Below are 43189 nucleotides of genomic sequence, written 5' to 3' on the forward strand. Positions count from 1 at the left end.
ACACGCTGAAACGGGAAGGGCTGGCCTTCGGCCTGCCGGTGACGCTGATGGTGGGGCCTGACGGTTGCCTGCTGGGCGCCATGAACGGCCCGGCGGAATGGGCGAGCGAGGACGCCAAGGCGCTGGTCTCCGCGCTCAAGGCGGGCTGAGGCAGTCGGGGGGGGAGCGACCGGACGGAGACCGGTGCGGCCGCTCCCCGAATGCGATGGCCGGTTTCGGCCGCTCAGTTGAAGGCAGTGCCGGGCTTGGCGCCCAGCTTCTTGAAGATGATGGCTGCCGGGCAGAAGCCGGTGAAGGCCGACTGAATCAGGTTGAGGCCGACAAAGACGGTCAGGAAAAACCAGTAGGGCGACACGGACAGGCCCAGGCCCACCGACAGCAGAACCATGAATCCCGCGAATGCCAGAATGATGCGATCAAGCGCCATTTTCGATTTCCTTCGTGTGCGATCGGCCCGCGCGCGCAGCCGGACCTGCGTCACCGGCCGTCCGGTGAGCTTCGGATCCACATATAGCGATATTGAATTCAATATACAAGATGTTTTATATAAAAGAGCCTGCATTGACCGGTGACGGCGTGCCGAAGGCCGAGATCTGAAAGTTTGGGGGCGGGAAGGCCCGCTGTTCAGCCGCCGATACGACTGCGGGTGTCGGGCTTGCGGCGGATGTGAAGCGTCTTGCTCACGCGCGCCACGGTCTCGCCCTCGGCATTGACGATGTCGACGGGGAAACTCTTGAGGTAACGCACGTCATCCTCGGCGGTGTTGGCGCGGATGTCCTCGAGCGCCTCGGAGGTCAACCGGAACTCGGCACGCACAGTGCCGCGGCCGGGGCGCAGGAACTCGATCTCGGCGGAACGGTCCCAGACGGTGTAGCTGCGGTCGAGATTGCGCATCACCATCATCATCCAGAACGGATCGGTCATGGCGAACAGCGATCCGCCGAAATGACAGCCGACATAGTTCCGGTTGTAGAAGCGTTCGCGCAGTTCGACATCGACGGCGCGGAAATCCTCGCTGATGCGGCGGATCCTGATCCCGGAGAAAAGCAGCGGCGGCCACAGGTTCATGCCGCGGCGAAGGGTTGCGGCCTTCATTCCCGGAGCTAGCGGGTCGGAACCGGCACGTCGCCGCGGTAGTCGTAGAAGCCACGACCGGACTTGCGGCCGAGCCAGCCGGCCTCGACATATTTGACGAGCAGCGGGCAGGGCCGGTACTTGGAATCGGCAAGCCCGTCATGCAGCACCTGCATGATCGAAAGGCAGGTGTCGAGCCCGATGAAATCGGCGAGCTGCAGCGGTCCCATCGGGTGATTGGCGCCAAGCTTCATGGCGGTGTCGATCGCCTCGACGGTGCCAACGCCCTCATAGAGCGTGTAGATCGCCTCGTTGATCATCGGCAGCAGGATGCGGTTGACGATGAAGGCGGGGAAGTCTTCCGTCACGGTGATGGTCTTGTCGAGGGATTCGACAAAGCCGCGCGCGGCCTGGAAGGTCTGGTCCTCGGTGGCGATGCCGCGCACCAGCTCGACCAGCTTCATCACCGGCACGGGGTTCATGAAATGAATGCCGATGAAGCGCTCGGGCCGGTCGGTGGCCGAGGCCAGCCGGGTGATCGACAGCGACGAGGTGTTGGTCGCAAGGATCGCCTCGGGATTGAGCACCGGGCAGAGCTGCTGGTAGATCTTGCGCTTGACCGTCTCGTCTTCGGTGGCGGCCTCGATGGCGAGGTCCATGGTCGCCAGATTGCTCATGTCGGGGGCAAAGCGAATGCGGGCCAGGGCGGCTTCGCGCTCGGCCTCGGTGGTCTTGCCCGAGTGAACCTGCCGGGCGAGGTTGCCGCTGATTGTGGCGAGCATGGCCTGAAGCGAGTCTGCGGACACATCATGAACATAGACATCGTAGCCCGCCATGGCGCACACATGTGCGATCCCGCCGCCCATCTGTCCCGCGCCGATGATGCCGACACTCTTGATCTGGTTGCCCATTGGTCCTGCCTGACTGATTGAAAGGATGCCGGAAAGGCTTTTCTGCGCGCCCGTTCGGCCCTTGAACCTAAATGGCCGGGATGGAGACGTCCAGCCCGGCCATTGATCTTGCCGTCAAATTGTGGCCGCTCAAAGAGCCTTTTCGAGCTCCGGAAGTGCTTCGAACAGATCGGCCACCAGTCCGTAGTCGGCGACCTGGAAAATCGGCGCCTCTTCGTCCTTGTTGATCGCCACGATCACCTTGGAATCCTTCATGCCGGCCAGGTGCTGGATGGCGCCGGAGATGCCGCAGGCGATGTAGAGATCGGGGGCGACGACCTTGCCGGTCTGGCCCACCTGCCAGTCGTTGGGGGCATAGCCCGCGTCGACAGCCGCGCGCGAGGCGCCGACGGCTGCGCCGAGCTTGTCGGCAACCGGCAGGATGACGCTCAGGAACTTCTCGTTGGAGCCGAGCGCGCGGCCGCCGGAGATGATGATCTTGGCGGAGGTCAGCTCCGGACGGTCGCTTTCGGCGATCGCGTCCTTGACGAAGCTCGACAGGCCCGGATCGCCGGCCGAGGCCACGGTTTCGACCGAAGCCGAGCCGCCTTCGCCGGCTGCCGAGAAGGAGGCCGTGCGCACGGTGATGACGCGCTTGGCGTCGTTCGACTTCACCGTCTGCAGGGCATTGCCGGCATAAATCGGCCGCTTGAAGGTGTCTGCCGAAATCACCTCGATGATGTCGGAGATCTGCATCACGTCGAGCAGGGCCGCGACGCGCGGCATGACGTTCTTGCCGCTGGTGGTGGCGGGCGCCATCAGCGTGTCGTAGCCGTCGGCGAGCGACACAGCGAGTGCTGCAAGCGGCTCGGCCAGACGGTTGGCATATTCGTCGCCATCGGCGAGGAGCACCTTGGAAACGCCCTCGAGCTTGGCGGCGGCATCGGCGGCCGGCTTGGCGTCCTTGCCGGCCACGAGAACATGGATATCACCGCCGATCTGGGCGGCGGCGCTGACGGCCTTGGCGGTCTGTTCGGACAGCGAGGCGTGGTCGTGTTCGGCTATGATGAGAATGGCCATGATGTGTTCTCCCTGTCCCGCGCTTACAGCACGCCTGCTTCGTTCTTGAGCTTGTCGACCAGTTCGGCGACGGAGCCGACCTTGACGCCGGCCTTGCGGCCGCCCGGTTCCTCGGTCTTGATGACCTCCAGGCGCGGGCTGATGTCGACGCCGTAATCGGCAGCGGTTTTCTTGTCGAGCGGCTTCTTCTTGGCCTTCATGATGTTGGGCAGCGACGCATACCGCGGCTCGTTGAGGCGCAGGTCGGTGGTCACGATCGCCGGCAGCTTGACCGAAATGGTCTGCAGGCCGCCATCGACTTCACGGGTGACATTGGCCGAGCCGTCGCCGATCTCGACCTTGGAGGCGAAGGTGGCCTGGCCCCAGCCGAGCAGGGCCGAGAGCATCTGGCCAGTCTGGTTGGCGTCGTCGTCGATCGCCTGCTTGCCCAGGATCACCAGGTCGGGGTTTTCCTCGCCGACCACGGCCTTGAGGATCTTGGCGACGGCCAGCGGTTCGACCACGCCGTCGGCTTCGACCAGGATCGCGCGGTCGGCGCCCATGGCGAGTGCCGTGCGCAGGGTTTCTTCGGATTTGGCGGCACCGATGGAGACCGCGATCACTTCCTCGGCCTTGCCGGCTTCCTTGAGGCGCAGCGCTTCCTCGACCGCGATTTCGTCAAACGGATTCATCGACATCTTCACATTGGCGAGATCGACGCCGCTTCCATCTGGCTTGACCCGGATCTTGACGTTGTAGTCAACGACCCGCTTGACCGGCACGAGAATTTTCATCGGTTTGCCTTCCTCACTTTAGCTTGGACTTTCGGTCTCCGGCGCTCCCTGCCGGTATGTCCCGGACCGGCAGAGATTGATCCGGATCTTGCCTGCGGAGCCGCCAGCCGGATAGCCGATTGGCGACATGGATACGCGAATTTTCTCCAATTTCAATTGTGGCTGCCCAGGAGAATTTTGCAATGCGGAATAAAAGAGCTTTAAAGCCGCGTCAAATCAAGACTGCCCCGCGTCAGCGCCCCCATCGTGGTGGAGGCGCCGCGGGCGTGGGCTTCCCGGACCCTGCCGATGGCGTCTCGTGGATCACGGCCTTGGGTGTGTCGATCACCCTGTCGAACAGTGGCACGCCGGGACGGCGCAAGAACAGCACCAGGACTGCGCCGGCGACGATGCCGCCGATATGCGCGCCCCAGGAAACCTCGCCATCGAGATCGGCGACCACCATGAAGAACTGGAGCGCGATCCAGAACAGCAGCGGTATGAAGGCCGGCAGCGGCAACGGAATGCGGCCGAGCACCAGCACCCAGACCCTGACCCGCGGATGCAGCATCAGATAGGCGGCGACGACGCCCGCGACCGCGCCGGAGGCTCCGATCAGCGGGCCGTCGGACTCAGGCAGGAGAAGACCGTGCGCAAAGGCGCCGGCCACCGCGCACAGGACATAGAAGATCAGGAAGCGGATATGCCCCATGGCGTCTTCGACATTGTCGCCGAACACCCACAGGAACAGCATGTTCGATCCCAGATGGATCCAGTTGGCGTGCAGGAAGCTGTAGGTGACGTAGGTGGCGTCCTCCGGCACCAGGACGAGGGACGCGGGCAGTTCGGCGAAGTCATGGACCACCGATGGGATGAAGCCCAGCCCCAGGATGACATTGGCGGTGAATTCGCTGTCGTCGCCGGCAAGGCCCGTGAACAGCCAGACGATCACGTTGAGCGCGATCAGCGACCAGGTCACCCATTGCAGCCTGATGTGTTTGAGATCGTTGGCATCGTGCAGCGGAATGAACATCGGGGCATGTCCCTCAAGCGATCACGGGGCGCGGCCCGCAGGCGGGCGAACCTAGCGGTTTTTCCCGGGAATCCAAAGCACGTCGGCACGACCCTTGTCATTGACCCAGCGGGCGGCGACGAAGAAGAAGTCGGACAGCCGGTTGATGAAGCGGATCGCGGCGGGGCTCACGGTCTCGCCCTCGCCGTCGGCGAGTTCGACCATCAGGCGCTCGGCGCGGCGCGCAACCGTTCGGGCGAGATGCAGATAGGCCGCCGCTTCGGTGCCGCCGGGCAGGACGAAGGAGGCGAGTGGCTCGAGATCGGCATTGAGCGCATCGATGTCGGTTTCGATCCGGGTCACCTGCGCGTCGACGATGCGCAACGGCTCATAGCCCGGCGTTTCGGCGTCTTCCGGGGTGGCGAGATCGGCGCCGAGATCGACGCAGTCGTTCTGAATCCGCATCAGCATGGCGTCGAGCACGGGCATGGAACCGGTGTGCAGCCGCACCAGGCCGATCACCGCATTGGTTTCGTCCACCGTGCCATAGGCCTCGACGCGGGGATCGTATTTCGGCCGTCGCCTGCCCGACACCAGGCCCGTGGTGCCGTCATCGCCGGTTCGGGTGTAGATCTTGTTGAGTTTGACCATTGCGCATGCCTTTGACGTAGGGGGTCTGCTGGCGGGGGGAATCCGCGTGTTCGCGACCGGTTTCGGGCGACCTGCTCAGCGGCCGCCGCCGGTCAGCCACAAGGTGATGACGATCAGCACCACGGCGACGAATTGCAGCGCCACGCGGGCCTGCATCAGCTTGTTGGAGAGATTGCCCGATCCGCCGCGGGCCATGTTGACCAGGCCGCGCACCAGAACGGCTGCCACGGACAGCATGACGATGACGGTGAGGGCGTAGGTGAAGGATGACATGGAGCGGTTTCCTTGCAGTGTCTGAAGGGGGGAACATAAGCGCTTTGCCGCGCAAGTCCATCGCGCTGCATGCGCGACGTTGACCCTGGCGGGTCAGGTGCGTTTGGCGAGCCACGGATAGAACAGCCGCGCGGGCAGCAGTCGGCGCGCGAAGACGCCGAGCTTTGCCTCCCGTGTTACCGGGTAATGATAGCGCGGCCGGCTTGCGGTCAGGGCATGGACCAGTGCCTGGTACACGGCGTCGGCTCCGAGCTTGCCGCTGTCGGCGGCTTCCTCGCGCTCGAGCCTGCGCAACTGGTCGCGGTAATCGCGGGCGTGGACGGAGCCGTCGATATCGATGGTGTCGAGAAAGCGCTTGAGTGCATTGGCCCGGAACCGGCTCTTGATCGCGCCCGGCTCGATCAGGCTGACATGAATGCCCGAGCCCTCGAGTTCCATTGCGAGCGTGACCGAATAGCCTTCGAGCGCGTGCTTGGAGGCATTGTAGGCGCCGCGGAAGCGCAACGGAACCAGCCCGAGGATCGAGGAGCATTGGACGATGCGGCCGTGCCCCTGGGCGCGCATCACCGGAATGACCTTGCGCGTGAGATCGTGATAGCCGAAGAAATTGGTGTCGAACTGGGCCCTAAGCGCATCGGAGGGCAGGTCTTCGATGGCACCGACCTGGCCGTAGCCGCCATTGTTGAAGAGCGCGTCGCAGCGCCCGGCCGTGACCGCCATGGCCTGCGCGAAGAAGGCGTCGATGCTGGCCGGGTCGGCATAATCGAGAACAAACGCCGCGATGCCGGCGGCGCGCAGCGCCGCGATATCGGCTTCGGTGCGTGCCGAAGCCACCACCAGCCAGCCGTCGGCCTTGAGCGCGCGGGCGCAAAAGGCGCCGATTCCGCTCGAGCAGCCAGTGATCAGGATGGATTTTGTCCGGTCAGAATCGGTCATTGTCTGGTTTGCCCTGTTCCCGAAGCGGCTGAAATCCCATAATCAGACACGGCTGACAATGGCGGAGCGCCTTGCCACGGCCTGCGAAGGAGTGATCATTGAAACGTGTGCGCATGGTCATCATGGATGCCGCGACCCATTTCAACAACGATGATGGCTGGGCGATGGCCAGTCACGTCGCGCTGTCGGTGCTGATGGCGCTGTTTCCGTTCATGATCTTCGGAACGGCGCTGGCGAGCTTCCTCGGCGCCGAAGCCTATGCGGACACCGCATCGCACCTGATTTTCGACACCTGGCCCGACACCATCGCCGCGCCGATCTCGCGGGAGGTGGTCCAGGTGCTCACAGTCGAGCGCGGCGGATTGCTGACCGTCTCCGTGGTGGCCGCGGCGTTCTTCTCGACCAACGGCGTGGAGGCGCTTCGGGTCTCGCTGAACCGGGCCTACCGGGTCACCGAGAGCCGGGCCTGGTACGCCACCCGCGCCCAGAGCCTGGGGTTCGTGGTGATTGCGGTGATGGTGATCATGTCGATCAGCTTCCTCCTGGTGCTGGCGCCGCTGGTGCTCAAGCTGGCGCGCCAATTCGCCCCCTGGATGGAGACGATGATCACCGCGGTCGACAACTGGCGCATCCTGGTGGCGGCCACGGTGCTGATCATCGGCCTGGTGTTCGCGCATCTGTGGCTGCCCGACGGCGACCGCCGGCTGATCGACGTGCTGCCGGGCGTTGGCCTGACGGTGCTCGCCTGGATGGCGGGCGCGCTGGCCTTCGCGCGCTACCTGCAGGAATTCGCCACCTATGTGTCGACCTATGCAGGCCTCGCCTCGATCATGATCGCGCTGGTGTTCCTCTACATCATTGCCGCGATCTTCATCCTGGGCGCCGAAATCAACGCGGCGATCCTCAAGGCCAAGGACCGCGCCAAGAGGGAACAGGAGGCGAGCGCAGGAGCAGTGGGCGATTAGGAGGCAAACACCGCCGGACACCGGCCGACCTGGATCCTAGCTCTCCATGCCCGCTTCTTGCGTCGCCAGCGCGATCACGTCGGAAGGCGAAAGCCCGCTGGCGCGCAAGGCCGCGATCGACGTGGCGCCTTCGCTTTTGGAGAGCTTGCGCCCCTGCGGATCGCGGACAAGCCCATGATGGCGGTAGCGCGGCGTCGGCAGGCCGAGCAGGTGTTGCAGCAACCGGTGCACGGCGGTCGCGGTAAACAGGTCCTGCCCGCGGATGACATCGGTGATGGCCTGCACTGCGTCATCGACCGTTACCGCCAGGTGATAGCTGGTGGGCACGTCGCGGCGCGCAAGCACCACATCGCCCCAGGCGCCCGGGTCGGCGAGGATGGTGCCGGTTTCGCCGTCCGGACCGGTGCCGTGTTCTGTCCATGACAAGGGGTCGGGCAGGCCACGAAGCGCGGCTTCCATGTCCAGCCGCCAGGTGTGCGGCTCGCCCGCGGCGATGCGGCGCCGGCGCTCGGCCGCGGAGAGGCCGCGGTCGTTGCCCGGGTAGTGCGGTGCGCCGTCGGGATCGCGCGGCCAGGACGCGCCGGTGGCTTCCGCTTCGGCCACCTTGCGCGCGGTTTCGGCGCGGCTCATGAAGGCCGGATAGACGAGGCCAAGTTTCTTGAGCTCCGAAAGCGCTGCTTCGTAGTCCGGAAATTGTTCCGACTGCCGGCGCACGGGCGTGACCCAGTCGAGGCCGAGCCAGGCGAGGTCTTCCGCAATCGCCGCCTCGAATTCGGGCCGCGCGCGGGTGGTGTCGATATCCTCGATCCGGAGCAGGAAGGTGCCGCCCCGCGCGCGAGCAAAGCGCCAGTTGACGAGGGCGGAGCGGGCATGCCCGAGATGCAGGAGCCCGTTCGGGCTCGGGGCGAAACGGACCGTCGGGGGAGGCGTTGCGGTGTTGGCTGCGGCTGTGGCGTCTGGCATGGTGCTTCTTCTCATCTTTTGTCCATCCCGTCACGGGGACCCCGGCGATCGGGGAGGGCAATTTGCAAGCAGGAGCCAGCATCATGCGCCGGATCGACAGCGCCGAGGATATCGCGGAAGGCCTTGTGGCGCTCGCCGGGCGCGATCCGCGTCTGGCGCGGGTGATTCCGCTTGCCGGCCCGGTTCCGCTCCGGCGCAAGCCGCCCGGCTATGCGGCGCTCGCCGAAATCATCCTGTCGCAGATGGTCTCGAAGGCGAGCGCCAATGCGCTGTGGCGCAGGCTGGAACTGGCGGCCGGAGAGATCAGCCCGGCGACGGTGACCGGATTGTCCGCCGAGGCGCTGCGTGCGGCCGGGCTGTCGCGGGCCAAGGCCGAAACCCTGCAGCGCGTGGGAAATGCGGTGCTGTCGGGCGACCTCGATCTCGATGATCTGTGCGGACTCGACGGGCGCGAGGCGATCGCGACCCTGACGGCGATCAAGGGCCTGGGGCCCTGGACCGCGGAAGTCTATCTGCTGTTCTGCGCGGGCCATCCGGATGTGTTTCCCGCGGGCGACGTGGCGCTGCAAAGCGCTGCCGCCCATGCACTGGGGCTCGAAAGTCGGCCGCGGCCCGGACAACTGGCCGAGGTGGCGCTGCAATGGAGCCCCTGGCGCGGGGTCGCGGCGCGGCTGCTCTGGGCCTATTACGCACAGGCGATGCGGCGCGACGCGCTGCCGCTCAATGGCTGAGCAACCGTGGCCGTGGTCCGCGCAGCCCGTGATCGGGCGCGAAACGACAATTGAAAGGCAGGTGCTTCACAATCCTGTCACGACCTGCCTAATATGGTGGCTGCAGATGCCGAATCGCTATCGCTCAGGAGAGCCGCTTGACGATTTATGTATCCCCGCAGTCCCTGCCAGCGCTCGTTCTGAATGCTGATTACAGGCCGTTGAGTTACTATCCGCTGTCGCTGTGGTCGTGGCAGGATGCCGTCAAGGCCGTGTTTCTCGACCGGGTGCAGATCGTTGCGGAGTATGATCACGCGGTCTCTTCCCCGACATTCTCGATGCGACTGCCGAGTGTGGTCTGCCTCAAGACCTATATTAAGCCGTCCCGGTTTCCCGCTTTCACCCGCTTCAACGTGTTCCTGCGCGACCGCTTCGAGTGCCAGTATTGCGGCTCGCCGCACGAGCTGACCTTCGATCACGTGATCCCGCGGCGCTGCGGCGGGGAAACCACCTGGGAAAACGTGGTCGCCGCCTGTTCTCCCTGCAACCTCAAAAAAGGGGGCATGATGCCGAAGCAGGCCGGCATGATCCCGCAGCAGAAGCCTTACCGGCCGAGCGTGCAGGACCTGCACAACAACGGCCGGATGTTTCCGCCGAACTTCCTGCATGAAAGCTGGATGGACTATCTCTACTGGGACGTCGAACTGCAGCCCTAAGCCGGTTCAGTCGCTGATCAGCCCCTGGTCATCGCGCCGCGAAACGCGATGACGGCAAGCGCGGCACTGACGAGCACGTTCCAGCCGGCAAACGACAACCCGAAAAGACGGAACACCGCCTCGTCGCAGGATGGCGGTTTTTTCGAGTTCAGATCGCCCAGCAGCGAGCCGGCGTCGGTGGTCACGCCGGCTGCGGTGTTGGTGCAACTGGCCGGTCCGGCCCACCAGTGCCATTCGACGCCGGAATGATAGATCGCGTAGCCGAGCCCGTAGAGCATCAGCAGGCCGCCGATCGCGAGCAGGCCGCGCACAGCCCAGGACGGGCCGCGGAACAGGGAGAGCAGGGCCGCGATTAGCATCAGCGGCGCGCCGATGTAATAGGGGACGCGCTGCAGCAGGCACAGGGCGCAGGGGATGTAGCCGCCGATATGCTCGAAGCCGAGCGCGCTCAGAACCACAGCCGCCATGGCGACAGCGAGAAACGCGGCACTCAGGGTTCGTGTCCGGACGGGATCGGGACGGGAGAGATCAGACATCGTCATGTTCAGAACACGTATTTGATTGCATAGAAGCCGCCGATCAGAAGCACCATGAACAGGGTGAAAAGAAGGCCGAGATATTTCTCGATGAAGACCCGGATCGGCGGGCCGAAGCGGGAGAGAAGCCAGGCGACCAGAAAGAAGCGGAACGCCCGGCCGATGACGCTGACCACCGCGAAGACCAGCAGATTGAGGCCGGTGGCGCCGGAAAAGATGGTCAGCACCTTGTAGGGAAACGGGGTGATGGCGGCGAACAGCACGCCCCAGCCGCCCCAGGTGTTGTACCAGGCCGAGATCTGTTCGAACTTGTCGGCGGCGCCATAGGTCTCGAGCAGCCAGATGCCGATGCTCTCATAGAGGAACATGCCGATCGCGTAGCCCAGAAACGCGCCGGCCACGGAGGCCACAGTGCAGATCACGGCAAGCCGGATCCAGGCTTGCGGCTTGGCGAGCGTCATCGGGATCAGCAGCACGTCGGGCGGGATCGGGAAGAACGAGCTTTCCGCAAAGGACACCGCGAACAGCCCCTTTTCGGCATGCCGCGTGGCGGCAAGCGACATGGTCCAGTCATACAGTCTGCGAAGCATGGTGGCCTTCTCGCGGGACAGCGGCGTTGGCTGCCTCATAATCCGAAAGCGGCGCCGGGTAAACACGCCAAGGGCTGGAGCGCGCGGCAATTGGCGCCGAAACACCGAATCGTGAAAAAGCGTTTGACCGGAACAAATCGCCGACTATAGTCCCGCCGTCCGGTCGCCACGCGCGGCCCGGCGCCCCTTTGGCGGAATTGGTAGACGCGCCGCACTCAAAATGCGGTTCCGAAAGGAGTTCCGGTTCGAGTCCGGAAGGGGGCACCACTTCTCACATTTTCCGTCTCGCACACTGTCATTCACTGTGGCAGTTGAAAGCGTGATTGCGTTCGCTGTCCGTTCAACGCTGGTGAATATGGCGACCCGGGGCCGGTTCGAGCGGCGGGTAGCCGCGGTCGGGGGCGCCGAATGCGGGCGGATCGGACCTGCCGCTGCTTTTGGCGGCGAGCCAGCCGCTCCAGTCCGGCCACCACGAGCCCTGGCGCGGTGGCGTGCCGGCCAGCCAGCTGTCGGGATCGACATAGAGCGCGCCGGCCGGGCGGTGGGAGATGCGGTAGTGGCGGTGGAGGTGTCCGGGTTCGGAGACGATGCCGCCATTGTGGCCGCCGCTTGTGAGCACGAAGGTCAGGTCGCCATCGGTGAACAGGCGGGTCTTGTAGACCGATTTCCAGGGCGCGATGTGATCGGTTTCGGTGCCGATCACGAACATAGGCACGGTGATGTCCTTGAGCGCGATCACCCGGCCCTCGACCGCGAAGCGCCCGGCCGACAGCCGGTTTTCCAGGAACAGGCTCCTGAGATACTCCGAATGCATGCGCGCCGGCATGCGGGTGGTATCCGCGTTCCAGACCCCGATATCGGTGGGCATTTCGTCGCGGCCAAGGCAATAGCGCCGTACCGCACGCGTGTAGATCAGGTCCTCGGCCCGGATCGAGGCGAAGGCACCTGCCATCTGCTGGCGGTCGAGATAGCCCTGCTCCCACATCAGGTCCTCCAGAAACGCGATCTGGCTTTCGTCGAGGAACAGCATCAGTTCCCCGGCTTCGGAGAAATCCACCTGAGCTGCCATCAGCGTCACGCTCGCGAGCCTGTCGTCGTTGTCGCGGGCCATGGTGGCCGCCGCAATCGCCAGCATGGTGCCGCCCAGGCAGTAGCCGCAGGCATGGATCCGGCGCCCGGGCATGATGGCGCCAACCGCCTCAAGGGCCGTCATCACGCCGCGCAGGCGGTAATCCTCGAGCGACAGGTCCTTCTGCTCCGCGGACGGATTGCACCAGGAGATCGCGAACACCGTGAAACCCTGTCCGACAAGATAGTTGATCAGCGAGTTGTGCGGTGAAAGATCGAGAATGTAATATTTCATGATCCAGGCAGGGACGATCAGCACCGGTTCGCTGTGAACCCCGGGCGTCTGTGGCGCGTATTGCAAGAGTTCGAAGATGTCGTTGCGGTAGACCACCTCTCCCTTCGTGCAGGCGATGTCCTTGCCCGGTTCGCAGCCCGCGGGGCGCGGCATGGCGCCAGGGTGCAGCGCCTCGCGCATGTCTTCTGCGGCCTGGGCTGCGCCTTCGACCAGGTTGCGGCCCCCGGTCCTGGCGGTCTCGGCGAGGATTTCAGGATTCATCCAGGCGAAATTCGAGGGCGAGACCGTATCGAGCGTCTGGCGCGCCAGAAACCGGGCGCGTTCGGCCTCGTGCCGGGAGAGCCCGGGTATGCCGGCGGTGGCCTGGTCCCACCAGTCCTGAACCGCGAGAAAGCCTTGCTGCCACAGTCGGAAGGGCGGCTCGGCCCAGCCGGCATCGGCGAAGCGGTGGTCGAAGGGTTTTGGCGCAAATGGTGCCTCAGGGGCCTGGCCGAGGCCGCTCCGGGCGGCAAAGTCCATCAGCTGGAGCGCGGAATCGCGGGCGTGGGCGGCAAGTTCGAGCTGCCGTCCCGGTGCGCGTGCGAGATGGTTTGTCCATGCGGCCCAGGTTTCGGCAATGCCGAAGGGAGACACGCCCCCGGTTGCGCGGGCGAAGGCGCCGCGCAGCTTGCGGTCGATCCCGGCATAGGGACTGGCATCGGCCCCCGCCTCCGCGCGGGGCGGGGCTTTTACGGGTGCAGGGGCTTTTGCCTGCGCGGGCCTTGCGGGTTGGTTCTGCATGCTGGCGCCCTCCGGGCCTGAGCGATCGGTGTTGGCACAGCTTAGCGGCCGCCGGCGGCCCTGCTTTGACGGAGGTCAAAGCGGCGGAGTGGCGCCTGCATGATCGCCTGTTCCGGCGACTGTACGCCCGATGCTGCTCAAACCCTGATACAGATCGGTGACGCGAAAACCGGAGCGGCTCTTCATTCCTCCGGCTTCGCCTGATAGGAAACAGGCGGCGCCGGAACTTCCGCCCCCCGCGGGAAGGGTCCGGGCGCCTTCGCAAGGACCCTTGCCCATGTTTTTGCCCTCCGGAGAGAGCCTCGAAGACATTGCCGCACGGTTTTGCTGGGATGTCCCGGAGGATTTCAACATCGGCCGTGCCGTGTCCGATGCCTGGGCGGCGCGGGAGCCCGGGCGGATCTGCCTGGAACATTTTCATCCCGACGGACCGCCGGACCGGCTGAGCTACGAGGCGCTCGCGCGGCGATCGAATGCCTTTGCCCGGGGATTGCAGTCGCTCGGGGTGGAGCGCGGTGACCGGGTGGCGCTGATGCTGCCGCAGGGCTTCGAGACGGTCATCGCCCATGTCGCCATCTACAAGCTTGGCGCGATCGCGGTGCCGCTGGCGCTGCTGTTCGGTGTCGAGGCGGTCGAGCACCGGCTGCGCGCCGCGGGTGTCAAGCTGCTGGTCACCACTGCCGGCGGCCACGAGAAGGTGGCCGGGATCGCGGAGCGGCTGCCGGCGCTCGAGGCCGTGGTCGTAACGGGCGAGGGGGCGGCAGAGCTGAAGGGGGGCGCTCAGGCGGGCCTCGCCACGGCTGGCTTCACGGCGCTTGAGACAGCGCATCCGGATGCCCCGATTGAAATCCGGACCGGCGCCGATGATCCCGCGATGATGATCTTCACCTCCGGCACCACCGGGCCGCCAAAGGGGGCGCTGCATGGGCACCGGGTGCTGATCGGGCATATCCCCGGCGTGCAGACCCATCACGAATTCATGCCGCAGCCGGGCGACAGGCTCTGGACGCCGGCCGACTGGGCCTGGGCCGGCGGCCTGCTCAACGTGCTTCTGCCCGGGCTGTTGCTGGGCGTGCCGGTGGTCTCGTCGCGGGCGCAGAAATTCGATCCGGAACTGGCCTACCGGATCATGGCCGAGATGCGGGTGCGCAACGCCTTCATCCCGCCGACGGCGCTCCGGATCATGCGCACGGTCGCCGATCCGCTGTCGCGCCACCGGCTCGACCTGCGCACCATCGGCTCGGGCGGCGAGGCGCTGGGCCGCGAGACCTATGACTGGGCGAAGCAGGTGCTGGGCCTGACCATCAACGAGTTCTACGGCCAGACCGAGTGCAACCTGGTGCTCTCGTCCTCGGCGATCCTGGGCGTGAGCCGCGGCGGCGCCATCGGCAAGCCGGTGCCGGGGCACACCGTGGCGGTGATCGACGGCGAGGGCCGGGAGGTGGCCGACGGCGTGTCGGGCCAGATCGCGGTGAAACGCCCGGATCCGGTTATGTTTCTCGGCTACTGGCAGAACGAGGCAGCGACCGCCGCCAAGTTCATCGGCGACTGGATGGTGACCGGCGACCAGGGCGTGCGCGACGCCGAGGGCTATTTCTCGTTCTTCGGCCGCGATGACGACGTTATCACCTCGTCGGGCTACCGGATCGGCCCCGGCGAGATCGAGGACTGCCTGACCGGCCATCCGGCCGTGGCGCTGGCGGCCGTGGTGGGCAAGCCGGATGCGATGCGCACCGAGATCGTCAAGGCTTATATCGTTCCGGCCCCCGGCTTTGTGGCGGACCAGGCGCTGGCCTTGGAAATCCGCGATTGGGTGAAGACGCGGCTGTCGGCGCATGAATATCCGCGCGAGATCGATTTCGTCGACAGCCTGCCGCTGACGACCACCGGCAAGGTCGTCAGGCGGGTCCTGAGGGACCGTGCCATCGCCGAAGCGGCCGAAAGCGGGGTGGGAGAACCGTCAGGGTCCTGAGCACGTCCCGATCAGCGCCGGGCCATGCCGCGGATCTTCTCGCGGATCATTCGGGCGACGTTGCGGGTGTTGCGATAGATGTGAAGCTGGGTTGCGACCTGGCGCACATCGCGGTCGTGCCTGGGGCTGAGCCCCACCACCATGATTCCCATCGGTTCGCGTTCCGTCCACATCCGGCTCATCACCGGATGGTCGGGGACCGCGCAGGAATCGGTCCGGCGGATGTTGAGATCGTCGAGATGCCATTCGGTCAGCCGGTCCACCAGCAGCTTGCCCGGCGAATAGGCGGCATAGGTCTCGTTGTAGGCGGTTTTCCAGGTCCAGGCCTCGCCGGACGAGATGAAGACGATCATGGAGGCGATCGGCTCGTCATCGAGCGCGAGCGCGTGGATGCGGACGCTGTCGGTTTCGGCAAGCCCGTTGATTGCCTCGCGTGCGAAGGCGGCGCGATAGCGGTCGGCGACCATGGCCGACTTGCGCCGACCCTTCCAGCCCGAATCCTCGAGCGTCAGGAATTCTTCCAGATGATAGCGGATCTCCTCGGGCTGGCGGGCGACCATGTAGCTCAGTTCGCCATGTTCGGACAGGCGGCGCCACTGCCGGCGCATGTCCCGCCGGTGGTGCGACGACATGGAGCCGGCGAGATAGTCGGCGCCGTCGAGCGTGCTTTCGAGGAACGGGCGCTGGACTTCGTCGGTGACGGCAACCGAGAGGTTGCGGGCCGCCGCGACGGCGCGCACCAGGCCTGCCACCGGGCCGTTCAATCGCATGTCGGGCAGGACCAGGATGCCCGGTAGGCCCGACTCGGGACGGCTCAGCGCCTCAAGCATGTTGTCGAGCGTTTCCGCTGCATCCTCGCGGTCGAGCAGCGGCGTGCCCAGCGGCCCGAACGGATTGGCCCAGGCGCGGATGATGGAGGGGCCGACCGAAAAGCCGGGCTTTTCGACCGAGAAGGGCAAGAGCAGCCGCATCCTCGAGCGCGCCGGCGTTTCGTCGCGCATCAGCATCAGGCGAATGACCCTGTCTTCCAGGCGCGGCATGGCCGGTGCCAGGAACCGGCCCGAGAAGAAGATGTTCGGCTCCAGCGCGCGGTTGGTGAGGAAATCAAGTTCTTCCTGCAGGTCATAGCCCGCGCGCGCCGGATAGATCGCCAGATGCCGGCCCGGACGGCCGACTTCGATATCGGTTTCGGGCAGCGGCCGTGCGGCTTCGACCTCGGCGAGTTCGCCGATCATGGTGTTGGCCTGGCTCGCGGCCTGTTCATGGACGATGGGGCTGGAGGCCATGGCTATCCGGCCTCCGTTCCGGCGGGGCCGGTGCCGCGCGGCAGGCGGGCGGCGACGAACATGACGATGCCGAGCCGGCGCCGCACGATCAGGTGCAGCAGGGCGGCCTCGATCACCATGGCGGCGGCGGTGGCGGTGGCCGCCCCCAGCAGGCCCCAGAGGGGAATGAGGATCATGTTGAGCGCCAGATTGGCTGCGAGTGCGGTGGCATAGATTGCCGCGCAGATCTTGTGTTCCCCGGCCATCGTCAGCAGCACCTCGCCGGGGCCCACCATGGCCTTGGCGAGAATGCCCGCGAAAAGCACGACCATCACCATCTGGCCGGCCTCGAAGGCGGGGCCGAACAGTGAAAGCAGGAACGGGCCCGCCAGGATCACGAGTCCGCCCACCAGCAGCGAGGGCCAGAAGGTCCAGCGCACGGTCTGGCGGGCAAAATCGGCAAGGGCGGACCGCTCTGCGCCCGAGACCAGGCTCGAGAAGCGCTGCGCGGCCGCGGCCTTGACCGCGAAATAGACGAAATGCACCAGCGCCATGGTCTTGGCGGCGGCAAAATAGACGGCGACCTTGTCCGGCGGCAGGTAGAGCCCGACGATGATGACATCGGAATTGGTGAGCATGAAGTAGAAGCCCTCGATCAGGAAGATCGGGAAGGCGACCACGAGCCAGGTCCTGAAGTGGATTTCGACGCGGCGGGCCGGATAGCGGCGGCTGAGCTTGCGGGTGACCAGCAGGAACTGGACGATGCTTGTCAGATAGGCCGCCGCCAGCGCGGCGACGATGGCGGTATTGGCGTCGGCCACATGCCCAAAGCCGATGGCTCCGGCGACGAAAGCGAGGATGAGCAGCGGGCGGACGATATAGGTCGGCCCCAGCGCATGGAAGGTCCAGCCATTGGCGCGCGCGGTGCCGTCGAGCACGTCGCCGAGCGCGATCATCGGTAGAACGAACGCGCCAATGAACAGCGGCTGCACATAGTGGGATTCGATCCTGTCGCCGAGCAGGGAGAGGGCGGCGATGCCGGTCGCGGCAATCAGCGTGGCCGAGACCAGCGCGAAGACGCGCGCCGTCGCCGTCAGCCCGCGGATGGCTTCATCTGCGCCGGCGTTGCGGTATTGCGGCAGGAACCGGATCACGGCGGTGTGGAAGCCGAGGCATGACAGGTTGCCGAGAATGACGGCGATGACCCAGACGAAGACGAACACGCCGTACTCGAATTCGCCCATCAGCCGCGCGAGCAGGATCTGCGAGACGAAGGCGATCGCGGCGCTGACGACCCGGATCGCAAAGGCGGTCATGGCCATGCGGCTGGCGGCACTGGTCTCGTCGGATGCGAGGAGGACCTGGGTGAGACGCCCCAACAGCGGCGCCAGCCGCGCGGCATAGCGCGGCGGCAGTATCTTGCCCGCTGTATCGATCACCGTCATGGTCAGGCTTCTATCCCGTTGTTACGCCAGCATCTTGTCATGGCGACGTTAAGAAACCGTATGGGCGCGCAGGCGCGGCTGTCGCGAGCACGAACATCGGTCGCCCCGGGTCTGAACCGCAGACCCGGAAGGGCGAATTCAGGACCTGAAAACGCATCGACCCCGCCTGTCCTGGGGGGCAGGCGGGGTCGGAAGAAGGCTGGTCCGAAGGCTCAGAAGGAGCCGTGGCAGTGCTTGTATTTCTTGCCCGATCCGCAGGGGCAGGGCTCGTTGCGCCCGACCTTGCCCCAAGTCGATTCGTCGGCGGGGTCGCGGTCTTCCGGTGCGACGACCTGGGAGGCGAGCTGCACGCCTCCGGCGCCACCGCCGTTGCCCGGGGCGAATTCGTCTTCGCCGGTCGAGGCGTCGACATGGTGGGCTTCCATGCCCTCGGGCAGCGAGGGTTCCGGCGTCTCGGCGGCCTCGCGCACGATCTCGACGCGCATCAGCTGCGCCATCACGGCCTGGCGCAGGTTGGCCAAGAGTGCCTGGAACAGCTCGAAGGCTTCGGACTTGTATTCCTGCAGCGGGTCGCGCTGGGCGTAGCCGCGGAAGCCGACCACCGAGCGCAGGTGGTCGAGATTGACGAGATGCTCCCGCCACAGATGGTCAAGCGTCTGCAGAACCACCGATTTCTCGACATAGGCCATGATCTCGGGGCCGAACCGCTCGGCACGTTCCTTGGCGAGCTTGTCGCTGGCCTCGATGATGCGGTGGCGGATGTCGTCCTCGGCGATGCCTTCTTCGGCGGCCCACTCCTCGATCGGCAGATCGAGATTGAGATAGGTCTGCACGCCCTTCTTGAGCTCGGCCACGTTCCACTGTTCGGCATAGGCGCGCTCGGGAATATGCAGCGTCACCAGCCCGTCGATGACTTCGCGGCGCATGTCCTCGATGGTTTCGGCAATCGATTCCGAATCCATCAGTTCCTTGCGCTGCTCGAACACCACCTTGCGCTGGTCGTTCATCACGTCGTCGAATTTCAGGAGGTTCTTGCGGATGTCGAAGTTGCGGGCCTCGACCTTCTTCTGCGCGCGTTCGAGCGCCTTGTTGATCCAGGGGTGGATGATCGGCTCGCCATCCTTCAGCCCCAGCGTCTTGAGCATGCTGTCCATGCGCTCGGAGCCGAAGATGCGCATCAGGTCGTCCTGCAGCGACAGGAAGAACTTGGAGCGGCCCGGGTCGCCCTGACGGCCGGAGCGGCCGCGCAGCTGGTTGTCGATGCGGCGGCTTTCGTGGCGCTCGGTCGCGAGAACGTAAAGCCCGCCGGCGGCCAGCGCCTTGTTCTTGAGCTCCTGCACCTCGGCGCGGATCTGCTTTTCCTTCGCGTCGCGCTCGGGGCCTTCCGGCATGTCGCCGAGTTCCTGGGCGACGCGCATGTCGGCGTTGCCGCCGAGCTGGATGTCTGTGCCGCGGCCGGCCATGTTGGTGGCAATGGTGATCGCGCCGGGAACGCCGGCCTGGGAGACGATATAGGCTTCTTGCTCGTGATAGCGGGCATTGAGCACGTTGAAATCGGTGACGCCTTCCTTGCGCAGCAGGTCGGCGAGCAGTTCCGATTTCTCGATCGAGGTGGTGCCTACCAGCACCGGTTGCTGCTTCTCGCGCGACGCCTTGATGTCGGCGATGATCGCCTGGTACTTTTCCTCGACCGTCCGGTAGACCTCGTCATCCTCGTCGATACGCGCGATCGGCACGTTGGTCGGCACTTCCACCACTTCGAGACCGTAGATGTCGCCGAATTCCTCGGCTTCGGTCGAGGCCGTGCCGGTCATGCCGGCAAGCTTGGAATACATGCGGAAGTAGTTCTGGAAAGTGATCGAGGCCAGCGTCTGGTTTTCCGGCTGGATGCGCACGCCTTCCTTGGCTTCGAGCGCCTGGTGCTGGCCTTCGGAGTAGCGCCGGCCCGGCATCATGCGTCCGGTGAACTCGTCGATGATGACGATTTCGTCGTTGCGGACGATGTAGTCCTTGTCGCGGGTGAACAGGCGATGGGCCTTGAGCGCGTTGTTTATGTGGTGGACCACGGCGACGTTTTCGACGTCGTAGAGCGATTCACCCTTGAGCATCCCGGCCTCGGCCAGCATCGCCTCGAGTTTCTCGGTGCCGGTCTCGGTGAAGGTCGCCGAGCGCTGCTTTTCGTCGATCTCGTAATCGTCCGGCTCGAGCTTCTGGATCAGGGTGTCGATGCTGTTGTAGAGGTCCGAACGGTCGTCGAGCGGGCCGGAGATGATCAGCGGCGTGCGCGCCTCGTCGACCAGGATCGAGTCGACCTCGTCGACGATCGCATAATTGTGGCCGCGCTGGACCATCTGGGCGCGGTCATATTTCATGTTGTCGCGCAGATAGTCGAAGCCGAGTTCGTTGTTCGTGGCATAGGTGATGTCGCAGGCATAGGCCTCGCGCCGCTCGTTGTCGTCCATGCCGTGCACGACGATGCCGGTGGTCAGCCCCAGGAACCGGTAGATCCGCGCCATCCATTCGGCGTCGCGGCGGGCGAGGTAGTCGTTGACGGTGACGACATGCACGCCTTTGCCCGGCAGTGCATTGAGGTAGACCGCCAGCGTGGCGACCAGCGTCTTGCCTTCACCGGTCTTCATTTCGGCGATGGCGTTTTCGTTGAGGATCATGCCGCCGATCAGCTGGACGTCGAAAGGTCGCAGCCCGATGGCGCGGCGCGAGGCCTCGCGCACGGTCGCAAAGGCTGGAACCAGAAGGTCGTCGAGCGCGACGCCCTGGGCAAGCTGCTCGCGGAACTGGAGGGTGCGGGCCGCGAGATCCGCATCGCTGAGCGCCTTGAGCTCGGGCTCAAGGGCATTGATGGCGGCGACCTTTGGCTGATAGGCCCGGATGCGGCGGTCGTTTGACGAGCCGAACAATTTGCGGGCGATTGCGCCGAGCTTGACCATTACTATGGTCCTTTCCTGGGCTGCGCTTGTGGCAGGGCTGACACCGGCGCTGGCCTGCGACCGGCAGAAACGAATGGATAAACGCCGTCTCGAAAGCCCCCATCGGGTGAAAGCTGTCTGGACGGACGGTTGGCTGACAGATAAGAGGGGGTTCGGACGATGTCAACGGCGGCGAAAGCCCGTCTTCAGGCGGCCCAATTCCTCATGTAGACGGTCGGGCGCCCGCAACAAGCCTCATAACGAAAGGTCAACTCATGCGTCTATCGCAGCTAGCAGCCACGCTTCTCCTCACTTCAATTGCCTTTGCGCCGCTTCAGGCCCATGCCGCAGACGAAGCCGATCCGGTGGTGGCGACCGTCGGGGGCGTCGACATTCTCGCCTCGGAACTGGCTATGGCCGAGGGCGACCTTGATCCCCAGTTCGCCCGCCTGCCGGAAGTCCAGCGCCGGACTGCAGCGCTTGCGGCCGTGATCGACATCAAGACGCTTGCGCGCAAGGCCGAGGCCGAAAAGCTCGATGAGACCGAGGACTTCAAGAAGCAGATGGCATTCCAGCGCGACCGCGCGCTGCACAACGCGATCTTCAAGTCCGAAGTGGTGGATCCCGTCTCCGAAGCCGACCTGAAGGCGCGCTACGAGAAGGAAATCGCCGCCGTTCCCGCGGAAGAGGAAATCAGCGCCCGCCATATCCTGCTGAAGACCGAGGAAGAGGCCAAGGCCGTGATCGCCGAACTCGATGCAGGCAAGGACTTCGCGGAACTCGCCAAGGAGAAGTCGACCGGCCCGAGCGCCGACCAGGGCGGCGATCTCGGCTATTTCACCAAGGGCCGCATGGTTCCCGAGTTCGAGGCCGTGGCTTTTGCCCTCAAGCCCGGCGAATATTCCAAGGAGCCGGTGCAGACCCAGTTCGGCTGGCATGTCATCAAGCTGGAAGACCGTCGCGAAGCCGCTCCGCCGTCCTATGAGGAAGTGGCCGACCAGGTGCGCCAGTTGGTGATGCGCGAACGTTATGGCGACCTGCTCAAGAAGGCACGGGCAGAGACCGAGATCGAAGTTCTCGATCCGGAGCTGAAAACCACCTACGAAGCTCTCAGCCAGCAGCAATAGCCATCTTTCCCGGCCGGGTTGCGGGGCAACCGGGCCGGGGCTTCGTTCAGAGGAACCTTCCATGTCGACCGACATCTCGCCGCTTGCTCCGAAGACCTATGCAGAACTGCCCGCGATCGAGGGCGTGCGCATCGAAACCGCCGCCGCCGGCATCAAGTACAAGGGGCGGACGGATGTGATGCTGATGGTGTTCGACCGGCCTGCGGCGGTGGCGGGCGTGTTCACGACATCGAAATGCCCGTCGGCTCCGGTCGATTTCTGCCGCGCCAATCTCGGTGGCGGCAAGGCGCGCGCGCTGGTGGTCAATTCCGGCAACGCCAATGCCTTTACCGGCCAGAAGGGACGGGCGGCCACGGAGCTGACCGCCCGTTCTGCCGCGGCTGCCGTCGGCTGTTCGGAAAATGAAGTGTTCCTTGCCTCGACCGGGGTGATCGGCGAACCTCTGGACGCGAGCAAGTTCGCGACCGTGCTCAATGACATGACCGCGAGCGCGAGCGGCGACCGCTGGCTCGACGCGGCGCGCGCGATCATGACCACCGATACCTATCCGAAGGTGGCGACCCGGACCGCGCGGATCGACGGGGTAACGGTCACCCTCAACGGCATCGCCAAGGGTGCCGGGATGATCGCGCCCGACATGGCCACCATGCTCTCCTTTATCGTCACCGACGCCGATATCGCTCCGGCGGTGCTGCAGGCGATGCTCGGCCGTCACGTCGGCTCGACCTTCAATGCGGTCACGGTGGACAGCGACACCTCGACATCGGATACGCTTCTGGCGTTTGCCACCGGTGCTGCGGCGGGCCGCGGCGCCGGCAGGATTGCCGAAGTGGGCGACGCGCGCGGCCGCGCCTTCTCGAAGGCGCTGTCGAGCCTGATGGAGGATCTGGCGCTGCAGGTGGTCCGTGACGGCGAAGGCGCCCGCAAGCAGGTCGAGATCACCGTCACCGGCGCGGCGTCGGCGAGGGCTGCCGGCCGCATCGCCCGTTCGATCGCCAATTCGCCGCTGGTCAAGACCGCGATCGCCGGCGAGGATGCCAATTGGGGCCGGATCGTCATGGCGGTGGGCAAGGCCGGCGAGCAGGCCGAACGCGACAGGCTCGCGATCTGGTTCGGTGACGTGCGCGTGGCGGTCGATGGCGAACGCGATCCCGCCTACAGCGAGGCTGCCGCCTCCGAAGTGATGAAACGCGATGAAATTGCCATCCGGGTCGATCTCGGCATCGGCCGCGGCAAGGCCCGGGTCTTTACCTGCGACCTGACCAAGGCCTATGTCGAAATCAATGGTGACTACCGCAGCTGAGTGCGCTGCGGACAATGCCGAAGAAGGGCCCCCTTTGCCAAACCTTGCCATTGTCAGAAGGCTTGAAGCCGTCGGATTTCGTGCCTGGCCCGCGGCCTCGATCCAGTATGACGGCAGCTGGCAGATCAGGCTGACCGCCGGGCATCCCTCGAAACGGCTCAATTCCGTCAATCCGCTCGACCCGTCCGACCACGACGATATCGAGATCCGCATCGAACGGGCCGCACGGCGTTTCGATTCCTATGACCGGCCGCTGGTGTTCCGGCAGACGCCGCTGGCGCCGAAGCCGCTCGAGGCCCATCTCGACGCGCATGGCTGGCGCCGCTTCGACGAGACCATCGTCATGACAGGCAGGATCGACGCGCTCGATATCGATGGCGGCATGGACCACCTGCCGCTCAAGGATGTGGGCCGCTATGTCGATGCCTCGATTGCCGTGCATGGCCGCGATCCCGCGCTCAAGCCGGGGCTGACGGAGGTGCTGAGCGCAATCCGTCCGCCGAGCGGGCTGTTCGTGCTCGAGGAGGAAGCCACAGGACCGCTGTCGACGGCGCTGTGCGTGCATGACAACGATCTCGCCGGACTGTTCGAACTCGCCACGCGACAGGATGTCCGGCGCGCGGGCTATGGTCGCGATGTCATCCGGGCGGCGTTGCGCTGGGCCCGCCATCGCGGCGCGCAGACCGCCTGGCTGCAGGTCGAAAGCGCGAACATCCCCGCTGTGGCGCTCTACAAGGGGCTGGGGTTCGGCGAGGTCTATCGCTACGCCTATCGCCAGAAACCGAATGGTGGATCCGATGACTGAGAAGAAGATCATCCTGGTTGCCGCCTGCGCGCTGGTCGACGCCGACGGGCGGGTGCTGCTGACCCAGCGCCCCGAGGGCAAGAAGCTTGCGGGCCTCTGGGAGTTTCCCGGCGGCAAGGTGGAAGCTGGGGAGACGCCGGAAGAGGCGCTGATCCGTGAACTTGCCGAAGAGATCGGCGTGACCACGAAGGAATCCTGTCTGGCGCCGCTCACTTTCGCGAGCCACGGCTATGACGGTTTTCATCTGCTGATGCCGCTGTTCGTCTGCCGCCGCTTCGAGGGGACGGCGCGGGGGCTTGAGGGGCAGGCGCTCAAATGGGTGAGGCCGCGAGAGATGCGCGATTATCCGATGCCGCCGGCGGACGAGCCGCTGATCCCCTATCTGATCGACCTTCTCTAAGGTTTCCGGCGGGAAGCCCGGCGTCCGGGGCTGCGGCATTCGTTAAAATGCGAGCGGTCGCGTTAGCGTTAATGAAACTTCAATTCCCTTCGCGCAAGATCGGGCAAGTGACCGATCCGTGCGGAGTGTCAGTGAGGGTTTCATGGCAGACAGCGATTTCTGGATGACGGTGATGGACAGGGACGGGCAGAAGGCTTCGCCCAGGCGCTATGGCGCGGTTCGTGTGGCACTCGTGTTCGGAACCCTGGCTGTTGCGGTCGCGACCCTGCTTACCCCGGTCCTTGCCGGCCGGACGCCGTCGGCGCGGGTCGCATGGTCCACTGACCAGTACGACACGATCACCACCGGATCGATCCCGCAGCGCTCGAGAAACGCCGTCTATACGGTGCGCACATCGATCCTGCAGGACAGCCCCGGCGCCTTGTGCATCATTCAATCCAACGGGACGGAGTCCGGAGACTGCTGATCCGGATGTTCTGGAATTCACACTGTCGAGAGCGGGCGCCTTCATGAAATCACTGGCCTACAAATTCCTGAGCGATGAAGGCGGCGCCACGGCGGTGGAATACGGACTGATTGCTTCGTTGATCCTGGTGGCCCTGATCGGCGGCCTCGCCTCGGTCGGCAACGCCATCAACAGCACGCTAGGCACCACCGCGCAGCATATCGAGAACAGCCACTAGAGCATTTCATGTTTTGACGGAAGCATATCCGGCGTTGGTGAGATAATTCGCGCATTCTTGGGGTTGAATTGTTTTGATCAACCTGCCGATGTGGCGCCATGTGTCGTCGATGGTTCGCTTTTGTGCGAGACGCATCCAGTGCTTGATCTTGGAAAAGGCCTGTTCGATCGGATTGAGATCGGGCGAGTACGGCGGCAGGAACCACAGCCTCGCACCGGCGGCTTTGATGCTCTGGCGGACAGCCGCCGCCTTGTGGCTGCCGAGATTGTCCATGATGACGATGTTGCCCGGCTTGAGGATGGGGACCAGTTGCTGTTCGACATAGGCTCGAAAGCACTGGCCGTTGATCGGCCCGTCGAAGACGCATGGCGCCGTCAGCCGGTCATTCCTCAGCGCCCCCAGAAATGTCAGCGTGCGCCAGTGGCCGTGCGGCGCAAACGCCCGCAGACGCTTGCCTTTTGGTCCCCAGCCCCTGATGGGCGTCATGTTGGTCTTGATCCAGGTCTCGTCAATAAAGACGAGGCGTTCAGGATCAAGATGATGTTGCAAGGCCTTCCATCGCTCTCGTCGGCGGGCGACATCGGCACGCGCCTGTTCAAGGGCAAACAGTGTTTTTTTTGAAGCGCAGCCCCTCGCTGCGGATGAATTCCCAGATCGTGTTGTGGGAGACGACAATGCCTCGTGATGCCAGCTCGGCCTTCAGGCCATGCAGCGTCAGATGCGGGTTCTGATTGAGCCGTTCGGCAATGAAGCCGCGATGTGGCTCAAGAATGCGTTTGCGATGGCCGCCCATCTTGCCAGGGCGAACAGATCCCGTCGCGCGATAGCGCTGCGACCACTTCACCACCGAAGAGACGGCGACCTCGAAACGCGCGGCGACAGCTCGACTGCTTTCGCCGTTCAACACCGCTGCAACAACACGCTCACGAAGATCATTCGATAAAGGTGCGGTCATGAGATGCTGGCCTCCATCCAGCCAGCCTCACTGAATCAGAACAAAGCCGATTTGGGAATCCGGTCCGATTCAGAAAAGGATGAAAATGCTCTAATCCCGTTCATTCCGGTCCTGACCGGTGCCCGGTTGCGCAAGCGACATGCGTCGTTCCGGCGGGCGCTGTCACTCATCCGGGGAGGCGGACCTTCCCTTGCGGGTCCGCGCGGCATGCACGATGCCCTATCGGGGCAGTTTCCGTTCCGGGGTGCGCAGCGCATCGGCAAGCCGGGTTCGGGCCGACCCGGGTCGCAGCGGCTTCTGCTGGCTTTCGTGCGGAGCCCAGCCGGACAGGTGAATGATCGAGAAGCTGGCGCGGATGCGCCCGTCGGGGTCCGAGAAGCGCTCGGCATAGATCTGGGCGGCGCGCAGGAACAGCGACCGGCCGACCGGTACCCGGCTTCGGTTGACCAGGAACGACGTCATGCCCATGGCGCGCAGGTCGCGCAGCAGCCCGAACATGTCCGCATACCTGACGGTGACGCTCTCGACATCGGTGACCGGCAGCGTGAAGCCGGCGCGTTGCAGCAAGGCTCCGTAATCCCGGATATCGGCGAAGGGATGGACCCGGGCGCTGGCGCCGCCGGTCAGTTCGCTTTCCGCTGCAAGCAGGCTTTCGCGCAACTCGCCAAGCGTGCCCGCGCCGGGCGTGGCTGCAAGCAGCAGCCCATCGGGCCTGAGCGCACGCCGCATCTGCACCAGCACGCCCGGGGTGTCGTTGGTGGCGTGCAGCGCCAGCGGCGAGACGATCAGGTCGGCACTTTCCGGCTTGAGCGGCACATGGTCTGGGGAGGCGAGCTTCGTCGCGCCGGGATCGAGGCCAGGGAGCGGGCACAGGTCGACGTGATCGAACGCAGCCGTCTTGCCGGTGGCCATCATCATCTGTGCCGCAAGGGCGAGGCCGCCATGGACCTGCACCGGATGCTCGAACCTGCGCTCGACCACCATCAGCCGATCGGCCATGTCCTCGGCGACCCGTCGCAAAAGGAAATCCGCGCCCGGCTGCGCCGCCGCGAGGGCACGCTGCCTGCGCTCAAGCATGAGGGTGTGGTCGAAGAGCCGGTCCATGATCCGATCCGCTGGATGAAGTCCGGCTCGCTTGTTGGATGGAATGGCGGTAAAGTCAACCAATGGAGTTTTTGGGACCCCGTGACACGGATGCGCGGCAGTCAGGCCTGTTCGGCAAGCCGAAGCACTGGCTGAAGGTCTCCGCGCGCCGGTTGTCCGGACGTCTGATGGATTTCGTCTATCCGCCCCTGTGCGCCGGCTGCGGGACCATGACCGGCCAGCCCGGGGCTCTGTGCGCCGCATGCTGGGAGACGGTGCGCTTCATCGAAAGGCCCTATTGCGACATCACCGGCATGCCGTTCAGCCACGACCGCGGCGAAGGCATGGTCTCGCCCGAGGCGATCGCCAATCCGCCGCTCTACCACCGGGCGCGGGCGGCGGTGTTTCATGACGGGGTGGCGCGCAAGATCGTCCATGGCCTCAAATATGCCGACCGCTCCGACCTGTGCGCGATGATGGCGGGCTGGATGGCACGGGCCGGGCGCGACGTGATCGACGACAGCGATGTGATCGTGTCCGTTCCGCTGCACCGCTTCAGGCTGGTAGCGCGGCGCTACAACCAGTCGGCGGAACTCGCGCGCGCGCTGTCCCGGCTCACCGGAAAGCCGTTCCTGGCCGGGGCGATGCGCCGTCACCGGGCCACGCGCCAGCAGGTGGGGCTGGGCCTGAGGGCGAGGCAGGACAATGTCCGCGGCGCATTCTCGGTCCCGCCCGTCCAGGCGCCGCGCCTGCTCGGCATGAAGGTGCTGCTGGTCGACGACGTGTTCACCACCGGTTCGACGGTGGAGGCTGCGACCCGCGCGCTGCTGCGCTCCGGCGCCCGGCAGGTCGACGTGCTCACCTTTGCCAGGGTTGCAAGCCAAGGCGATGAAACCCTATATGCCTGACAGGCCGCTGGCGCGGCACAATATCTGGAGACCGGAATGGCTGATGTAATTCTTTATACCCGACAGGCTTGCGGATACTGCACGGCCGCCAAGCGTCTCTTGGACTCCAAGGGCGTGAGCTATACCGAGCACGACGCGACGTTCTCGCCAGAGCTGAGGCAGGAGATGACGGCCAAGGCGCACGGGCGCACCACCTTTCCGCAGATCTTCATCGATGGCTTGCATATCGGAGGCTGCGACGAGTTGCATGCGCTCGACCGCGCCGGCAAGCTCGACACGATGCTGAAGGGAGCGTGAACCATGGCTGAGCTGGTCGCTGCCGCCGTGCAGATGCGCTCGGGCGTCTCGCCGGAGGCGAATATCGCGGTGATGACGGAGCTGGTGCGGGACGCCGCCTCGCGGGGCGCGCGCTATGTGCAGACGCCTGAGATGACCGGCGCCATCCAGAAGGACCGCGCCGGGCTCAAGCGGATCCTGAAGACCGAAGCGGAAGATCCGGTGCTGCGCGCGGCATCCGACCTCGCGCGCGAGCTCGGCATCTGCCTGCATATCGGCTCGACGGCGATCGATGCCGGCGATGGCATGACCGCGAACCGGGCGGTGGTTTTCGGTCCCGATGGCGGCGTGCTCGGTCGCTACGACAAGATCCACATGTTCGATGTCGACCTCGACAATGGCGAGAGCTGGCGCGAAAGCGCGGTCTACCGTCCGGGCGAAGTGGCCCGCATCCTCGATGTCGAAGGGGCGCGGCTCGGGCTCGGCATCTGCTATGACATCCGCTTCCCGCAGCTGTTCCGCGACCTCGCCCTGGCGGGCGCCGATATCCTGAGCGCGCCGGCGGCCTTCACCCGGCAGACCGGCGAAGCGCACTGGCACGTGCTGCAGCGTGCCCGCGCGATCGAAAACGGCGCCTTCCTGATCTCGGCGGCCCAGGGCGGGCGGCACGAGGACGGACGCGAAACCTATGGGCATTCGCTGATCATCGATCCCTGGGGACGGGTGATCGCGGAGGCGGACGGCGACGAGCCGGGCGTGATCGTGGCAACGCTCGCCCTGGACGCGGTCAAGGCTGCGCGCGCCAAAATTCCCAATCTCCGCAATGCCAGGCAGTACAGTGTTGATGCGGGAGCGAAAGGAGCGCACGGGGCGTGATCCGGTTCTCTTTGCAGTGCGACAAGGACCACGGCTTCGAGGGCTGGTTTGCATCCAATGCCGATTTCGAGGCCCAGAACCGGCGTGGGCTCGTGGAGTGTCCGCTGTGCGGTTCGCACACCGTTGAGAAGGCCTTGATGGCGCCTGCGGTGGTGGCCAAGCAGGAGGCCCCGGCCACCCGGCCGCTGGCCATGGACCCGCACCAGCGCGAGGTGATGCAGAAGCTCCGCGAGATGGTCAAGGCGATCCGGCAGAATGCCGAGGACGTGGGCGAGCGGTTCGCCGAAGAAGCGCGCAAGATCCATCTGGGCGAGGCGGAAGCCCGCGGCATCATCGGGCAGGCCTCCAGCGAGGAAGCGAGATCGCTGATCGAGGATGGCATCGAGATCGCGCCGCTGCCGGAATTTCCCGAGGACCTGAGCTAGGATGCCGTCCGGGGCAAGGCATCTGGCGATGTACAATTTCGGGCTTCACGTGGCGGATTATAACGCGCCTGAAGTCCGCGGTTTCCTGTTGCGCGAACCGTTGAACTTCCAGGCCGCCGAACGGGCGGCGGGCTTTGTCGGCCGCTCCGGCTATGCCGGCGAATCCGGCCCGGAAAGCTGGGGCGTGCAGGTGTTTCCGCGATTCATAGAGGGCAGCGGCCGCGAGAGCGGTCCTTCCTCGCTGTCGCTCTGGGAGGATATCGAGAGCCTGATGGCCTTTTCCTACAGCGGCGTGCATGCCGAAGCGCTCAAGAACGCCCGCAACTGGAACACCCGGAATGACTGGCCGCCCCTGGTGCTGTGGTGGGTCGAGGCGGGCCATCGGCCGAACTGGGCGGAAGGGGCGGCGAAGCTCGAACGGCTGCACGACCTCGGTCCCGGACCGGAGGCATTCACCTTCAAGCAGGCTTTCGGCCGGGCCGGAGAGAGCCATGCCATCGACCGGGCGCGCGTGAAGGCGCTTGCCGAAAGCAACCGGGCAAGACAGGCCGACCTGCTCGCGCAGCTTGCCCATATCCCGGTGTGACCCCGATCAGGCTGTCGGGGTGGAGGCCTTGCGGCGCGCTCAGGCCTTCGGGCGTTCGGCCAGCATCATGTAGTTGACGTCCATGTCGCGCGAGAGGTTCCACCGGTCCTGCAAGGGATTGAAGAACACCCCGGTGCGATGAATGATGGACATTCCCGACGCGGAAAGCGGCCGCTCGATTTCTTCCGGCCGCACCAGCCTTTCATACTGGTGGGTGCCGCGCGGCAGCCAGCGCAACACATATTCGGCACCAACGATGGCCAGCGCCATGGCCTTGAGCGTCCGGTTGATGGTGGCGACGAACATCAGCCCGCCCGGCTTGACCATGTCGGCGCAGGAGGAGAGGAACAGGTCGACATCGGAGACATGCTCGACCACTTCCATGTTCAGCACCACGTCGAATTTCTCGCCGCGGGCGGCGAGTTCCTCGGAGGTTACCGCCTCATAGGTCACGTCGACGCCGCTCTGGCGGGCATGAATGGAGGCGACCTCGATATTGGTGCGCGAGGCGTCGGCGCCGAGCACCTCGGCCCCCATCCGCGCCATCGGTTCGCACAAGAGACCGCCACCGCAGCCGATGTCGAGCAGGCGCAGGCCGGCGAGCGGCTTGTCGCTCTTGGGGTCCCGGCCGAAATGGCTGGCGATCTGGTCGCGGATATAGGTCAGCCGCACCGGATTGAACTTGTGCAGCGGACGGAACTTGCCGGTAGGATCCCACCAGTCGGCCGCCATCGCCGAAAAACGTTCCACTTCGCTCTGGTCAATGGTTGTCCGTGCGGCTTCGGTCATCGGTTTCTCCGGCGTTGAATGGTGGGTAATCAACTCGTGCGTCGGGGCGATCTTGTCAAGGGCCGCAGACGTCGCAGCATCCCTGCTGTTGCAGGGCGCGGGAAATATGGCTATGAGACCGCCACCTTCCGCTCCGGAAACCCGGGGCGGTTTTCCTTGCCCGGAAACGGGTTAGCCATCGGATAGATCAACATGGCCCGCATCGTGATGAAGTTTGGCGGCACCTCGGTTGCCGATCTGGACCGGATCCACAACGTCGCCCGGCATGTCAAACGTGAAGTTGACGCCGGAAACCAGGTGGCCGTCGTGGTTTCGGCCATGGCCGGCAAGACCAACGAGCTGGTCGGCTGGGTTCAGGCCATGCCGAAGGTCGCCGGCGCCAAGGCCTCGTTCTACGACGCGCGCGAGTATGACGCGATCGTCGCCTCCGGGGAGCAGGTGACCAGCGGGCTGCTTGCGATCGCGCTGCAGTCGATGGGCGTGGATGCCCGGTCGTGGCAGGGCTGGCAGATTCCGGTGAAGACGGACAATGCCCACGGGGCGGCGCGCATCCTCGATATCGACGGCAGCGAACTGATCCGCCGCTTCGAAATGGGCCAGGTCGCCGTGGTCGCCGGCTTCCAGGGCGTCGGGCCCGACAACCGGCTGGCAACGCTCGGCCGTGGCGGCTCGGACACCAGCGCGGTTGCGATCGCCGCGGCCGTCAAGGCCGACCGTTGCGACATCTACACCGATGTCGACGGCGTCTACACCACCGACCCGCGCATGGTCCCCAAGGCGCGGCGCATGAAGAAGATCGCGTTCGAGGAGATGCTGGAAATGGCGTCGCTCGGCGCCAAGGTGCTGCAGGTCCGCTCCGTCGAGCTGGCGATGGTGCACAAGGTCAGGACCTTCGTGCGGTCGAGTTTCGACGATCCGGACGCGCCTGAAATGAGCGATCAGCTCAACCCGCCCGGAACTCTCATTTGCGACGAGGAAGAAATCGTGGAACAGGAAGTCGTTACCGGCATTGCCTATGCAAAGGACGAAGCGCAGATTTCTCTGAGGCGGCTTGCCGACCGGCCGGGTGTGTCTGCGGCGATCTTCGGGCCTCTGGCCGATTCCCATATCAATGTCGACATGATCGTGCAGAACATTTCCGAGGACGGGTCGCGCACCGACATGACCTTTACCGTGCCCTCTGGCGATGCCGACAAGGCGCTCGAGGTCCTGGCCGGCGAGAAGGACGTCATCGGCTATGACGTGGTGCAGAGCGAATCAGGTCTCGCCAAGATCTCGGTGATCGGCATCGGCATGCGCAGCCATGCCGGCGTGGCCGCGACCGCGTTCAAGGCGCTTGCCGAAAAGTCGATCAACATCAAGGCGATCACCACGTCCGAGATCAAGATTTCGATCCTGATCGACGGGGCCTATGCCGAACTTGCGGTTCGGACTTTGCATTCGGTCTACGGTCTCGATAAGACTTAGGCCGACGGGCAAGATCAAAACGGCAAAAGCCGAAGACTGACCAGCCCCGGAGGGGTCCGGGGACACGGGCGGAAGCGATTCCGGACCGGTCATGTGAATTGGGAGTTGGAAGCGCGATGAGAGACCTTTCAGCAGGTCCGCGCGTGCTTCTCAGGCGGCTGCGCGAATTGATGGCGGAGCCCCTTGAGCCGCAGGAGCGCCTTGACCGGATTGTCCGCCAGATCGCGGCCAATATGGTGGCCGAAGTGTGCTCGTTTTATGTGCTGCGGGCTGACGGCGCTCTCGAACTCTTCGCCACGGAAGGCCTGAACAAGGACGCCGTCCACCTGGCCCAGTTGAAGATGGGGCAGGGCCTTGTCGGCACGATCGCGGCCAGCGCACGCTCGCTCAACCTGTCGGAAGCGCAGTCCCACCCCGCCTTTACCTACCTGCCGGAAACGGGCGAGGAGGTCTACAACTCCTTCCTGGGCGTGCCGATCCTGAGGGCCGGACGGTCGCTCGGCGTTCTGGTGGTGCAGAACAAGGCGCACCGCAAATACCGCGAGGACGAGGTCGAGGCGCTCGAGACCACGGCGATGGTTCTCGCGGAAATGATCGCCACCGGCGAATTGAAGCAGATCACCCGCCCGGGGCTGGAACTCGACCTGAGTCGCCCGGTGACGATCGAGGGCGATGCCTATGGCGACGGGATCGGGCTCGGTCACGTGATCCTGCACGAGCCGCGGATCGTGGTCACGGAGCTGCTCAACGACGATAGCGAATCGGAACTCAAGCGGCTCGAGGAAGCGCTCGGCTCGCTCAGGGTGTCGATCGACGACATGCTGTCGCGTCGCGATGTCTCGATGGAAGGCGAACACCGGGCGGTGCTCGAAGCCTACCGGATGTTCGCGCATGACCGCGGCTGGGTGCGCAAGCTCGAGGAAGCGATCCGCAACGGGCTGACCTGCGAGGCGGCGGTGGAGAAGGTGCAGAGCGACACCCGCGCGCGCATGATCCACATGACCGATCCCTATCTGCGCGAGCGGCTGCATGATTTCGACGATCTCGCCAACCGGCTGCTCCGGCAGCTGACGGGCTTCGTGCCTGGCGGCGCCGGACTGCCGCAGGACGCGATCATCGTCGCGCGCGCCATGGGCGCGGCCGAACTGCTCGATTATCCGCGCGAGGCGATCCGCGGGCTGGTGCTGGAAGACGGCGCCGTGACCAGCCATGTGGTGATCGTGGCGCGGGCCATGGGCATTCCGGTCGTGGGCCAGGTGATCGGCATTGCCTCGCTTGCGGAGAACCGGGACACGATCATCGTCGATGGCGAGGACGGGTTCGTGCACCTGCGCCCGATCCAGGACATCCAGAACGCCTATGCGGACAAGGTCAGGTTCCGCGCCAAGCGGCAGGAGCAGTTCAGGGAACTGCGCAAGGTCAAGCCGTGCACCCGCGACGGCCAGGACATCACGCTGCAGATGAATGCGGGCCTTCTGGTCGACCTGCCGCAGCTCAAGGAATCGGGCGCCAGCGGCATCGGCCTGTTCCGTACCGAATTGCAGTTCATGATCGCCTCGACCATGCCCAAGGTCGAGGAGCAGCAGACGCTTTACCGCAACGTTCTCAGGGAAGCCGCCGGCCGGCCGGTGACCTTCCGAACCCTCGATATCGGCGGGGACAAGGTCGTGCCCTATTTCCGCTCGGCGGAGGAGGAAAACCCCGCCATCGGCTGGCGCGCCATCCGGCTTTCGCTCGACCGGCCGGGTCTGTTGCGCACACAACTGCGCGCCCTGCTCAGGGCGGCGGCAGGGGTCGAGCTCAAGCTGATGTTGCCGATGGTGACGGAAGTCAATGAATTGCGGCAGGCGCGCGAATTGCTCGACAAGGAGGTCCGGCATCTGTCGCGCTTCGGCTACCAGTTGCCGCGCAGCCTCAAATTCGGCGCTATGCTTGAGGTGCCGAGCCTGCTGTGGCAGCTCGACGAGTTGATGGAAGAAGTGGACTTCGTCTCCGTCGGCTCCAATGACCTCTTCCAGTTCGTCATGGCCGTGGACCGGGGCAATTCGCGCGTGTCCGACCGGTTCGATCCGCTTGGGCGGCCGTTTCTTCGGGTGCTGCGCCAGATCGTGGTCGCGGCCGACAAGGCCGGCACTTCGCTGACGCTGTGCGGCGAGATCGCGGGCAAGCCGCTCTCGGCGATGGCGCTCCTGGGGCTCGGCTATCGCAACATCTCGATGTCGCCGTCCTCCATCGGCCCGGTCAAGTCGATGCTGCTGTCATTGGATCTCGGCAAGCTGGAAGCGGAACTGCTCCCGATGATCGCCGAGACCGAAAGCGACAGGCCCGTGCGCGAGTTCCTGACAGATTTCGCGAACGCCAATGGCGTGAACCTTTAGGATCAGACCATGGCGCGATTGCCGATACAGAAGATCAACGAACTGGAACGCCGTTTCGACGAGGTCGAGGCGCGCATGTCCGCGGGCCCGGACGCAGAGACCTATGTGAAGCTCGCTTCGGAATATTCGGAGTTGCAGCCGCTGGTGGGCGAGATCCGCGCCTTGCACAAGGCGCAGGCGGAACAGGCCGATCTCGAGGCAATGCTTGCCGACCGCTCCACCGACCGCGAGATGCGCGAACTGGCCGAACTCGATCTCAAGGAAGTCCGCGAGCGGATCGAGGCGCATGAGCACAGCATCGAGATCATGCTCCTTCCCAAGGACGCCGCCGACGAGCGCAGCGCGATCGTCGAAATCCGTGCCGGCACCGGCGGCTCCGAGGCCGCCCTGTTCGCGGGCGACCTGTTCCGGATGTATGAGCGCTACGCCTCCGCGCAGGGCTGGAAGGTGGAAGTGCTGTCGGCCAGCGAGGGCGAGGCCGGGGGATACAAGGAAGTCATTGCCACGGTCACCGGCAAGGGCGTGTTCGCGCGGCTCAAATTCGAGTCCGGCGTGCACCGCGTGCAGCGGGTACCCGAAACCGAATCGGGCGGCCGCATCCACACATCGGCGGCGACGGTGGCGGTGCTGCCGGAAGCCCAGGACATCGACATCGAGATCCGGCCCGAGGACATCCGCATCGACACCATGCGCGCTTCCGGCGCAGGCGGCCAGCACGTCAATACCACCGATTCGGCGGTGCGCGTGACCCATCTGCCCACCGGCCTGGTGGTCACGTCCTCGGAAAAGTCCCAGCACCAGAACCGGGCCAAGGCGATGCAGGTGCTGCGCTCTCGCCTGTTCGACATGGAGCGGCAGAAGCTTGACAGCGAACGTTCCGCCGACCGCAAGAGCCAGGTCGGTTCAGGCGACCGTTCCGAACGGATCCGCACCTATAATTTCCCGCAAGGGCGGGTGACCGATCACCGCATCAATCTCACGCTCTACAAGCTCGACCGGATGATGATGGGAGAAATCGACGAAATCGTCGATGCGCTGATCTCCGACCATCAGGCGGGGCAGTTGGCGACGCTCGGCGCGCATGACCGCGCCTGATCTTTCGGTAGCAACCACTGTCAGTGAAGCGTGGCGCATGCTTCGCGCGGCATTCCGCGCGGCCGGCCTCGAGACGGCCGATCTCGATGCGCGGCTTCTGGCAGCAGGCCTGACCGGACTTGAGCCACACCGGATCGTTACGGGTTGCGCGGACCCGCTCACGCCCGCGCAGGCGCAGGCACTGGCGCGAGCCATGGCCGAGCGGCTCGGCGGCCGGCCGGTTCACCGCATCCTTGGGGCCCGCGACTTCTACGGACTGACCTTCGCGCTGTCGCCGGCGACGCTCGAGCCGCGTCCCGATACCGAGACGCTGGTCGACGCCGTGCTTGCCTTTGTCCGCGCCAGGGTCGCCCGGTACGGGACGTGCCGCATCGCCGATCTTGGAATCGGAACCGGGGCGATCGGCCTCACTTTGCTTGCGGAATGTCCGGGTGCTCAGTGTCTGGGCATCGACCTGTCCGCCGAGGCGGTTTCGACGGCGCTCGCCAATGCCCGGTCTCTGGGTCTCGCGGGGCGCTACGCCGCGGTGGCGGGCAACTGGTTCGAGGGCATCGACGCGCACTTCGACCTGATCGTGTCCAATCCGCCCTATATCCCGACGGCGGATCTGGCAACGTTGACGCGCGACGTCACCGAGCACGATCCGATGCTGGCGCTTGATGGCGGGGCGGACGGTCTGGCGGCTTACCGCGCCATTGCCGCACAGGCCGGCGAGCGGCTTGCCAAGGCGGGACTGGTGGCGCTTGAAATCGGAAGTGGCCAGAAAGCCGAGGTGGCAGGACTGTTTGCCGCGCGCGGTTTTGCCCTTGAGGATGTGATCGCCGATCTGGGCGGCGTCGACAGGGTTCTTTTGTTCACGTTCGGGGGTGGCGGGAGGGGGGATTGATCCGACTTTTCGGGGGCAGGCAAGAAAAGGCTTGGAATTGCAAGCAAACATGGCTAGTTTCCGGGGCAGCGCCGGATAGCAAGTCTTGAAACAGATTCGATCCGACGGCTCGGTTCCGGGACCTCGCCTTTTTGACGGCGGGTTCGCAGGACAGCCTCTGGCGCGGGTATCTGCATTTGGACCCATAACGGTGACGGGATCAGTGGACGATCCTTTGTCGCGGCGCAACCTGCGATCCGGATTCGGCCAGTGCGCCCAACAGTTTTTTCAGGAACACAATCAGGTGACTTTCGAATGAGGCCAGGACAGCAAAACAAGCGTGGTCGCGGACGCGGCGGAAACAATTCCAATAACGGTGGCAACCGCAAGGGGCAGAATCCGTTATCGCGTACCTATGACAGCTCCGGTCCCGATGTGAAAATTCGTGGCACTGCCCAGCATGTGGCGGAAAAATACATGAATCTCGCTCGTGATGCACAGAGTTCCGGCGACCGCGTCATGGCTGAAAATTACTTGCAGCACGCCGAGCATTACAACCGCATCATCCTGACCGCCCAGGCGCAGATGCAGGAGCGGTTTCAGCGCGACGAAGCCTCGTCGCAGAACCAGGATGACGACGACCGCGAGTCGGACGACGACACCGATACCGTTTCCTTCGACCAGCGCGGTGGCGGCAACGACCAGCAGCCCCGCAGCGAGCGCCAGAACCAGGATCGCGGCGACCGGAACGATCGCCAGCAGGAACGCAACGAGCGCCGGGAGCGGCCCGCGCGCGCGGAACAGCCCTCCAGCAAGCCGGCCTTTGACGCCGACGCGCCTCAGCCTGTGATCGAGGGCGTGCCGGCGGAAGTGGCAATCAACCAGGAAGGCGCCGACGGCGAGGCGGCTGCACGTCCCGCGGCGAGGCGCCGCGGCCGACCGAAGCGGGTGCGCACCGAGGACGCGGCTGCCGGCGGCGCTTCCGGCGAACCGGCTGCGGCCGAGGCCGTCGCCGTCGAGTAACCACCTGTTGCCCGGCCCAGAGCCGAAGCCCCGGTTGTCCGCAGCCGGGGCTTTTTTTGCTTTCCGGGCCAGGACGTAAGGTCAGGGCCAGGGCTTCCGGTGGCCCGCGTCTTTTTATCGCCCGCCAGGTCTTTTGCGCGCGCGCCGACATACCCATATCTGCTCTATCAATCAGGCTTGCCGCAGACGGGAGCCTGTCCGGACCCACTGTCCCGCGCCGAAAAGGGCGGGTCATGTAAAGGAGCAGACCATGAATATCGAAAAATACTCTGAGCGCGTTCGCGGCTTCATTCAGTCCGCCCAATCCTATGCGCTCGCCGAAGATCACCAGCAGTTCATGCCCGAGCACCTGCTCAAGGTGCTGATGGACGACGATCAGGGCATGGCGTCCTCGCTGATCGAGCGCGCCGGTGGACGTCCCGCCGATGTGCGCCTCGCCACGGGGGCCGCCATCGCAAAGCTGCCGAAGGTGGTTGGCGGCAACGGCCAGCTGTACCTCTCGCAACCCGTCGCCAAGGTGTTCAACACCGCCGAAGAAGCTGCGAAGAAGGCCGGCGACAGCTTCGTCACGGTCGAACGGCTGCTGCTTGCGCTGGTGATCGAATCCTCGGCCGCCACCTCGAAGATCCTCAAGGATGCCGGCGTCACCGCGCAGGGACTCAACCGGACCATCGAAGAGATCCGTAAGGGCCGGACCGCCGACAGCGCCGGCGCCGAACAGGGATTCGACGCGCTCAAGAAATATGCGCGTGACCTGACCGCCGCCGCCCGCGAAGGCAAGCTCGATCCGGTGATCGGCCGTGACGACGAAATCCGCCGCACCATCCAGGTTCTGTCGCGCCGCACCAAGAACAACCCGGTGCTGATCGGCGAGCCGGGCGTGGGCAAGACGGCGATCGCCGAAGGCCTGGCGCTCCGGATCGTCAATGGCGACGTGCCCGAATCGCTCAAAGACAAGCAGTTGATGGCGCTCGACATGGGCGCGCTGATCGCCGGTGCGAAGTATCGCGGCGAATTCGAGGAGCGGCTCAAGGCCGTGCTTTCGGAAATCCAGGCCAATGCCGGCGGCATCATCCTGTTCATCGACGAGATGCACACGCTGGTCGGCGCCGGCAAGGCCGACGGCGCGATGGACGCCTCCAACCTGCTCAAGCCTGCTCTTGCCCGCGGTGAACTCCACTGCGTCGGTGCGACCACGCTCGACGAGTACCGCAAGCATGTCGAAAAGGATCCTGCGCTCGCGCGGCGGTTCCAGCCGGTGATGGTGGAAGAGCCGACCGTCGAGGACACGGTCTCGATCCTGCGCGGGCTCAAGGAAAAATACGAGCAGCACCACAAGGTGCGCATCAGCGATTCGGCGCTGGTGTCGGCCGCCGTGCTCTCCAACCGCTACATCACCGACCGGTTCCTGCCCGACAAGGCGATCGACCTGGTCGACGAATCGGCGGCGCGGCTGAGGATGCAGGTCGATTCCAAGCCCGAGGAACTCGACGAGCTTGATCGCCGCATCATGCAGCTCAAGATCGAGCGCGAGGCGCTGAAGCGGGAAACCGATCAGGCCTCGAAGGACAGGCTCGAGCGTCTCGACCGCGAACTCTCCGACATCGAGGAGAAATCCGACGCGCTGACGGCCAGATGGCAGGCGGAAAAGCAGAAGCTCGGCCTTGCCGCCGACATCAAGCTCAAGCTCGAAGCGGCCCGCAACGACCTGGCGATCGCCCAGCGCAAGGGCGAGTACCAGCGCGCCGGCGAACTGGCCTATTCGGAGATCCCGGCGCTCGAGCGGCAGCTCGCCGAAGCCGAGGCCCAGGGCGAAACCGATTCGTCCGGCATGGTCGAGGAAACCGTGACGCCCGATCACATCGCCCATATCGTCTCGCGCTGGACCGGCATTCCGGTCGATCGCATGCTTGAGGGCGAACGCGACAAGCTGCTCCGGATGGAAGACGAGATCGGCAAGCGCGTGGTCGGCCAGGGCGAAGCGGTGCAGGCCGTTTCCAAGGCTGTGCGCCGGGCGCGCGCCGGGCTGCAGGACCCGAATCGTCCGATGGGCTCGTTCATCTTCCTCGGCCCCACCGGCGTGGGCAAGACCGAGCTCACCAAGGCGCTCGCCGAATTCCTGTTCGACGACGAGACGGCGATGGTGCGGCTCGACATGTCGGAATACATGGAGAAGCACTCGGTCTCCCGGCTGATCGGCGCGCCTCCCGGCTATGTCGGCTATGACGAAGGCGGCGCGCTCACCGAAGCCGTGCGGCGCCGGCCCTACCAGGTGATCCTGTTCGACGAGATCGAAAAGGCGCATCCGGACGTCTTCAACGTGCTCTTGCAGGTGCTCGACGACGGGCGTCTGACGGACGGGCAGGGCCGCACGGTCGACTTCCGCAACACGCTGATCGTCATGACCTCGAACCTGGGCTCGGAATACCTGACTGCGCTCGGTGAAGACCAGGATGCGGACGCGGTGCGCGACGAGGTGATGGCCGTGGTGCGCGGCGCCTTCCGGCCGGAATTCCTGAACCGGGTCGACGAGATCATCCTGTTCCACCGGCTGCGCCGGTCGGAAATGGGCGCGATCGTCGACATCCAGCTGGCCCGGCTCGGCCGGCTGCTGGCCGATCGCAAGATCGATGTCGCGCTCGACGACGAGGCCCGGGTGTGGCTGGCCGATAAGGGCTACGATCCTGCCTATGGTGCGCGTCCGCTGAAGCGGGTGGTGCAGAAATACGTGCAGGACCCGCTGGCCGAGAAGATCCTGCTCGGCGAAGTCGGCGAGGGCGCCCATGTCAAGGTCAGCGCAGGCTCCGACAGGCTGGTGTTCGCGGTCGATGGCGCGCAGCCGGCCGAGCGGCAGGGCGAAGCCGCCTAACCAGGCCGTGCCCTGCGACATTCAAGGCGGGTCCTTCGGGACCCGCCTTTTTGCGTCCGTGAAAAGCGTCCGCAAGGGGGTGCCCGGTCAGCGGCTTGCGAGTTCCTTGTTGGCGACCTCGATGCCGAGCAGCGTATTGATGCGGTCGCGTTCGCGCGCGAACATCGCATAGGCATCGTCCTTGAGCGACTTGCCGTCGGGCAGGCGGATGCGCATGGGGTCCACCTTGTTGCCGTTGACGATCAGTTCGTAGTGGAGATGCGGACCGGTCGACAGTCCGGTCGAGCCGACGGTGCCGATCACCTGGCCCTGGCGCACGCGGGCGCCCGGCACGATGCCCTGGGCGATCGTGTTCTGGTGCGAATAGCTCGATTCATAGCCGTTGGCGTGGCGGATGATGGTCTGGCGGCCATAGCCGCCCTTGTCCCAGCTCGCCTTTTCCACCACCCCGTTGCCCGCCGCGATGATCGGCGTGCCGCGAGGTGCGGCCCAGTCGACGCCGGTGTGCATGCGCGAATATTTGAGAATCGGATGGCGGCGCATGCCGAAGCCCGAGCGGAACTTGCCGTTCGGGACCGGATTGCGCAGCAGGAACTGCTTGGCGCTGCGGCCTTCCTCGTCATAATAGTCGATGGAATTGTCTTCGGGGTGCTGGAACCGGTAGAGCCGGATCGAATTCCCGCCGAACTTCGCGTTCACGAACAGGAGTTCGGAATCCTTGGTCACGGTGCCGTCGTCGTCGGCCACCGAGAAAAACGCTTCCAGCGTGTCGGTCGGGCGCAAAGGCGACTGGAAATCGACGCTGCTTGCCAGCATCTTGATGATCTGCTCGATCATGTCGCCCGACATGCCGTAGGTGAGGCCGGCGCGGTAGATGCCGTCATAGATATTGGGCAGGTCGCGGGCGGTGGCCACCGGAAGTGCCGAATCGTCGAAGGCCGAGCGGATCGCCGGCGTCGGCGGCGGCTCGCTGCCGATCACGTATCCGTTGCGATCCGAGAGCGCCACGGTGATCACGTGGCTGGTCTTGTGGTAGACGCTCAGGCGGATGATGCGGGCGCTCTCGCCGGTTTGTTCGACGCCGATGCGGACGACCGAATTCTCTGCGATCTTGTCGACATTGATCTCGTCGCCGAGCGTGGCGGCCGCAGCCACATATTGTTCCTCATCGTAACCGGCACCTTCGAGGATGTCCGACAGCGGCGCCGGCTTTCGCACCGGCACAATGTCGTCGACATACTCGGTCCGGTCCTCGGCGCTGGGGGAATAGGCGGCCACCGAGACGTTTTCGGCGATCACGCGTGCGTTCAGGCTGGCGCTGAAATCGAGGTCGAAGCGGTTGGACGCGAACCGCCGCGGGTCGACATAATTGAGGGAGGCGAGTTGCACGGTGCCATCGGTCAGCACCGACCCGTTGGTGCGCACTGTCTCCTCGGCCTCGTCGAGCGTCATGGATGCCGCGAAGGGCCGGCCCGGAGCCTCGAGCGGAAAGTCGGAGGACCGGAGGCTGATTTCCGAATCCACATCGGCCCCATAGATGACGCCGGTGCGTACGCTGGAGGCGGCCTCGACATCGCCGGCGGAAAAGATCTTGAGCGGATCGAAATGCGGATAGGACTTGGCCGCCGCGGACGGATGGTTGGCCGCAAGCGCGATCTTCACATGGGCAAAGGGTTGCCGCCGCACCACGTCATGGTCGCCGTCGCGCACCATGGTCGATACTTCCATGATGGCGCGGTCGACCGGCTTGGCGGTGACCACCGACTGGACCAGCCGGGAGCCTTTCTCCACCGAACCGGTGACCGCGGCATTCAGGTCGGCGGCGGCCAGCGCCTCGGCGGGGATCGCCAGCTGCTCGCGGCCCTCGAGCGCACCGAACAGGGCCACGCCCATCAGAAGGCTCGAGGTAATCCCGGTCATGAAGGTGCCGGAGAGCCAGCGCAGCGAGATCTCGCGCTTGTCCGGGGGCTTGCGGCCACCGGCCAGCAGTGGCGGTTGATCGCCCATCTGCCGTGCAAGGAACTCGTCGTTTGGCATGGGTCCTCCGGTTGTCGGCGGCGCCGGCGCCTATGGCGCGCCGCCGCCTTGAAGGTGTGCCCTGCTCGCGGGCCTTGTGTCAATTCCGAAGCCGGCGCGGGGCCGGTGCTATAGAACGCGGGGCAGGGCATCAAAGCCCCACACCAGCGGGTTTCCTTCTTCTAGAGCAAATTCCGGCGGCGATAAGGCAAAAGGCCGCAAACTCCCTCTTTATATAGGACCTGCGCCGCTTTGCCCCGGGGCTGAAACGGGGCGGGCGGAACAATCGACAAAAAATCACAGAATTATGAAAAACCCTGTTGACTCCTGGCGTGGGAGGGACCTATAACCCGCTCACAC

The 43189-nt window shown here is 65.1% G+C and carries 42 protein-coding genes and 1 tRNA gene (1 of these 43 running past the window's edge); 23 read left to right on the top strand and 20 right to left on the bottom strand.

The window, feature by feature from the left end:
* Positions 1 to 149: the final stretch of a thiol:disulfide interchange protein TlpA gene (gene tlpA, locus AWJ14_RS07325; RefSeq protein WP_066176893.1), read on the top strand. The gene continues 529 nt to the left of window position 1, outside the view; the window shows 149 of its 678 coding nt (coding positions 530-678); its start codon lies off the left edge, out of view; it ends in the stop codon at positions 147 to 149.
* A gap of 74 nt (positions 150 to 223) precedes the next feature.
* On the opposite strand, the gene AWJ14_RS07330 is transcribed toward tlpA, so the two are convergent.
* The 9 genes from AWJ14_RS07330 to AWJ14_RS07370 form a co-directional block, all read right to left on the bottom strand.
* Positions 224 to 427, bottom strand: a complete 204-nt coding sequence (locus AWJ14_RS07330; protein ID WP_066176895.1) for a YgaP family membrane protein — start codon at positions 425 to 427, stop codon at positions 224 to 226.
* Between the two features lie 197 nt (positions 428 to 624).
* The gene (locus AWJ14_RS07335; RefSeq protein WP_066176896.1) at positions 625 to 1095 is read right to left on the bottom strand and encodes a DUF4442 domain-containing protein; all 471 of its coding nucleotides are present in this window, start codon (positions 1093 to 1095) and stop codon (positions 625 to 627) included.
* An 8-nt stretch (positions 1096 to 1103) separates the two neighbouring features.
* Positions 1104 to 1985 carry a 3-hydroxybutyryl-CoA dehydrogenase gene (locus tag AWJ14_RS07340; protein ID WP_066176897.1) on the bottom strand — a complete coding sequence of 294 codons (882 nt, stop codon included), beginning with the start codon at positions 1983 to 1985 and terminating at the stop codon, positions 1104 to 1106.
* 129 nt (positions 1986 to 2114) lie between these two features.
* A complete protein-coding gene (locus AWJ14_RS07345; RefSeq protein ID WP_066176899.1) occupies positions 2115 to 3044 on the bottom strand; it encodes an electron transfer flavoprotein subunit alpha/FixB family protein in 930 nt (309 codons plus the stop codon).
* A gap of 23 nt (positions 3045 to 3067) precedes the next feature.
* Positions 3068 to 3817, bottom strand: a complete 750-nt coding sequence (locus AWJ14_RS07350; RefSeq protein WP_066176902.1) for an electron transfer flavoprotein subunit beta/FixA family protein — start codon at positions 3815 to 3817, stop codon at positions 3068 to 3070.
* Between the two features lie 232 nt (positions 3818 to 4049).
* Positions 4050 to 4829 carry a rhomboid family intramembrane serine protease gene (locus AWJ14_RS07355; protein ID WP_066176904.1) on the bottom strand — a complete coding sequence of 260 codons (780 nt, stop codon included), beginning with the start codon at positions 4827 to 4829 and terminating at the stop codon, positions 4050 to 4052.
* Positions 4830 to 4880: 51 nt separating this feature from the next.
* Positions 4881 to 5459 (bottom strand): cob(I)yrinic acid a,c-diamide adenosyltransferase, encoded by a 579-nt coding sequence (locus tag AWJ14_RS07360; RefSeq protein WP_066176906.1) that lies wholly within the window; start codon positions 5457 to 5459, stop codon positions 4881 to 4883.
* 75 nt (positions 5460 to 5534) lie between these two features.
* On the bottom strand, positions 5535 to 5732 hold the full coding sequence (locus AWJ14_RS07365) for a twin transmembrane helix small protein (RefSeq protein WP_066176908.1): 198 nt from the start codon (positions 5730 to 5732) through the stop codon (positions 5535 to 5537).
* 93 nt (positions 5733 to 5825) lie between these two features.
* On the bottom strand, positions 5826 to 6668 hold the full coding sequence (locus tag AWJ14_RS07370) for an SDR family oxidoreductase (protein WP_066176910.1): 843 nt from the start codon (positions 6666 to 6668) through the stop codon (positions 5826 to 5828).
* Positions 6669 to 6781: 113 nt separating this feature from the next.
* Here AWJ14_RS07370 and AWJ14_RS07375 point away from each other — a divergent pair, with 113 nt between their 5' ends.
* On the top strand, positions 6782 to 7633 hold the full coding sequence (locus AWJ14_RS07375; RefSeq protein WP_066176911.1) for a YihY/virulence factor BrkB family protein: 852 nt from the start codon (positions 6782 to 6784) through the stop codon (positions 7631 to 7633).
* 36 nt (positions 7634 to 7669) lie between these two features.
* Here the strand turns inward: AWJ14_RS07375 and gluQRS are convergent, their stop codons facing one another.
* Positions 7670 to 8596: a tRNA glutamyl-Q(34) synthetase GluQRS gene (gene gluQRS / locus AWJ14_RS07380; protein ID WP_066176913.1), complete on the bottom strand. Its 927-nt coding sequence runs from the start codon at positions 8594 to 8596 to the stop codon at positions 7670 to 7672.
* 83 nt (positions 8597 to 8679) lie between these two features.
* On the opposite strand from gluQRS, the gene AWJ14_RS07385 reads away from it, so the two are divergent.
* Positions 8680 to 9327 carry a DNA-3-methyladenine glycosylase family protein gene (locus tag AWJ14_RS07385; RefSeq protein ID WP_066176915.1) on the top strand — a complete coding sequence of 216 codons (648 nt, stop codon included), beginning with the start codon at positions 8680 to 8682 and terminating at the stop codon, positions 9325 to 9327.
* Between the two features lie 137 nt (positions 9328 to 9464).
* Positions 9465 to 10022, top strand: a complete 558-nt coding sequence (locus tag AWJ14_RS07390; protein ID WP_066176917.1) for an HNH endonuclease — start codon at positions 9465 to 9467, stop codon at positions 10020 to 10022.
* A 17-nt stretch (positions 10023 to 10039) separates the two neighbouring features.
* Here AWJ14_RS07390 and AWJ14_RS07395 read toward each other — a convergent pair whose 3' ends face one another.
* Positions 10040 to 10558, bottom strand: coding sequence for a disulfide bond formation protein B (locus AWJ14_RS07395; protein ID WP_066176980.1), 519 nt, complete (start codon positions 10556 to 10558; stop codon positions 10040 to 10042).
* Positions 10559 to 10566: 8 nt separating this feature from the next.
* Entirely contained in the window at positions 10567 to 11148 is a 582-nt protein-coding gene (locus AWJ14_RS07400; protein ID WP_066176982.1) for a YqaA family protein, read from the bottom strand.
* Positions 11149 to 11330: 182 nt separating this feature from the next.
* Between AWJ14_RS07400 and AWJ14_RS07405 the strand changes: the two genes are divergently transcribed.
* A tRNA-Leu gene (locus AWJ14_RS07405) sits at positions 11331 to 11415 on the top strand.
* 73 nt (positions 11416 to 11488) lie between these two features.
* On the opposite strand, the gene AWJ14_RS07410 is transcribed toward AWJ14_RS07405, so the two are convergent.
* A complete protein-coding gene (locus AWJ14_RS07410) occupies positions 11489 to 13291 on the bottom strand; it encodes a PHA/PHB synthase family protein (RefSeq protein WP_066176920.1) in 1803 nt (600 codons plus the stop codon).
* Positions 13292 to 13568: 277 nt separating this feature from the next.
* On the opposite strand from AWJ14_RS07410, the gene AWJ14_RS07415 reads away from it, so the two are divergent.
* A complete protein-coding gene (locus tag AWJ14_RS07415) occupies positions 13569 to 15263 on the top strand; it encodes an AMP-binding protein (RefSeq protein WP_066176922.1) in 1695 nt (564 codons plus the stop codon).
* 11 nt (positions 15264 to 15274) lie between these two features.
* Here AWJ14_RS07415 and AWJ14_RS07420 read toward each other — a convergent pair whose 3' ends face one another.
* The 3 genes from AWJ14_RS07420 to secA all read right to left on the bottom strand — a co-directional run bounded on the left by AWJ14_RS07420 (position 15275) and on the right by secA (position 20921).
* Complete coding sequence (locus tag AWJ14_RS07420; protein ID WP_066176924.1) at positions 15275 to 16549, bottom strand: GNAT family N-acetyltransferase; 1275 nt, start codon at positions 16547 to 16549, stop codon at positions 15275 to 15277.
* Positions 16550 to 16551: 2 nt separating this feature from the next.
* Positions 16552 to 17973 (bottom strand): lipopolysaccharide biosynthesis protein, encoded by a 1422-nt coding sequence (locus tag AWJ14_RS07425; protein ID WP_066176926.1) that lies wholly within the window; start codon positions 17971 to 17973, stop codon positions 16552 to 16554.
* 212 nt (positions 17974 to 18185) lie between these two features.
* Positions 18186 to 20921, bottom strand: a complete 2736-nt coding sequence (gene secA, locus AWJ14_RS07430) for a preprotein translocase subunit SecA (RefSeq protein ID WP_066176928.1) — start codon at positions 20919 to 20921, stop codon at positions 18186 to 18188.
* A gap of 254 nt (positions 20922 to 21175) precedes the next feature.
* Here secA and AWJ14_RS07435 point away from each other — a divergent pair, with 254 nt between their 5' ends.
* From AWJ14_RS07435 to AWJ14_RS21870, 6 genes are all read left to right on the top strand, one after another.
* Positions 21176 to 22027 carry a peptidylprolyl isomerase gene (locus AWJ14_RS07435; protein WP_066176929.1) on the top strand — a complete coding sequence of 284 codons (852 nt, stop codon included), beginning with the start codon at positions 21176 to 21178 and terminating at the stop codon, positions 22025 to 22027.
* A gap of 61 nt (positions 22028 to 22088) precedes the next feature.
* A complete protein-coding gene (argJ, locus tag AWJ14_RS07440; protein ID WP_066176930.1) occupies positions 22089 to 23330 on the top strand; it encodes a bifunctional glutamate N-acetyltransferase/amino-acid acetyltransferase ArgJ in 1242 nt (413 codons plus the stop codon).
* Positions 23311 to 24135 (top strand): GNAT family N-acetyltransferase, encoded by an 825-nt coding sequence (locus tag AWJ14_RS07445; RefSeq protein ID WP_066176932.1) that lies wholly within the window; start codon positions 23311 to 23313, stop codon positions 24133 to 24135. The genes argJ and AWJ14_RS07445 overlap by 20 nt, the downstream gene beginning before the upstream one ends.
* Positions 24128 to 24535, top strand: coding sequence for an 8-oxo-dGTP diphosphatase MutT (mutT, locus tag AWJ14_RS07450; protein ID WP_066176984.1), 408 nt, complete (start codon positions 24128 to 24130; stop codon positions 24533 to 24535). Before AWJ14_RS07445 ends, mutT begins: the two co-directional genes overlap by 8 nt.
* Positions 24536 to 24677: 142 nt before the next feature.
* Positions 24678 to 25001 (top strand): hypothetical protein, encoded by a 324-nt coding sequence (locus AWJ14_RS07455; protein ID WP_066176935.1) that lies wholly within the window; start codon positions 24678 to 24680, stop codon positions 24999 to 25001.
* Positions 25002 to 25044: 43 nt separating this feature from the next.
* Positions 25045 to 25218 (top strand): Flp family type IVb pilin, encoded by a 174-nt coding sequence (locus tag AWJ14_RS21870; protein ID WP_083220119.1) that lies wholly within the window; start codon positions 25045 to 25047, stop codon positions 25216 to 25218.
* A gap of 6 nt (positions 25219 to 25224) precedes the next feature.
* Here the strand turns inward: AWJ14_RS21870 and AWJ14_RS21875 are convergent.
* Positions 25225 to 26173, bottom strand: a protein-coding gene (locus AWJ14_RS21875; RefSeq protein WP_139112563.1) for an IS630 family transposase whose coding sequence is annotated in 2 segments (ribosomal slippage) — positions 25225 to 25836 and positions 25838 to 26173 — 948 coding nt in all. Because the reading frame shifts where the segments join, the coding sequence is not laid out codon by codon here.
* Between the two features lie 219 nt (positions 26174 to 26392).
* Positions 26393 to 27277 (bottom strand): methyltransferase domain-containing protein, encoded by an 885-nt coding sequence (locus AWJ14_RS07470; protein WP_066176939.1) that lies wholly within the window; start codon positions 27275 to 27277, stop codon positions 26393 to 26395.
* A gap of 167 nt (positions 27278 to 27444) precedes the next feature.
* Here AWJ14_RS07470 and AWJ14_RS07475 point away from each other — a divergent pair, with 167 nt between their 5' ends.
* Genes AWJ14_RS07475 through AWJ14_RS07495 form a run of 5 tightly spaced genes read left to right on the top strand, consistent with a single transcriptional unit; the run spans position 27445 to position 30327 of the window.
* Positions 27445 to 28164, top strand: a complete 720-nt coding sequence (locus tag AWJ14_RS07475) for a ComF family protein (protein ID WP_066176989.1) — start codon at positions 27445 to 27447, stop codon at positions 28162 to 28164.
* A gap of 36 nt (positions 28165 to 28200) precedes the next feature.
* Positions 28201 to 28461, top strand: coding sequence for a glutaredoxin 3 (grxC, locus tag AWJ14_RS07480; RefSeq protein ID WP_066176941.1), 261 nt, complete (start codon positions 28201 to 28203; stop codon positions 28459 to 28461).
* 3 nt (positions 28462 to 28464) lie between these two features.
* Positions 28465 to 29316, top strand: coding sequence for a carbon-nitrogen hydrolase family protein (locus AWJ14_RS07485; RefSeq protein WP_066176943.1), 852 nt, complete (start codon positions 28465 to 28467; stop codon positions 29314 to 29316).
* The gene (locus AWJ14_RS07490) at positions 29313 to 29741 is read left to right on the top strand and encodes a DUF1178 family protein (protein WP_066176944.1); all 429 of its coding nucleotides are present in this window, start codon (positions 29313 to 29315) and stop codon (positions 29739 to 29741) included. Before AWJ14_RS07485 ends, AWJ14_RS07490 begins: the two co-directional genes overlap by 4 nt.
* Before the next feature lies 1 nt (position 29742).
* A complete protein-coding gene (locus AWJ14_RS07495; protein WP_066176946.1) occupies positions 29743 to 30327 on the top strand; it encodes a DUF3291 domain-containing protein in 585 nt (194 codons plus the stop codon).
* A gap of 39 nt (positions 30328 to 30366) precedes the next feature.
* Here the strand turns inward: AWJ14_RS07495 and ubiG are convergent, their stop codons facing one another.
* Positions 30367 to 31116: a bifunctional 2-polyprenyl-6-hydroxyphenol methylase/3-demethylubiquinol 3-O-methyltransferase UbiG gene (ubiG, locus tag AWJ14_RS07500; protein WP_066176948.1), complete on the bottom strand. Its 750-nt coding sequence runs from the start codon at positions 31114 to 31116 to the stop codon at positions 30367 to 30369.
* A gap of 192 nt (positions 31117 to 31308) precedes the next feature.
* On the opposite strand from ubiG, the gene AWJ14_RS07505 reads away from it, so the two are divergent.
* The 6 genes from AWJ14_RS07505 (at position 31309) to clpB (ending at position 40813) form a co-directional block, all read left to right on the top strand.
* Positions 31309 to 32583, top strand: coding sequence for an aspartate kinase (locus AWJ14_RS07505; protein WP_066176949.1), 1275 nt, complete (start codon positions 31309 to 31311; stop codon positions 32581 to 32583).
* A gap of 116 nt (positions 32584 to 32699) precedes the next feature.
* A complete protein-coding gene (ptsP, locus tag AWJ14_RS07510; protein ID WP_066176950.1) occupies positions 32700 to 34961 on the top strand; it encodes a phosphoenolpyruvate--protein phosphotransferase in 2262 nt (753 codons plus the stop codon).
* A 9-nt stretch (positions 34962 to 34970) separates the two neighbouring features.
* Positions 34971 to 36056 carry a peptide chain release factor 1 gene (prfA, locus tag AWJ14_RS07515; RefSeq protein WP_066176951.1) on the top strand — a complete coding sequence of 362 codons (1086 nt, stop codon included), beginning with the start codon at positions 34971 to 34973 and terminating at the stop codon, positions 36054 to 36056.
* Entirely contained in the window at positions 36043 to 36942 is a 900-nt protein-coding gene (gene prmC, locus AWJ14_RS07520; protein ID WP_083220121.1) for a peptide chain release factor N(5)-glutamine methyltransferase, read from the top strand. Before prfA ends, prmC begins: the two co-directional genes overlap by 14 nt.
* A 294-nt stretch (positions 36943 to 37236) precedes the next feature.
* Positions 37237 to 37944: a DUF4167 domain-containing protein gene (locus AWJ14_RS07525; RefSeq protein WP_066176954.1), complete on the top strand. Its 708-nt coding sequence runs from the start codon at positions 37237 to 37239 to the stop codon at positions 37942 to 37944.
* A 250-nt stretch (positions 37945 to 38194) separates the two neighbouring features.
* Entirely contained in the window at positions 38195 to 40813 is a 2619-nt protein-coding gene (gene clpB, locus AWJ14_RS07530; protein ID WP_066176956.1) for an ATP-dependent chaperone ClpB, read from the top strand.
* 87 nt (positions 40814 to 40900) lie between these two features.
* On the opposite strand, the gene AWJ14_RS07535 is transcribed toward clpB, so the two are convergent.
* Complete coding sequence (locus AWJ14_RS07535) at positions 40901 to 42850, bottom strand: M23 family metallopeptidase (protein ID WP_066176958.1); 1950 nt, start codon at positions 42848 to 42850, stop codon at positions 40901 to 40903.
* Between the last annotated feature and the right edge of the window lie 339 nt (positions 42851 to 43189).

This window comes from Parahoeflea olei, from assembly GCF_001703635.1.
Taxonomy (GTDB): Bacteria; Pseudomonadota; Alphaproteobacteria; order Rhizobiales; family Rhizobiaceae; genus Hoeflea; species Hoeflea olei.

What these genes read in the sequence shown, in the direction of transcription:
- AWJ14_RS07385 (WP_066176915.1), top strand. Translation starts at nt 8,680, where the DNA reads ATGCGCCGGATCGACAGCGCCGAGGATATCGCGGAAGGCCTTGTGGCG.
- AWJ14_RS07410 (WP_066176920.1), bottom strand. Translation starts at nt 13,291, where the DNA reads ATGCAGAACCAACCCGCAAGGCCCGCGCAGGCAAAAGCCCCTGCACCC.
- AWJ14_RS07370 (WP_066176910.1), bottom strand. Translation starts at nt 6,668, where the DNA reads ATGACCGATTCTGACCGGACAAAATCCATCCTGATCACTGGCTGCTCG.
- mutT (WP_066176984.1), top strand. Translation starts at nt 24,128, where the DNA reads ATGACTGAGAAGAAGATCATCCTGGTTGCCGCCTGCGCGCTGGTCGAC.
- AWJ14_RS07360 (WP_066176906.1), bottom strand. Translation starts at nt 5,459, where the DNA reads ATGGTCAAACTCAACAAGATCTACACCCGAACCGGCGATGACGGCACC.
- AWJ14_RS07400 (WP_066176982.1), bottom strand. Translation starts at nt 11,148, where the DNA reads ATGCTTCGCAGACTGTATGACTGGACCATGTCGCTTGCCGCCACGCGG.
- AWJ14_RS07395 (WP_066176980.1), bottom strand. Translation starts at nt 10,558, where the DNA reads ATGTCTGATCTCTCCCGTCCCGATCCCGTCCGGACACGAACCCTGAGT.
- grxC (WP_066176941.1), top strand. Translation starts at nt 28,201, where the DNA reads ATGGCTGATGTAATTCTTTATACCCGACAGGCTTGCGGATACTGCACG.
- AWJ14_RS07330 (WP_066176895.1), bottom strand. Translation starts at nt 427, where the DNA reads ATGGCGCTTGATCGCATCATTCTGGCATTCGCGGGATTCATGGTTCTG.
- prfA (WP_066176951.1), top strand. Translation starts at nt 34,971, where the DNA reads ATGGCGCGATTGCCGATACAGAAGATCAACGAACTGGAACGCCGTTTC.
- AWJ14_RS07535 (WP_066176958.1), bottom strand. Translation starts at nt 42,850, where the DNA reads ATGCCAAACGACGAGTTCCTTGCACGGCAGATGGGCGATCAACCGCCA.
- AWJ14_RS07525 (WP_066176954.1), top strand. Translation starts at nt 37,237, where the DNA reads ATGAGGCCAGGACAGCAAAACAAGCGTGGTCGCGGACGCGGCGGAAAC.
- AWJ14_RS07415 (WP_066176922.1), top strand. Translation starts at nt 13,569, where the DNA reads ATGTTTTTGCCCTCCGGAGAGAGCCTCGAAGACATTGCCGCACGGTTT.
- argJ (WP_066176930.1), top strand. Translation starts at nt 22,089, where the DNA reads ATGTCGACCGACATCTCGCCGCTTGCTCCGAAGACCTATGCAGAACTG.
- AWJ14_RS07425 (WP_066176926.1), bottom strand. Translation starts at nt 17,973, where the DNA reads ATGACGGTGATCGATACAGCGGGCAAGATACTGCCGCCGCGCTATGCC.
- AWJ14_RS07340 (WP_066176897.1), bottom strand. Translation starts at nt 1,985, where the DNA reads ATGGGCAACCAGATCAAGAGTGTCGGCATCATCGGCGCGGGACAGATG.
- secA (WP_066176928.1), bottom strand. Translation starts at nt 20,921, where the DNA reads ATGGTCAAGCTCGGCGCAATCGCCCGCAAATTGTTCGGCTCGTCAAAC.
- AWJ14_RS07505 (WP_066176949.1), top strand. Translation starts at nt 31,309, where the DNA reads ATGGCCCGCATCGTGATGAAGTTTGGCGGCACCTCGGTTGCCGATCTG.
- AWJ14_RS07485 (WP_066176943.1), top strand. Translation starts at nt 28,465, where the DNA reads ATGGCTGAGCTGGTCGCTGCCGCCGTGCAGATGCGCTCGGGCGTCTCG.
- AWJ14_RS07495 (WP_066176946.1), top strand. Translation starts at nt 29,743, where the DNA reads ATGCCGTCCGGGGCAAGGCATCTGGCGATGTACAATTTCGGGCTTCAC.
- AWJ14_RS07475 (WP_066176989.1), top strand. Translation starts at nt 27,445, where the DNA reads ATGGATTTCGTCTATCCGCCCCTGTGCGCCGGCTGCGGGACCATGACC.
- AWJ14_RS07455 (WP_066176935.1), top strand. Translation starts at nt 24,678, where the DNA reads ATGGCAGACAGCGATTTCTGGATGACGGTGATGGACAGGGACGGGCAG.
- AWJ14_RS07365 (WP_066176908.1), bottom strand. Translation starts at nt 5,732, where the DNA reads ATGTCATCCTTCACCTACGCCCTCACCGTCATCGTCATGCTGTCCGTG.
- AWJ14_RS07355 (WP_066176904.1), bottom strand. Translation starts at nt 4,829, where the DNA reads ATGTTCATTCCGCTGCACGATGCCAACGATCTCAAACACATCAGGCTG.
- gluQRS (WP_066176913.1), bottom strand. Translation starts at nt 8,596, where the DNA reads ATGCCAGACGCCACAGCCGCAGCCAACACCGCAACGCCTCCCCCGACG.
- AWJ14_RS07375 (WP_066176911.1), top strand. Translation starts at nt 6,782, where the DNA reads ATGGTCATCATGGATGCCGCGACCCATTTCAACAACGATGATGGCTGG.
- AWJ14_RS07420 (WP_066176924.1), bottom strand. Translation starts at nt 16,549, where the DNA reads ATGGCCTCCAGCCCCATCGTCCATGAACAGGCCGCGAGCCAGGCCAAC.
- AWJ14_RS21870 (WP_083220119.1), top strand. Translation starts at nt 25,045, where the DNA reads ATGAAATCACTGGCCTACAAATTCCTGAGCGATGAAGGCGGCGCCACG.
- AWJ14_RS07470 (WP_066176939.1), bottom strand. Translation starts at nt 27,277, where the DNA reads ATGGACCGGCTCTTCGACCACACCCTCATGCTTGAGCGCAGGCAGCGT.
- ptsP (WP_066176950.1), top strand. Translation starts at nt 32,700, where the DNA reads ATGAGAGACCTTTCAGCAGGTCCGCGCGTGCTTCTCAGGCGGCTGCGC.
- clpB (WP_066176956.1), top strand. Translation starts at nt 38,195, where the DNA reads ATGAATATCGAAAAATACTCTGAGCGCGTTCGCGGCTTCATTCAGTCC.
- AWJ14_RS07435 (WP_066176929.1), top strand. Translation starts at nt 21,176, where the DNA reads ATGCGTCTATCGCAGCTAGCAGCCACGCTTCTCCTCACTTCAATTGCC.
- AWJ14_RS07445 (WP_066176932.1), top strand. Translation starts at nt 23,311, where the DNA reads ATGGTGACTACCGCAGCTGAGTGCGCTGCGGACAATGCCGAAGAAGGG.
- AWJ14_RS07345 (WP_066176899.1), bottom strand. Translation starts at nt 3,044, where the DNA reads ATGGCCATTCTCATCATAGCCGAACACGACCACGCCTCGCTGTCCGAA.
- ubiG (WP_066176948.1), bottom strand. Translation starts at nt 31,116, where the DNA reads ATGACCGAAGCCGCACGGACAACCATTGACCAGAGCGAAGTGGAACGT.
- AWJ14_RS07350 (WP_066176902.1), bottom strand. Translation starts at nt 3,817, where the DNA reads ATGAAAATTCTCGTGCCGGTCAAGCGGGTCGTTGACTACAACGTCAAG.
- prmC (WP_083220121.1), top strand. Translation starts at nt 36,043, where the DNA reads ATGACCGCGCCTGATCTTTCGGTAGCAACCACTGTCAGTGAAGCGTGG.
- AWJ14_RS07335 (WP_066176896.1), bottom strand. Translation starts at nt 1,095, where the DNA reads ATGAAGGCCGCAACCCTTCGCCGCGGCATGAACCTGTGGCCGCCGCTG.